This window comes from Arthrobacter sp. UYEF36 (assembly GCF_040547025.1).
Classification (GTDB): Bacteria; Actinomycetota; Actinomycetes; order Actinomycetales; family Micrococcaceae; genus Arthrobacter.
Window position 1 is genome coordinate 57,672 of record NZ_JBEPOX010000009.1, and the last position, 57,671, is coordinate 115,342.

General features: G+C 68.2%; 48 protein-coding genes and 1 pseudogene (2 of these 49 cut by a window edge). 33 read left to right on the forward strand and 16 right to left on the reverse strand.

The window, feature by feature from the left end; all coding sequences use genetic code 11:
- The 20 genes and pseudogenes from rsmH to dnaE all read left to right on the forward strand — a co-directional run.
- Positions 1-776 carry the 3' portion of a 16S rRNA (cytosine(1402)-N(4))-methyltransferase RsmH gene (gene rsmH / locus ABIB29_RS13940; RefSeq protein ID WP_354173401.1) on the forward strand. Its footprint begins 223 nt before the window's first position, so 776 of the gene's 999 nt are visible here — the last part of the coding sequence; the start codon falls outside the window, past its left edge; it ends in the stop codon at positions 774-776.
- A complete protein-coding gene (gene ftsL, locus ABIB29_RS13945; RefSeq protein ID WP_354173402.1) occupies positions 773-1,459 on the forward strand; it encodes a cell division protein FtsL in 687 nt (228 codons plus the stop codon). The genes rsmH and ftsL overlap by 4 nt, the downstream gene beginning before the upstream one ends.
- Before the next feature lie 42 nt (positions 1,460-1,501).
- Complete coding sequence (locus ABIB29_RS13950; RefSeq protein ID WP_354173403.1) at positions 1,502-3,304, forward strand: peptidoglycan D,D-transpeptidase FtsI family protein; 1,803 nt, start codon at positions 1,502-1,504, stop codon at positions 3,302-3,304.
- A 125-nt stretch (positions 3,305-3,429) separates the two neighbouring features.
- A complete protein-coding gene (locus ABIB29_RS13955) occupies positions 3,430-5,088 on the forward strand; it encodes a UDP-N-acetylmuramoyl-L-alanyl-D-glutamate--2,6-diaminopimelate ligase (RefSeq protein WP_354173404.1) in 1,659 nt (552 codons plus the stop codon).
- A 6-nt stretch (positions 5,089-5,094) separates the two neighbouring features.
- On the forward strand, positions 5,095-6,639 hold the full coding sequence (locus ABIB29_RS13960) for a UDP-N-acetylmuramoyl-tripeptide--D-alanyl-D-alanine ligase (RefSeq protein ID WP_354173405.1): 1,545 nt from the start codon (positions 5,095-5,097) through the stop codon (positions 6,637-6,639).
- Entirely contained in the window at positions 6,636-7,745 is a 1,110-nt protein-coding gene (gene mraY / locus ABIB29_RS13965; RefSeq protein ID WP_354173406.1) for a phospho-N-acetylmuramoyl-pentapeptide-transferase, read from the forward strand. The genes ABIB29_RS13960 and mraY overlap by 4 nt, the downstream gene beginning before the upstream one ends.
- Positions 7,727-9,328, forward strand: coding sequence for a UDP-N-acetylmuramoyl-L-alanine--D-glutamate ligase (gene murD / locus ABIB29_RS13970; protein WP_354173407.1), 1,602 nt, complete (start codon positions 7,727-7,729; stop codon positions 9,326-9,328). Before mraY ends, murD begins: the two co-directional genes overlap by 19 nt.
- A 2-nt stretch (positions 9,329-9,330) precedes the next feature.
- A pseudogene (gene ftsW / locus ABIB29_RS13975) lies at positions 9,331-10,674 on the forward strand (putative lipid II flippase FtsW); the annotation flags it as partial.
- Between the two features lie 234 nt (positions 10,675-10,908).
- Entirely contained in the window at positions 10,909-12,096 is a 1,188-nt protein-coding gene (gene murG, locus ABIB29_RS13980; RefSeq protein ID WP_354173409.1) for an undecaprenyldiphospho-muramoylpentapeptide beta-N-acetylglucosaminyltransferase, read from the forward strand.
- A gap of 4 nt (positions 12,097-12,100) precedes the next feature.
- Positions 12,101-13,516, forward strand: coding sequence for a UDP-N-acetylmuramate--L-alanine ligase (murC, locus tag ABIB29_RS13985; RefSeq protein ID WP_354173410.1), 1,416 nt, complete (start codon positions 12,101-12,103; stop codon positions 13,514-13,516).
- The gene (locus ABIB29_RS13990) at positions 13,509-14,381 is read left to right on the forward strand and encodes a cell division protein FtsQ/DivIB (protein WP_354173411.1); all 873 of its coding nucleotides are present in this window, start codon (positions 13,509-13,511) and stop codon (positions 14,379-14,381) included. Before murC ends, ABIB29_RS13990 begins: the two co-directional genes overlap by 8 nt.
- Before the next feature lie 213 nt (positions 14,382-14,594).
- The gene (gene ftsZ, locus ABIB29_RS13995) at positions 14,595-15,821 is read left to right on the forward strand and encodes a cell division protein FtsZ (RefSeq protein ID WP_354173412.1); all 1,227 of its coding nucleotides are present in this window, start codon (positions 14,595-14,597) and stop codon (positions 15,819-15,821) included.
- A gap of 92 nt (positions 15,822-15,913) precedes the next feature.
- Positions 15,914-16,687: a purine nucleoside phosphorylase YfiH/LACC1 family protein gene (locus ABIB29_RS14000; protein ID WP_354173413.1), complete on the forward strand. Its 774-nt coding sequence runs from the start codon at positions 15,914-15,916 to the stop codon at positions 16,685-16,687.
- A gap of 4 nt (positions 16,688-16,691) precedes the next feature.
- Positions 16,692-17,435, forward strand: a complete 744-nt coding sequence (locus tag ABIB29_RS14005; RefSeq protein ID WP_354173414.1) for a YggS family pyridoxal phosphate-dependent enzyme — start codon at positions 16,692-16,694, stop codon at positions 17,433-17,435.
- A gap of 87 nt (positions 17,436-17,522) precedes the next feature.
- The gene (locus ABIB29_RS14010; RefSeq protein WP_354173415.1) at positions 17,523-18,053 is read left to right on the forward strand and encodes a cell division protein SepF; all 531 of its coding nucleotides are present in this window, start codon (positions 17,523-17,525) and stop codon (positions 18,051-18,053) included.
- 138 nt (positions 18,054-18,191) lie between these two features.
- Positions 18,192-18,500, forward strand: coding sequence for a YggT family protein (locus ABIB29_RS14015; protein WP_354173416.1), 309 nt, complete (start codon positions 18,192-18,194; stop codon positions 18,498-18,500).
- A gap of 149 nt (positions 18,501-18,649) precedes the next feature.
- Positions 18,650-19,336 (forward strand): DivIVA domain-containing protein, encoded by a 687-nt coding sequence (locus ABIB29_RS14020; RefSeq protein WP_354173417.1) that lies wholly within the window; start codon positions 18,650-18,652, stop codon positions 19,334-19,336.
- Positions 19,337-19,477: 141 nt separating this feature from the next.
- Complete coding sequence (lspA, locus tag ABIB29_RS14025; RefSeq protein ID WP_354173418.1) at positions 19,478-20,062, forward strand: signal peptidase II; 585 nt, start codon at positions 19,478-19,480, stop codon at positions 20,060-20,062.
- The gene (locus ABIB29_RS14030; protein WP_354173419.1) at positions 20,052-21,122 is read left to right on the forward strand and encodes an RluA family pseudouridine synthase; all 1,071 of its coding nucleotides are present in this window, start codon (positions 20,052-20,054) and stop codon (positions 21,120-21,122) included. Before lspA ends, ABIB29_RS14030 begins: the two co-directional genes overlap by 11 nt.
- Positions 21,123-21,216: 94 nt before the next feature.
- The gene (gene dnaE / locus ABIB29_RS14035) at positions 21,217-24,774 is read left to right on the forward strand and encodes a DNA polymerase III subunit alpha (protein ID WP_354173420.1); all 3,558 of its coding nucleotides are present in this window, start codon (positions 21,217-21,219) and stop codon (positions 24,772-24,774) included.
- 154 nt (positions 24,775-24,928) lie between these two features.
- Here dnaE and ABIB29_RS14040 read toward each other — a convergent pair whose 3' ends face one another.
- The gene (locus tag ABIB29_RS14040) at positions 24,929-25,387 is read right to left on the reverse strand and encodes a flavin reductase family protein (RefSeq protein ID WP_354173529.1); all 459 of its coding nucleotides are present in this window, start codon (positions 25,385-25,387) and stop codon (positions 24,929-24,931) included.
- A gap of 208 nt (positions 25,388-25,595) precedes the next feature.
- Here ABIB29_RS14040 and ABIB29_RS14045 point away from each other — a divergent pair, with 208 nt between their 5' ends.
- The 3 genes from ABIB29_RS14045 to nrdR all read left to right on the forward strand — a co-directional run bounded on the left by ABIB29_RS14045 (position 25,596) and on the right by nrdR (position 28,309).
- On the forward strand, positions 25,596-26,195 hold the full coding sequence (locus tag ABIB29_RS14045; RefSeq protein WP_354173421.1) for a hypothetical protein: 600 nt from the start codon (positions 25,596-25,598) through the stop codon (positions 26,193-26,195).
- A gap of 84 nt (positions 26,196-26,279) precedes the next feature.
- A complete protein-coding gene (hisD, locus tag ABIB29_RS14050) occupies positions 26,280-27,671 on the forward strand; it encodes a histidinol dehydrogenase (RefSeq protein ID WP_354173422.1) in 1,392 nt (463 codons plus the stop codon).
- Between the two features lie 146 nt (positions 27,672-27,817).
- Positions 27,818-28,309 (forward strand): transcriptional regulator NrdR, encoded by a 492-nt coding sequence (gene nrdR, locus ABIB29_RS14055; protein WP_354173423.1) that lies wholly within the window; start codon positions 27,818-27,820, stop codon positions 28,307-28,309.
- Positions 28,310-28,453: 144 nt separating this feature from the next.
- Here nrdR and ppgK read toward each other — a convergent pair whose 3' ends face one another.
- Both ppgK and map read right to left on the reverse strand, forming a co-directional pair.
- A complete protein-coding gene (gene ppgK, locus ABIB29_RS14060; RefSeq protein WP_354173424.1) occupies positions 28,454-29,257 on the reverse strand; it encodes a polyphosphate--glucose phosphotransferase in 804 nt (267 codons plus the stop codon).
- 95 nt (positions 29,258-29,352) lie between these two features.
- The gene (gene map / locus ABIB29_RS14065) at positions 29,353-30,231 is read right to left on the reverse strand and encodes a type I methionyl aminopeptidase (protein WP_354173425.1); all 879 of its coding nucleotides are present in this window, start codon (positions 30,229-30,231) and stop codon (positions 29,353-29,355) included.
- A 70-nt stretch (positions 30,232-30,301) separates the two neighbouring features.
- Between map and ABIB29_RS14070 the strand changes: the two genes are divergently transcribed.
- Complete coding sequence (locus tag ABIB29_RS14070) at positions 30,302-30,469, forward strand: SPOR domain-containing protein (RefSeq protein ID WP_310059893.1); 168 nt, start codon at positions 30,302-30,304, stop codon at positions 30,467-30,469.
- A gap of 183 nt (positions 30,470-30,652) precedes the next feature.
- Positions 30,653-32,686: a phage holin family protein gene (locus ABIB29_RS14075; protein WP_354173426.1), complete on the forward strand. Its 2,034-nt coding sequence runs from the start codon at positions 30,653-30,655 to the stop codon at positions 32,684-32,686.
- A 54-nt stretch (positions 32,687-32,740) separates the two neighbouring features.
- On the opposite strand, the gene ABIB29_RS14080 is transcribed toward ABIB29_RS14075, so the two are convergent.
- The 3 genes from ABIB29_RS14080 to panB all read right to left on the reverse strand — a co-directional run bounded on the left by ABIB29_RS14080 (position 32,741) and on the right by panB (position 35,034).
- Entirely contained in the window at positions 32,741-33,499 is a 759-nt protein-coding gene (locus ABIB29_RS14080; RefSeq protein ID WP_354173427.1) for an MBL fold metallo-hydrolase, read from the reverse strand.
- A gap of 10 nt (positions 33,500-33,509) precedes the next feature.
- On the reverse strand, positions 33,510-33,905 hold the full coding sequence (locus ABIB29_RS14085; RefSeq protein ID WP_354173428.1) for an SHOCT domain-containing protein: 396 nt from the start codon (positions 33,903-33,905) through the stop codon (positions 33,510-33,512).
- 205 nt (positions 33,906-34,110) lie between these two features.
- Entirely contained in the window at positions 34,111-35,034 is a 924-nt protein-coding gene (gene panB / locus ABIB29_RS14090) for a 3-methyl-2-oxobutanoate hydroxymethyltransferase (protein WP_354173429.1), read from the reverse strand.
- A 264-nt stretch (positions 35,035-35,298) separates the two neighbouring features.
- Here panB and glnA (ABIB29_RS14095) point away from each other — a divergent pair, with 264 nt between their 5' ends.
- The 4 genes from glnA (ABIB29_RS14095) (at position 35,299) to ABIB29_RS14110 (ending at position 40,741) form a co-directional block, all read left to right on the forward strand.
- Complete coding sequence (gene glnA / locus ABIB29_RS14095) at positions 35,299-36,639, forward strand: type I glutamate--ammonia ligase (protein WP_282383217.1); 1,341 nt, start codon at positions 35,299-35,301, stop codon at positions 36,637-36,639.
- Between the two features lie 9 nt (positions 36,640-36,648).
- Positions 36,649-39,660, forward strand: a complete 3,012-nt coding sequence (locus ABIB29_RS14100; protein ID WP_354173430.1) for a bifunctional [glutamine synthetase] adenylyltransferase/[glutamine synthetase]-adenylyl-L-tyrosine phosphorylase — start codon at positions 36,649-36,651, stop codon at positions 39,658-39,660.
- Between the two features lie 94 nt (positions 39,661-39,754).
- Positions 39,755-40,171 (forward strand): VOC family protein, encoded by a 417-nt coding sequence (locus ABIB29_RS14105; RefSeq protein WP_354173431.1) that lies wholly within the window; start codon positions 39,755-39,757, stop codon positions 40,169-40,171.
- A 54-nt stretch (positions 40,172-40,225) separates the two neighbouring features.
- The gene (locus ABIB29_RS14110; RefSeq protein ID WP_354173432.1) at positions 40,226-40,741 is read left to right on the forward strand and encodes a GNAT family N-acetyltransferase; all 516 of its coding nucleotides are present in this window, start codon (positions 40,226-40,228) and stop codon (positions 40,739-40,741) included.
- A gap of 33 nt (positions 40,742-40,774) precedes the next feature.
- Here the strand turns inward: ABIB29_RS14110 and ABIB29_RS14115 are convergent, their stop codons facing one another.
- Positions 40,775-42,352, reverse strand: a complete 1,578-nt coding sequence (locus ABIB29_RS14115) for a hypothetical protein (RefSeq protein WP_354173433.1) — start codon at positions 42,350-42,352, stop codon at positions 40,775-40,777.
- Positions 42,353-42,543: 191 nt separating this feature from the next.
- Here ABIB29_RS14115 and ABIB29_RS14120 point away from each other — a divergent pair, with 191 nt between their 5' ends.
- Positions 42,544-42,723 carry a death domain-containing protein gene (locus ABIB29_RS14120; RefSeq protein WP_502915621.1) on the forward strand — a complete coding sequence of 60 codons (180 nt, stop codon included), beginning with the start codon at positions 42,544-42,546 and terminating at the stop codon, positions 42,721-42,723.
- A 92-nt stretch (positions 42,724-42,815) separates the two neighbouring features.
- On the opposite strand, the gene glnA (ABIB29_RS14125) is transcribed toward ABIB29_RS14120, so the two are convergent.
- Positions 42,816-44,240, reverse strand: coding sequence for a type I glutamate--ammonia ligase (gene glnA, locus ABIB29_RS14125; protein ID WP_354173435.1), 1,425 nt, complete (start codon positions 44,238-44,240; stop codon positions 42,816-42,818).
- A 296-nt stretch (positions 44,241-44,536) separates the two neighbouring features.
- On the opposite strand from glnA (ABIB29_RS14125), the gene ABIB29_RS14130 reads away from it, so the two are divergent.
- Positions 44,537-44,974: an RDD family protein gene (locus ABIB29_RS14130; protein ID WP_354173436.1), complete on the forward strand. Its 438-nt coding sequence runs from the start codon at positions 44,537-44,539 to the stop codon at positions 44,972-44,974.
- Between the two features lie 203 nt (positions 44,975-45,177).
- Here ABIB29_RS14130 and ABIB29_RS14135 read toward each other — a convergent pair whose 3' ends face one another.
- From ABIB29_RS14135 to lipB, 4 genes are all read right to left on the reverse strand, one after another.
- Complete coding sequence (locus tag ABIB29_RS14135) at positions 45,178-45,552, reverse strand: DUF3817 domain-containing protein (RefSeq protein ID WP_354173437.1); 375 nt, start codon at positions 45,550-45,552, stop codon at positions 45,178-45,180.
- A 116-nt stretch (positions 45,553-45,668) separates the two neighbouring features.
- Positions 45,669-46,430 (reverse strand): DUF4191 domain-containing protein, encoded by a 762-nt coding sequence (locus ABIB29_RS14140; RefSeq protein ID WP_354173438.1) that lies wholly within the window; start codon positions 46,428-46,430, stop codon positions 45,669-45,671.
- 89 nt (positions 46,431-46,519) lie between these two features.
- Positions 46,520-47,527: a lipoyl synthase gene (gene lipA, locus ABIB29_RS14145; RefSeq protein ID WP_354173439.1), complete on the reverse strand. Its 1,008-nt coding sequence runs from the start codon at positions 47,525-47,527 to the stop codon at positions 46,520-46,522.
- Positions 47,524-48,192, reverse strand: a complete 669-nt coding sequence (gene lipB / locus ABIB29_RS14150; RefSeq protein WP_354173440.1) for a lipoyl(octanoyl) transferase LipB — start codon at positions 48,190-48,192, stop codon at positions 47,524-47,526. The genes lipA and lipB overlap by 4 nt, the downstream gene beginning before the upstream one ends.
- Before the next feature lie 108 nt (positions 48,193-48,300).
- On the opposite strand from lipB, the gene ABIB29_RS14155 reads away from it, so the two are divergent.
- On the forward strand, positions 48,301-50,145 hold the full coding sequence (locus tag ABIB29_RS14155; RefSeq protein WP_354173441.1) for a serine/threonine-protein kinase: 1,845 nt from the start codon (positions 48,301-48,303) through the stop codon (positions 50,143-50,145).
- Here the strand turns inward: ABIB29_RS14155 and ABIB29_RS14160 are convergent.
- Positions 50,142-51,044: a TIGR01777 family oxidoreductase gene (locus ABIB29_RS14160; RefSeq protein ID WP_354173442.1), complete on the reverse strand. Its 903-nt coding sequence runs from the start codon at positions 51,042-51,044 to the stop codon at positions 50,142-50,144. The two genes, ABIB29_RS14155 and ABIB29_RS14160, sit on opposite strands and share 4 nt — an antisense overlap.
- 74 nt (positions 51,045-51,118) lie before the next feature.
- On the opposite strand from ABIB29_RS14160, the gene ABIB29_RS14165 reads away from it, so the two are divergent.
- On the forward strand, positions 51,119-54,772 hold the full coding sequence (locus ABIB29_RS14165; protein WP_354173443.1) for a S41 family peptidase: 3,654 nt from the start codon (positions 51,119-51,121) through the stop codon (positions 54,770-54,772).
- 99 nt (positions 54,773-54,871) lie between these two features.
- Here the strand turns inward: ABIB29_RS14165 and ABIB29_RS14170 are convergent, their stop codons facing one another.
- From ABIB29_RS14170 to sucB, 3 genes are all read right to left on the reverse strand, one after another.
- Positions 54,872-55,300, reverse strand: coding sequence for an OsmC family protein (locus tag ABIB29_RS14170; protein WP_354173444.1), 429 nt, complete (start codon positions 55,298-55,300; stop codon positions 54,872-54,874).
- Between the two features lie 187 nt (positions 55,301-55,487).
- Positions 55,488-55,838, reverse strand: a complete 351-nt coding sequence (locus ABIB29_RS14175) for a hypothetical protein (protein ID WP_354173445.1) — start codon at positions 55,836-55,838, stop codon at positions 55,488-55,490.
- Between the two features lie 161 nt (positions 55,839-55,999).
- Positions 56,000-57,671 carry the 3' portion of a 2-oxoglutarate dehydrogenase, E2 component, dihydrolipoamide succinyltransferase gene (sucB, locus tag ABIB29_RS14180; RefSeq protein WP_354173446.1) on the reverse strand. It continues 113 nt past the right edge of the window, so only the last 1,672 of its 1,785 coding nucleotides appear in the window; its start codon lies beyond the right edge, outside the window; its stop codon occupies positions 56,000-56,002.

Consider the following 57,671-nt stretch of genomic DNA (forward strand, 5'->3'; position numbering starts at 1 on the left):
TCGCCCTCGCGGGGGAGCGACTGGCGCCCTTCGCCGGCCGGATCGACCTGGTGCACGCGGTGTATGACGAAATCCCCGAAATCCTCGAGGACCTCGGCTTCGCGGAGGTCCACGGGGTCCTGATGGACCTCGGGGTCTCGTCGCTCCAGCTGGACGAACGGGAACGTGGCTTCGCCTACTCCTTCGACGCCCCGCTGGACATGCGCATGGACACGAGCCGCGGCCAGACCGCCGCCGACGTCGTCAACAACTACAGCGAAGAGGACCTGGTCCGGATCATCCGGAAATGGGGCGAGGAGAAGTTTGCCGGCCGCATCGCCAACCGGATCGTCACCGCCCGCGCGGCGAAGCCCTTCACCACCACAGGTGAGCTCGTTGAACAGATCCGTGATGTGGTCCCCGCCGGCGCCGCAAAGTCGGGTGGACATCCGGCGAAGCGGACCTTCCAGGCGCTCCGGATCGAGGTCAACGAAGAACTCGATGTCCTGGACCGCGCCATCCCCGCGGCCATCAACGCCATCGCAGTCGGCGGCCGCGTCGTCGTTATGTCGTACCACTCGCTGGAAGACAAGATCGTCAAGGGCTTCTTCCAGGCAGGATCCAAATCCTCCGCACCGCTCGGCTTCCCCGTGGAACTCGAAGAGCACAAAGCCGAGCTGAAAACCCTGACGAAGGGCACCGAAGTGCCCACCGCCGCTGAAATCGCCGAGAACCCACGCGCCGCTTCCGCCAGGCTCCGCGCCGTGGAACGTATCAAAGCCAGGAGGGCCGCATGAGCACTGCCGCTGTCAACAGATTCCCCGTTGCCACCGACGCGACAGCCCGCGCCCTGCCCGGGATCACTCCCGGAACCGGCCCCTCCCGGAAAGCGCGCACCCCGCTCTCCCTGGTCCGGTCGACCCCGCAGAAGCGGCGTGCCCCGTTCGTCGTCCTCTGCTTTGGCCTCCTTGCAATAGCCCTGATGGCGGTACTGGTCCTCAACATCTCCGTTTCCACCGCGCAGTACCAGCTGGTGCAGCTGCGGAGCGAGCAGTCCACGCTGACGAAACAGAACCAGGACCTCACCCAGCAGGTGCAGAACTTCGACGCCCCGCAGAACCTGGCCGCCAAGGCCACGGAGCTGGGCATGGTGGCTTCGACCGGGAAGGGCCAGATCGACCTTTCCACCCTGACCGTCACGGGCAAAGCCAAGCCTGCGGTCAAGGGCGACGCCCCCGGCGCCGTCATAGCCGCCCCGGCCGTGGCCGGACAACTCAGCGTCGTTCCGCCGGCCACCGTCAAGGAGCCGCTCGCGAACCGCAAACCCGCGGCAGCCGCCGCGGCCGCCGCGCCGGCCGCCGCGGAACCGGCCGCCAAGGCCGTACCGGCCCCTCCGGCCGCCGCCGCCCCGGCCGTTCCGGCAGTCGAACTCCACGGCGGCTCCGTTCCCGCCCCCGCGCAGAAGGTTCCGGGACAGTAACGCAGGACGGACCACCAGCCAGGCAAATAGCAAGGAAACATCGTGGCGCAGAACACCGGCAAGGCACGCAAGGCGAAAGCGCCGAGCGCGACAAGGCGGTTGCGGCTGGGCCTCGGCGTCATGCTGACGCTCCTGCTCGTCGTCGGCGGAAAACTCTTCCTGGTCCAGGGCCTCGACGTCGGCGGCATGGCCGAGGCCGCCCTCCAGAACAGGCTCACCCCCATTGAACTGCCCGCCGAACGCGGCAGCATCCTGGATACCAACGGCACCGTCCTGGCCAGCAGCGTAATCCGCTACAACCTCGTCGTCGATCAGACCGTCAACACCAAGACCGAGTCTTTCCGCCGGCTGGAGCCGGTGGACGGCAAGGAAGAGCTCGTCAAGGTCAGCCGGGACCAGGGCATCAGCGAACTCGCCACGGTGCTGGGAATGGACAAGGACACCGTCAAGGACGCACTCACGGGGAACCAGCGCTACTACATCGTGGCCAAGGACCTGAAGCCCGACGTCGAGGACCGCATCTCCAAGCTGCAGATCCCCGGCATCGTCACCGAAGGCACCAGCAAGCGGGTGTACCCCAACGGCTCGGTGGCCGGCGGGATCGTGGGTTTCCTGAAGGACGGCACCACCGGCCAGGCCGGCCTCGAGCAGACCCAGGACGGGATCCTCAGGGGAACCGCGGGCAAGCGGCTCTTCGAAATCGGCGCAGACGGGCTGCGTATCCCGGTCGGAGTTGACCAGTTGACCCCGGCGGTCAACGGCAAGGACATCAAGCTCACGCTGAACTCGGACCTCCAGTACTTCGCCCAGCAGGCAATCCAGAGCCAGCGGGACAAGCTCAGCGCCGAGTGGGGCGTCGTCATCGTCCAGGACATCAAGACCGGCGACATCATCGCCATGGCTGACACCAACTCCCCGGACCCCAACGACCCGGGAAAGGTCGATGCCCAGGACCGCGGCGTCCGGGCCGTCACCGCGGCGTACGAGCCCGGATCGGTGCAAAAGATGATGACGGCCGCCGCGCTGATCGAGGAAGGCAAATCATTCCCGCTGGACAAGTTCACCATCCCGTCGTCGTACACCGTGGACGGGCAGACGTTCAGCGATTCCTTCGCGCACGGCACCGAGGAGCGGACCCTGGCCGGCATCCTTGGCTGGTCGATGAATACCGGCACGGTCATGGCGGGCCAGCGGCTCAGCAAGGAGCAGCGCTACGACTGGCTGAAGAAGTTCGGCATCGGTGAGGCGCCGGACATTGGACTGCCCGCGGAAGCCACGGGCATCCTGACCCCCCACGAGCAGTGGGACGGCCGCCAGGAGTACACCGTGCTGTTCGGCCAGGGCGTCTCGCAGTCCACGCTGCAGACCGTCCGGGCGTTCCAAAGCATCGGCAACAACGGGGTGATGCTCCAGCCGCGGCTGATCGACAGCTACATCAACCCGGACGGCACCGAGGAAAAGGTGCCGGCCAAGGATCCGCGGCAAATAGTCACCCCGGACACCGCCCGGCAGGTGCGGGACATCCTCGAGAGCGCCGTCACCGAGGGCCAGATCAAGGAAGCCGGCCTGGACGGCTACCGGGTCGGGGCGAAGACCGGAACCTCCCAGTCCCCGTGCGACGACGGTACTGCCGGCTTCTGCGGCTTCACGGCGTCGATGGTGGGGATGGCGCCGATGGACGATCCGCGGTTTATTGTTGAAGTGGTCCTGCAACGGCCCAAAGGCGATATCTACGGCATCTCAAACGGTCCGGTTTTCCGGTCCGTGATGAGCCAGGCGCTGCGGACGTACAACGTCCCGCCGTCCACCGGCGAACCCGTCCGGCTGCCGCAGTACGTCAAGTAGCGCCCGCGCGGGAACCAGCACCACGCACGTCCACCACCAACCTGTACCTGGGAGCTGAGCCTGCGGGCCGGAGCGGTCCTCCGCGCGCAGCGCCAGATCCACCAGCACCACCAACGGAGATCCTCGTGTCAGACCAGAATGCCCCCGGCGCTTCCGCCGCGCCGTCCGGCCCGGGGTCCACCCCGGGCTTCCGGCCCGCTGCAGTGGCTGCAGTGCCGCTGGCAACCATCGGCGAGTCGATCGGCGTCGTAGTCTCCGGGGCATCCGGCTCCGTCGCGGTCACCGGGATCTCCTTGAACTCCCGCGCCGTACAGCCCGGCGATCTCTACGTCGCCCTGCCCGGTGCGGCCCGGCACGGGGCCGACTTTGTCTCCCAGGCACTGGAGGCCGGGGCGGCCGCCGTGCTGACGGACGACGCCGGCGCGCGCCTGCTGGCGTTCTCCCACGACATCGCGGTCCCGGTACTGCTGGCCGAAGAACCCCGCAGCCTCGTGGGGAGGCTGTCTGCCCTGATCTACCGGAGCCGGCCGCAGGATGAGCCCGCTCCGGCCCTCTACGGGGTCACGGGCACCAACGGCAAGACCACCACCACCTACTTCATCAACGCCCTGCTGCAGGCCCTCGGGCAGAAGACGGGACTGATCGGCACCATCGAGATCCTGGCCGGCGGGGAGCCGATCCCCAGCCTCCTCACGACCCCGGAATCCACCGACGTCCACGCCCTGCTGGCCCTGATGCGCGAACGCGGCCTCGACGCGGCCTCGATGGAAGTCTCCTCGCACGCCGTCGCGTTCCACCGCGTGGACGGGGTCGAATTCGACGTCGCCGGCTTCACCAACCTGACCCAGGACCACCTCGACCTGCACGGCAGCATGGAGGAGTACTTCCAGACCAAGGCCCGGCTCTTCACCCCCGGGCGGGCCCGCCGCGCGGTGGTGATGGTCGACGACGACTGGGGCGTGAAGCTCGCCGCAGCCGCCGGCATTCCGGTGACAACGCTGTCCTCCCGCGCCACCGGCGCGGCGGCCGTAATGGGCGCAGTTGCGGACTGGACGGTCCTGAATCCGGTTCCGCGCGGGCTCGGCACGGTGTTCACGCTCCGCCACGGCGGCGGCACGGAGCTGCGCGTCCACACCGGGCTGCCCGGAAGCTTCAATGTGGCCAACGCCGCGCTGGCAACTGTCATGGTGCTCGCGGGCGGCCACGATGCCGCCGCGGTCCAGGCCGCCCTCGACGACGGAGACCCCTTCACCGTCGCCGTCCCCGGCCGCATGCAGCTCGTTTCCACCGCCCCCGCAGCGGTGGTCGACTTCGCGCACAATCCCGACGCCCTGGCCCGCGCGCTGGAAGCCGTCCGCTCCCCGGAACCGGGGTCCCGGGTGATCATCGTCTTTGGTGCCACGGGCCAGCGGGACCAGGGCAAGCGGCCCGCCATGGGTGCCATCGCCGCGCGACTGGCCGACGTCGTCATTGTCAGCGACGACGATCCGCACGACGAGGACGCCGCAGAGATCCGCGCAGACGTCCTGGTGGGCGCGGTCGAGGCCAAGGAGCACGAGGGCCTGGACTGCAGCATCATGGAGGTCTTCCCCCGCGACGCCGCCATCCGGAAGGCCGTGGAACTCGCGGGCCCGGCCGACACCATCCTCGTCGCGGGGCGGGGCCACGAAGTTTGGCAGGAAGTCAAAGGCGTCAACCTCGCCCTTGACGACAGGGTGGAGCTCCGCTCTGCCTTGACAGCTCGGGGATTCACCGTTCTCGAAGACCAGCGGATAGAGTCCTAAACCGAGATGATTGCATTTACCGCGGCGGAAATCGCCGACATAACGAACGGCCGCCTGGCCGCCGAACCGGGAATCACCCCCGGCTCAGTGGTGACCGACTCCCGGGAAGCCACGCCGGGTTCCCTCTACGTGGCCAAGCCGGGCGAGACGGCCGACGGCCACGACTTCGTCGCCGCAGCCTTCGAACGCGGCGCCGTCCTGGCCCTGGTCGAGCATGATGTCGCGGACACCGCCGGCGGCAGCTACCCCGCCATCGTGGTCCAGGACTCGGTCCTCGCGATGGGCGCCCTCGCCGCGGAAGCCGTCCGACGGATCCGCGCCGGCCGCGCGGCCGACGGCGAGCCGCTGACCGTGATTGGCATCACCGGTTCCGCCGGCAAGACCACCACCAAGGACCTGCTGGCCGGGATCCTGGCCGCGGAGGGGAACACCATTGCCCCGCAGGGTTCCTACAACGGCGAAGTCGGGGTCCCGCTCACCGTCTTCAAGGCCGGAGTCGACACCCGCTACCTCGTGATCGAGATGGGCGCTACCGGCGTCGGACACATCAGCTACCTCGCGGAGATGGTCCGCCCCGACATCGGGGTGGTTCTTGGTGTCGGCACGGCCCATGCCGGTGAATTCGGCGGCGTGGACAACATTGCCCTCGCCAAGGGCGAACTCGTCGAGGCCCTGGCGGCCACCGGCACCGCGGTCCTCAACCTGGACGACGCCCGCGTCGCCGCCATGGACACGCGCACCCGGGCCACCGTGCTCGGTTACTCCGCCCAGCCGGACCGCGTGTCCGGCGGATCCGGTTCAGGGCGCGTCCGCGCCGAGGGCGTCGAGCTGACAGCCGGCGGCAGCCCCGAATTCGACCTGTTCCTGCCCGGCGAGAGCGGCGGGCACCACGTCGCGGCCCAGCTGATCGGCGCCCACCACCTCGCCAACCTGCTGGCGGCGGCGGCAGCGGCCCACGCCGCCGGCGTCCCCGCCGCACGGATCGCGGCCTCGCTGGGCGCCCAGGCCGCCGCCAGCCGGTGGCGGATGGAACGCACCGAACGGCCCGACGGCGTCACCATCATCAACGATGCGTACAACGCCAACCCGGAGTCCATGCGCGCCGCGCTGCGGACCCTCGCCGACCTCGGCAGGGGCCGCCGGACCTGGGCCGTGCTCGGGGCAATGCTGGAGCTGGGCCCCGATTCCATCCGCGAACACATGGCGGTGGGCACCCAGGTGGTCCGGCTCAACATCTCCCGGCTCGTCGTTGTGGGACGCGAGGCACGCTCGCTCTATGTCTCAGCCGTCAACGAGGGGTCCTGGGGCAATGAGTGCGTCTTCGCCGAGACCCCGGAGGAAGCCTACGACCTCCTGCAGGCCGAGCTTGAGCCCGGCGACCTGGTGCTGTTCAAGTCCTCCAACAGCATCGGGCTGCGCCACCTGGGCGATCGGATAGCATTACCCCCACAAGCCCCCGGGACCGCTGCTGGTGCCGCTGAGGGCAGGGCTGGCGAAACCGCAGCCAAACCCGCCGCCGGAACCGCCACTGAAGGGAGTGCGCTGCTGTGATTGCACTGCTGATGGGCGCTGGACTGGCCTTGCTGTTTGCCTTCCTGGGCACCCCGCTCTTTATCCGCTTCCTGGTCCGCAAGAGCTACGGGCAGTTCATCCGGGATGACGGACCCACCACGCACCACACCAAGCGCGGCACCCCCACCATGGGCGGCACCGTCGTGGTCCTGTCGGTGCTCGCCAGCTATGGCATCACGCACCTCGTCATGTGGATGATCAACCCGGCATCCCCGGGCCCGTCCGCCTCGGCACTGCTGCTGCTGTTCCTGATGGTCGGCATGGGGCTGGTCGGCTTCCTGGATGACTTCATCAAGATCTCCAAACAGCGGAGCCTGGGCCTGAACGCCAAGGCCAAACTGATCCTGCAGGCCGCCGTGGGCATCATCTTCGCGGTCCTCGCCCTGCAGTTCCCGGACGAGAACGGCGTGACGCCTGCGTCCTACCAGATCTCCCTGGTCCGCGATATCCCGTGGCTCAACCTGGCCTTCGCCGGCACCCTGATCGGCGCCATCCTCTTTGTGCTGTGGTCGAACCTGATCATCACCGCCGCCACCAACGGCGTGAACCTCACGGACGGCCTCGACGGCCTCGCCGCCGGTGCCTCCATCATGGTCTTCGGCGCGTACACCCTGATGGGGATCTGGCAGAGCAACCAGTCCTGCGGTTCGCCGCGGCAGGCCGGCGCGGGCTGCTACACCGTCCGCGACCCGCTGGACCTGGCCCTCCTCGCCGCCATCCTCAGCGCGGCGCTGGTCGGTTTCCTGTGGTGGAACACCTCACCGGCCAAGATCTTTATGGGAGACACCGGGTCGCTGGCCATCGGCGGCGCCGTCGCCGGCTTCGCCATCCTGTCCCGGACCGAACTGCTGCTCGCCTTCATCGGCGGCCTCTTCGTCCTGATCACCCTCTCGGTGATCATCCAGGTCGGCTACTTCAAGATCACCAAGGGCAAACGCTTCTTCAAGATGGCCCCGCTCCAGCACCACTTTGAACTCAAGGGCTGGGCCGAGGTCACCGTCGTCGTCCGGTTCTGGATCCTGTGCGGACTCTTTGTCGCCGCCGGGATGGGCATCTTCTACGCCGAATGGGTGGTACTCCTGTGACTGGTCCGATTCCCGCACCCCTCACCACTTCACCCCGGCTCTCTGACCTGGTCAGCTGGGACTCCGACTGGGCCGGACTGCGGGTCGTTGTCACCGGCATCGGGGTCTCCGGCTTCGCCGCCGCGGACACGCTCATCGAACTCGGCGCCCGCGTGGTCGTGGTCGACGCCGCCACCGGCCCCACGGCGCAGGCCCAGGCCGACACGCTCCGGATCGTCGGCGCCGCCGACGTCCTGCTGGGCGAGGACGCCGTGGAAACCGTTCCCAAAATCGATGGTGCCAGGCCGGATTTGATCGTCACCTCCCCGGGCTGGCGGCCGGACCAGGCGCTGCTCGCCGCCGCGGCCAGGACCCACATCCCGGTCTGGGGCGATGTCGAACTCGCGTGGCGGCTCCGCGAACGCAAGGGTCGCAAGACCGCCGACTGGCTGACCATTACCGGCACCAACGGCAAGACCACCACCGTCGGGCTGACCGAATCGATGCTGCAGGCGGCCGGGCTCAAGGCCATCGCCGTCGGCAACGTCGGGACACCGATCCTGGATGCGCTGCGCGATCCGGTGGACTACGACGTCTTCGCCGTCGAGCTCTCCAGCTTCCAGCTGCACTGGAGCGATTCCGTCTCGCCGGTTGCGAGCGTCTGCCTCAACGTCGCCGAGGACCATGTCGACTGGCACGGCTCCTATGCGTCCTACCTGGCGGACAAGGCCAAAGTCTACGAACACACCCAGAAGGCGTGCATCTACAACGCCGAGCAGATCGAAACCGAACGCATGGTGGAGGCTGCAGACGTCGTGGAAGGCTGCCGTGCGGTGGCCTTCACCACGCTCACGCCGGCTGTCAGCATGCTCGGCGTCGTCGAAGGACTCCTGGTGGACCGCGCCTTCATCGCAGAACGCAAGGACAGCGCCGCCGAACTGGCGGCCGTGTCAGACCTCGGCCCGGTGGCTCCACGCCACATGGTGGCCAACGCCCTGGCCGCCGCAGCCCTTGTCCGGGCCTACGGGGTCGAGCCTGCCGCCGTCCGCAAGGGACTGCTGAACTACCTGCCGGGGGACCACCGCATCCAGCTCGTCGCCCGCCACGACGGCGTCCTCTGGGTCAATGACTCCAAGGCCACCAACCCGCATGCCGCCGCCGCCTCGCTCTCCGCGTTCGAGAGCGTTGTGTGGATAGCCGGCGGGCTGTCCAAAGGCGTGAACTACGAGCCGCTGATCCAGCAGCACGCCCGGCGGCTCAAGGCCGTGGTCCTGATCGGGGCCGACTCCAGCGATCTCCGCTCCGCACTGCAGCGACACGCACCCGATGTCCCCGTGATCGGTGCGGGGAAGGGCGAAACTGAAGAGGTGCAGACTGCCGGGACGGCCGACGCCGTAGCAGCACCCTCGCCGATTGCCGGCGGGACTGTGATGGCCCAGGCCGTTGCGTCGGCGGCGCAGCTGGCCGCTTCCGGGGACACTGTGCTCCTGGCCCCGGCGGCAGCATCCATGGACCAGTTCTCTTCCTACGCTCACCGTGGCGACGCCTTCATCGAAGCTGTCCGCGAGCTCGTGGAAGGGCAGGCTCAGACCAGCGAGGAGTAACAATGGTCAGCACGCCCACACGTAACCCAGCGGCCGCACCGGCCGCAACCCAACCGCCCGCCGCGAAATCACCGGCAGCGAAAGCATCAGCGCCCGGGGCAGCAGCAGGCCCGCAGTCGGCGGCCCGGAAAGTCCGGGGCTGGCACCGGGGATTCTGGTCCGCCCTGGAAGGAACCGGGAAGTCCCGCAACGGCTCCACGTACTACCTGATCCTGGGATCGACCCTGGCGCTCACGGCCATCGGCATCTTGATGGTGCTCTCCGCTTCCAGCGTGGAAGCCATCGCGGCAGGGGAGTCGCCCTACACCGCCGCCCTCAAACAGGGGATGTTCGCCGGGATCGGCCTGTTCAGCATGTTCCTGCTCTCGCGGGTCAACGTGGTCTGGCTCAAGCGGGGTGCCTGGATCGCCATCCTGGTGGCGTTCGTGCTGCTGGTGCTGGTGCTGCTCGTCGGCCGCAGCGCCCTCGGCAACCAGAACTGGATCGACGTCGGACCCTTCACCTTCCAGCCCTCCGAGGCCGCCAAACTGGCGCTTGCGCTGTGGATGGCGACGGTACTGGACCGCAAAGCCAAGCTGCTGTCCCAGGCCAAGCACGCCCTGATCCCGGTCGTGCTCCCGGGCGCCGCCGGAGTGATCGGGCTCATCCTCATGGGCAACGACCTTGGCACCGCCATGATCGTCATGATGATCACGGCGGCCGCCCTGTTCTTCGCCGGAGTGCGGCTGTACCTGTTCGGCATCGCCGGGGTCGTCCTCGCCGCGGGCACCGCCGTGCTTGCCATCACGAGCCCCAACCGGGTGTGCCGGATCCTGTCCTGGACCGGGCAGACCTGCGCGGACGGCACCGACCTGAACTACCAGTCCACCAACGGCCTGTACGGCCTCGCCTCCGGCGGATGGTTCGGGGTGGGGCTGGGCCAAAGCCGGCAGAAGTACAGCTGGATCCCGGAAGCCCACAATGACTTCATCTTCGCCATCATCGGCGAGGAGCTCGGCCTGGTCGGGACGCTGGTGGTGCTGGTCCTCTTCGCCATCCTCGGCACCGCCATTTACCGCGTTGTGGTGGCCCAGAAGGACATGTTCCACCGTGTCCTGGCCGGCACCATCATGGTCTGGCTGCTCGGCCAGGCGACGGTCAACATGGCCGTGGTCACCGGCCTGGCGCCCGTGGTGGGAATCCCGCTCCCGTTCATTTCCTACGGCGGCTCGGCGCTGCTGATGTCACTGTGCGCGATCGGCGTAGTCTTGTCACTTGCCCGTGCCCAGATGGCACCCGGCCTGCAGCCCAAGCGGCTGTTCAGGTTCGGCCCGGCCGGCCTCGCGGCGTCCCTGCGGAAGCGGACCGCGGCGCGGACCGCGGCAGGAAACCCCGGAAACCCCGGCAAATCCGGGCAGCCCGCCAAATCCGGAAAGTCCGGGAAGTCCGGCAAAGATCCGGCCGCCAAGGCAGCCACGGCCCGCAAAGCCGCCGCCAAGCCCACCACCGGAACACCGGTAGCCGGGCCGGCCGTGACCGGACCGCGGACCGCAAGAACCCCCGCCCCCAGCAATCCCGCACGAAAGCGTAAATAGGCCCCCATGAACACCGATTCGTCTTTGTCCGTCGTCCTCGCCGGCGGCGGCACAGCCGGGCACATCAGCCCGCTCCTGGCCATCGCACACGCGCTCCGGGAGGCCCGCCCCGGGGTGCGGCTCCTGGCCGTCGGAACACCCGGCGGGATGGAAGCCCGGCTGGTCCCGGCCGCAGGGCTGGACCTTGCGACCGTCAGCCGGGTCCCCTTCCCGCGCCGGCCCTCGCTGGACCTGCTGCGGCTGCCGGGACGGCTGGCCGGCGCGGTGAAACAGGCCGGTGTCATCCTTGACGAGGCCCAAGCGGACGTCCTGGTCGGCGTCGGCGGATACGTCTGCACGCCGATGTACCTCGCCGCCCGGCGCCGGAAGATCCCGATCGTCATCCATGAGGCAAATGCCCGCCCGGGACTGGCGAACCGCGTCGGAGCCCGGCTGGGCGGACACGTCGCCGTGGCCTTCGCCGCCACCAGGCTGGGCGCCTCCCGGCACGTCGGCATGCCGATGCGCAAGGAAATCTCGGGCCTTGACCGGACCGCCGCGAGGACCGCGGCCCGGGAAGCCCTCGGCCTGGACCCGGAGCGTCCGGCCCTGATTGTCACCGGCGGCTCCTCGGGCGCCCAAAGCATCAACCGCACCATCGCGGCCTCGGTCGGCCTCCTCTCGGAGGCCGGCATCCAGACCCTGCACCTCACCGGCCGCGGCAAGGCCGTCCACGACGCCGACGGCAAGCCACTCGCGGCACCGGGCTACCAGCAGCGCGAATACGTCGACGGCATGGAAACCGTGTACGCCGCCGCAGACCTGCTGCTGGCCCGCTCCGGGGCTGCGACGGTCTGCGAGGTCGCCGCCGTCGGCCTGCCCGCCGTCTTCGTTCCGCTGCCGATCGGCAACGGCGAACAGGCGCTCAACGCCGCCGGACTCGTCGACGCGGGAGGTGCCCTGCTGGTGGAGGACAGCACGTTTTCCCCCGGCTGGGTCCGCGAGCACATCATCCCGCTGCTCCAGGACCCCGACCGGCTCGCCCGGATGGCGGCCAGCGCCGAAAAGCTCGGCATCCGGGACGCCGACCAGCGCATGGCCGGACTCGTCCTGGAAACGGCGGCCCCGGTGACCGCGACGTCGCTCAAAGCACAGTCGTTGAACACCAAGTCCTTGAAGGCAAAGCCCTCCAAGCAGCACGGCAGGAAGCGGTAACGCAATGACCCAGCCCGATCAGCACCACGCCCCCACGGCGGCCCGCACCGGGGAAGACCTCGGCCGGGTTCACTTCATCGGCATCGGCGGCGTGGGGATGTCCGCCGTGGCGCGCATCCTCGTTGCCCGCGGCCTGCCGGTCAGCGGCTCCGATGCCAAGGACCTGCCGGTCATGGCGGACCTGGCCGCGGCGGGCGCCCGGATCTGCGTCGGCTACGACGCTGCCAACCTGGGCGACGCGCAGAGTGTGGTCGCCGGCTCGGCCATCCGGCCGGACAATCCCGAGCTGGTGGCGGCCCGGGCCGCCGGACTGCCGGTGCTTCACCGCTCCGAGGCCCTGGCGGCCGCGATGGCCCAGGACACCGCCGTCACCGTGGCCGGCACCCACGGCAAGTCCACCACCACGTCGATGATTACCGTCCTCCTGCAGGGCGCGGGCCTGGACCCGTCCTTCGCCATCGGCGCGAACGTCCCGGCGCTGGGCGTCAACGCGGCCAGCGGCAGCTCGCCGGTCTTCGTCGCGGAAGCCGACGAATCCGACGGCTCCTTCCTGAACTACCGCCCGCAGATCGCCGTCGTGACCAACGTCGAACCGGACCACCTCGACTATTACGGCACCGCGGAAGCCGTCTACGCCTCCTTCGACCGCTTCACCGCCCTGCTCCCGGCCGACGGTGTGCTGGTTGCCTGCGCGGATGACGCCGGCGCCCGCGCCCTCGCCCGGCGGACCCTTGAGCGCGGCAACACCCGCGTCGTGCTCTACGGCACCGGCGATGACGCCCAGATTGTGCTGCACGACGGCGGCCCGGGGGACGTCTCGATCACCACTCCGGCCGGACGTTTCCCCCTCGAGCTGCACGTTCCCGGGCGGCACAACGCCCTCAACGCGGCGGCCGCCTTCGCCGTCGCCCTGGAACTCGGTGTGGACCCCGGCCTTGCCGCCGGAGCCCTGGCCCACTTCACGGGTGCTTCCCGGCGCTTCGAATTCAAGGGCGAGGGCCGAGGAGTCCGGGTCTACGACGACTACGCCCACCACCCCACCGAGGTCCGGGCAGCCCTGTCCGCAGCGCGGTCGGTGGCCGCCGGCCACAAGCTGCACGTCCTCTTCCAGCCGCACCTGTTTTCCCGGACCCGGGAATTCGCCGAAGAGTTCGCCGCAGCGCTCAACACCGCCGACACCGCACTGGTCCTGGACATCTACCCCGCCCGCGAAGATCCGATTCCGGGCGTCAGCAGCCAGCTGATCGCGGCGCACCTTGGCGCCGGCGGCCGGCTCGTCGGACCGGGCGACGAGGCTGTGCAGTCCCTTGCCTCCGCCGCCGCCGCGGGGGACATCGTGCTCACCGTCGGAGCCGGCGACGTGACCGCCTACGGGCCGATGATCGTCGCGGCCCTGAACGACGGTGCCTCCCGTGCCTAGCACCCGCCGGCCCAGCTACAAGGGGGGCGCACGCCGCCCGCCCGCCACGCGAGGGGAGCCGGGCTCTCCCGACGTTATCTCAGCCTCCAAGGACAGCCCGGGAACCGGCGCCGCAACCGCGGCGGCGGCTCCGCCGGCTCCGGATAATGTGTTGTCCTTCCCGGAACCCAAAGCCAAACGCCGCAGGCGGATCATGCAGGGCACCATCGCGGCCCTGGCGGTGCTGGTCGCGGGAATCCTCGCCGCCGCCGTCTACTCTCCGGTCCTCGCGCTGCAGACCGTCTCCGTGGAGGGCACCAAGCTGCTGACCCCGGACCAGGTCCAGGCAGCCCTGGCGCCGCTGCAGGGCAAGCCGCTGCCACAGATCAGCGACGACGACGTGACAGCCCTCCTGCAGCCGCTGGTCCAGGTCAAGAAAGTCACCACCCAGGCCCACCCGCCGTCGACGCTGCAGGTCAAGGTGACCGAACGCGTGCCGGTGGCTTTGGTCAGGCAGGGTGAGGCGCACCAGCTGGTCGACGCCGACGGTGTGAAGCTCAGCGACACGGCCGACCCGGAGTCGATTCCGCTGCCGGTCATCGACGGCGGAGGCGGCACCCTGCCCAAGGACCTGTTCCATGCGATCACCGAAGTCCTGGGCGCGTTGCCGGCCGACGTGCTCGCCCGGCTCTCGAATGCCTCGGCGAAGTCGGTGGACGCCGTTGAGCTCAAGCTCGTCGACGGACAGACGATCGTCTGGGGCAACGCGGGGGAGAAGGAGCTGAAGGCAAAGGTCCTTGAAGCCCTGCTCAAGGCGCCCGCGGACCCGAAAAATCCGGTGCGGATTTACGATGTCAGTGTGCCTCGGCACCCGGTCACCCGGTAGCCGCCGGTCACTTCGCCGGGAAGCTATTTCACGGTAATACCGCGACACGCGGCGCCGGTTATTGAATGTCCCCGGCATAGGAAATAGCGTCACAACATGAGTTACTTGACATAACTATAACCCTCAACTCGAAGGTTAAGGTTCAAAGCTTCAAGCTCGACTCCATCAGTTTTCGCAATAGAAGCAACAGAACACGAACAAGGGACACGTAACGTGGCAGCTCCGCAGAATTACTTGGCCGTCATCAAGGTCGTCGGCATCGGCGGCGGTGGCGTGAACGCAGTCAACCGCATGATCGAGGTCGGTCTTCGCGGCGTCGAATTTATCGCGGTCAACACCGATGCGCAGGCATTGTTGATGAGCGATGCAGACGTCAAACTCGACATCGGGCGTGAGTTGACGCGCGGCCTGGGAGCCGGTGCGAACCCGGAGGTCGGCCGGCAGGCCGCAGAGGACCACGCCGAGGAGATCGAAGAGGTCATCCGTGGCGCTGACATGGTCTTCGTCACCGCCGGCGAAGGCGGCGGCACCGGCACCGGCGGCGCGCCCGTCGTCGCCCGCATCGCACGCTCGCTGGGCGCGCTGACCATCGGCGTTGTCACCCGCCCCTTCACCTTCGAAGGCCGCCGCCGCGCTGGCTCCGCCGAAGCCGGCATCGACGCCCTCCGCGACGAAGTCGACACCCTGATCGTCATCCCGAACGACCGCCTGCTCTCCATCAGCGACCGCAACGTCTCCGTGCTTGACGCGTTCCGTTCCGCCGACCAGGTCCTGCTCTCCGGTGTCCAGGGCATCACTGACCTGATCACCACCCCGGGCCTGATCAACCTCGACTTCGCCGACGTCAAGTCCGTTATGCAGGGCGCAGGCTCCGCGCTGATGGGCATCGGCTCGGCACGCGGCGAAGACCGCGCCGTCAAGGCGGCGGAACTCGCCATCGCCTCCCCGCTACTTGAAGCATCGATCGACGGAGCCCACGGCGTCCTGCTGTCCATCCAGGGTGGCTCGGACCTCGGACTCTTCGAAATCAATGAGGCTGCCCGCCTGGTCCAGGAAGTCGCCCACCCCGAGGCCAACATCATCTTCGGTGCGGTCATCGACGATGCCCTCGGCGACGAGGCCCGCGTCACTGTCATCGCGGCCGGCTTCGACGACGTCAAGGCCACCTCGCCGTCCATGGACCAGTCCCTTCCGCAGTCGGCGCCACAGCGTCCTGCGGCTCCGGTCGCGGCCCCCGCCCCGGTCCAGGCTCCGTCCTCGGCCCAGGTCCAGCCGCTGCACGCCACGGTCGGCGCCTCAGGTTACGGCGGCTGGGGCCAGCAGCGGCCCTCCGCAGTCCCTGCGGACTCCGGCTTCGACGTCGACCTGCCCTCCGTCGTGGAGCCGGACCTGTCCGGCCGCCACTCGGACGACCTGGATGTCCCTGACTTCCTCAAGTAGATCCTGAAGCACCATGGCACTGCCGGATGGCAGTGCCATGGTGCTTTCTCGTAAGATCGAAGTTCTGCAAACAACTTTGGGCGGTGTTCTGAGTGTTCTCGTGGCGGGCTGAAGTCCGGCCCGGCGTGTGGGTGGCTTTCACCGACGCTGCCGCCGGCAACCTGGCTCTGCACGTCGGCGATGATGCGGCCGAGGTCGGGCGCCGGCGCCGGGCCATCGAAGCGGCGGTGGGCCTCGACGGCCGTCCCTTCCGGTATATGAACCAGGTCCACGGCAACGACGTCGCCGGCATCGGCGCCGCCTCTGCTGCGGGATCCGGCGCTGCTGCCCCGACTGCCGATGCCCCGACTGCCGATGCCATGGTGTCCTTCGGTGAGCCCCTGGCCGTGATGGTGGCCGACTGTGTGCCGGTCGTCCTGGTCGGGGACAGGACGGGCGGGGCAACCCCCGTCCTCGCGGTGGTGCACGCCGGACGCCCCGGCGTCGCGTCCGGCGTCGTCCCGGCGGCGGTGCTGCGCATGCGCGAACTGGGCGCGGCGGAGATCAGCGCCTGGATCGGCCCGTCCGTCTGCGGGCGCTGCTACGAGGTCCCCGAAGACATGCGCGACCAGGTGGCGGCCCGGGTGCCCGCCGCCCGGTGCACCACATCCCGCGGTACCCCGGGCCTGGACCTGCCGGCCGCCGTCCGTGCCCAGCTGCAGGACACCGGCGTCAGGGTCGAGTATTCCGGGGGCTGCACCCTGGAAGACGACCAGCTGTTCTCCTACCGCCGTGATCCGAACACCGGACGGTTCGCGGGACTCGTCTGGACCGACGCCGGGACGCCGGCGGGGACCCGCAGGGCGAACGAGCAAACGAGTGGATGAGCGCATGACTGAGCACGTGCCCGCACACGGGCAGCACGATCCCCGGCTGGAACAGCTCCGCGAAGGGCTCGCCACCGTCCGGCAGCGCATCGACAGCGCCGTCGCGGCGGCCGGCCGGCCGGACCGGCCGCAACTGATCGTGGTCACCAAGTTCCACCCCGCCGCCGACGTCCGGCGGCTCGCCGCGCTTGGCATCACGGACGTGGGCGAGAACCGGGACCAGGAAGCCGCGGAGAAAGCCGCCGCACTGGACGGGCTGCAGCTCCGCTGGCACTTCATCGGCCAACTCCAGAGCAACAAGGCCAAATCCGTCGTCAAATACGCCCACGCCGTGCACTCCGTCGACCGGCCGCAATTGGCCGGCGCCCTGGCCAAGGCCATGGCCGCCGAGCAGGAACGCACCGGGCGGTCGCCGCTGGACTGCTTTATCCAGGTCAGCCTCGACGACGACGCCGGCGGCCACCGCGGCGGTGCCCTTCCGGCAGACGTGCCGGCGCTGGCGGAGAAATTGGCCGGAGCGGAGGGACTTCACCTGGCGGGCGTCATGGCGGTCGCCCCCTTCGGCGCGGATCCGGTCCCGGCCTTCGAGAAGCTGGCGGAGCTTTCCGCCCGCCTGGCCGCTGTCCATCCCGGGGCCACGGGCATTTCTGCGGGCATGAGCCAGGACCTGGAACAGGCCGTCCGTTTCGGGGCGACACACCTGCGCGTTGGTTCCGATATTCTCGGTCCGCGTCCGGCGTTGCGGTAGGTTCGACGTATTGGAAGGTAATGGCGGGGATTCCAAGGCTGCTTAGTCACTGATCGGCCCGCTGACGGACACTATTAGGAGTCGACCATGGCCGGCGCTCTGCGCAAGACAATGATCTATCTTGGGCTCGCCGATGGCGACGAACACTATGAGTCCGAGCACCAAACATCGCACAAGGATGAGGACACTTCCATGGAGCACGACCGCGAGGAACGCCGTGCACCGGCGCCTGTCCGCGAGGTCCCCAGGGAAGAGCCCTACGCCGCTGAAGAGGAATATCGCGCACCTGTGACACCCATCAAGCGAGCGGCATCGAGCCGTGAAGAGCACACCGGACTCCGCCAGATCACCACGATCCACCCGCGGTCCTACAACGACGCGAAACTCATCGGTGAAAGCTTCAGGGACGGCATCCCCGTCATCATGAACGTCACGGACATGGGTGAAGCGGATGCGAAGCGACTCGTCGACTTCTCGGCCGGGCTGGTCTTTGGCCTGCGCGGCAGTATCGAGCGCGTCACCAATAAGGTCTTCCTGCTGTCGCCGTCGTACGTTGAAGTCATCGGCGATGACAAGAAGGTCAGTGAGACACAGGCGAGCTTCTTCAACCAGAGCTAGCCCAGGATTCTACCGACGGATGCCAGGCAAGGACACCTTGCCTGGCATCCGTGCTGAATTATCCGTGTTGAAATAGAGGCGTAACCATCACGAGGACACTGCGGTATCCGGAATGAACATGGAGATATGAGTTAACTCATGGGAATTGTTTTCGGACTTGTCTATATCGCCCTGCTGTTGTTCTTTGTTGCCCTCATCATCCGACTGATTTTTGACTGGGTGCAGATGTTTGCGCGGAGCTGGCGGCCCCGCGGCGCGGCCCTCGTCACCGCACATGCTGTGTATTCGGTCACAGACAAGCCCCTCAAACTGCTCCGGCGGCTCATCCCGCCGCTGCGGCTGGGGGGAATCTCCCTGGACCTCGGCTTCCTGCTGCTGTTCGTGGCAGTCACCATTGCCATGGCGGTTGCCAAGTTCCTGGTGTTCTCCCAGCCGATCGTGGCGTAGCCGGGCGGCGGGCCTCGTCCGGGGCCCACAACAGATAGAAACTCCGGTTTGACACTGCGGTGTTGAATTAGAGGAACCAGACCATATTTAGGTACCGTAGTTTGACGGCCGGAAGGCCTACTGACTAACTAGACCAACGAGGTGACCAGATGGCTTTGACGCCAGAAGACGTTGTCAACAAGCGCTTTCAGCCGACCAAGTTCCGCGAAGGCTACGACCAGGATGAAGTTGATGACTTCCTGGACGAAATCGTCGTCGAACTGCGACGCCTGAACCAGGAGAACGACGAGCTGCGCAAGAAGCTCGCCGAACTGGGCGCCGGCACGCCTGCCAGCTCCGCCGCCGCGGCTCCCGTCGTGGAAAAGGTTCCGGCACCCGTCAAGGCCGAGAAGGAAGACCACGCCAAGGCAGAAGCCGAGGCCAAGGCCGCCGAAGCCGCCAAGGCTGCTGAAGCCGCCAAGAAGAAGGAAGCCGAGCAGGCAGCCGCCCCGGCACGCACCGCGGTCACCCCGGCCTCCGAATCCGCTGCCGGCCTGCTGGCCATGGCGCAGCAGATGCACGACAAGCACGTCGCCGACGGCGAGCAGCAGCGCGACAAGATCATCGCCGAGGCGCAGATCGAGGCCAGCAGCCTTGTCAACGACGCCCAGGAGAAGTCCCGCAAGATCCTCGGCGCCCTCGAGCAGCAGCGCTCCGTCCTGGAACGCAAGGTCGAGCAGCTCCGCGGCTTCGAACGTGACTACCGCTCACGCCTGAAGGCTTACATCGAAGGCCAGTTGCGTGACCTGGACGCCCGCGGCTCCGTCGCGGCCCCTGAGGTCGAAGCCAGCAGCTAGGGCAAAAAGCCAAGTATTCTGAAAGCCGGTGGCTGAGGATTCCTCGACCGCCGGCTTTTGGCATTAACCCCCGGTTCCGCCGGCGGCCGTGACCAAGCACCCAGCTCCCAGTCCCCGCACTGGCCCGCGAACGAAAGCCTTATGACTGACGCACCATCACCCGACGCCACGCAGCCAGCAGAGCCGGCCCTCGAAGGCCCCACCACGCCGCGCCCGCGGCGGGCCCTGTTGCTCTCCGTCTTCTTTGGCCTGGCGGTGTTCGCCTACGTCTTCGACCAGCTGACCAAGCTGTGGGTCACCGCCAACATGACCGAGGGGGAGAGGATCCCCGTGCTGCCCCCGCTGCTGCACTGGTACTACATCCGCAACTCCGGCGCTGCCTTCTCCATCGGTGAGAACGTCACCTGGGTATTCACCATCATCATGACCGCGGTCTCCATCGCCATCCTGCTGCAGCTGCGCAAATTGGGGTCGATCTGGTGGGCCCTCGCGCTCGGGCTGCTGCTTGGCGGTGCGCTCGGCAACCTCACCGACCGGCTGTTCCGCGAGCCCTCCTTCGCCATGGGCCACGTCGTGGACTTCATCCAGCTTCCCAACTTCGCGATCTTCAACATCGCCGACTCGGCCGTCGTGTCCTCCGTGGTGATCATCTGCCTGCTGACGCTGCGCGGGATCTCCCTGGACGGCTCCCGCCTGACGAAGGACACAGTGAAACATGACTCCTGAGCACACGGTGCCCGAACATAACCCGCCCGAGGATCTGGCGCCGGAGGACCTGGCGCCGGCCGGCGCGCCGCCGGAGGACATCCTGCCGGAAGACGTCGACGACGTCGACACCGGAGGCGGGGCCACGGCTGCGGCTGCCTATCGGTTTGTGGTACCGGATGAACTCGCGGGAAGCCGGGTGGATGCCGGGCTGGCGAAACTCATGGACATTTCCCGCTCGCAGGCCGCCACGCTGATCGCCGAGGGCAACGTCATCAGCAAGGACAAAGCGGTAGGAAAGTCGCTCAAGCTTGCCCCCGGCGCCGTGCTCGACGTCACCGTCCCGGCACGCCGGGATCCCCTGGAAATTGTGGAGGAAGTAGTGGAAGGCCTGAACATCCTGCTGGACGATGACGAGTTCGTCGTCATCGACAAGCCGGTCGGCGTGGCCGCGCATCCCTCACCCGGCTGGGTGGGGCCCACCGTCGTCGGCGGTCTTGCGGGCCTCGGCTACCGGATCTCCACGTCCGGCTCCCCGGAACGCGCGGGCATCGTCCACCGGCTCGACGTCGGGACGTCCGGTGTGATGGTGGTCGCCAAAACGGAAGAGGCGTACACCGCGCTCAAGCGTGCCTTTAAGGAACGCACCGTGGACAAGGTCTACCACGCCGTGGTCCAGGGCCTTCCCGATCCGCTGGCCGGCACCATTGATGCGCCGATCGGCCGCCACCCGGGCCACGACTGGCGTTTCGCCGTCATCGAGGACGGCCGGGATTCCATCACGCACTACGAGGTCCTGGAGGCGTTCGGGAAGGCCTCGCTCGTGGAAGTCCATCTGGAGACCGGCCGCACGCACCAGATCCGCGTCCACTTCTCCGCACTGCGCCACCCCTGCGCCGGCGACCTGACCTACGGCGCGGACCCCCGGCTCGCCGCCACGCTGGGACTCACCCGGCAGTGGCTGCACGCCCGGCAGCTGGGCTTCGGCCACCCCCGGACGGGCGAGCGGGTCACGGTTACCAGCGAGTACCCGCAGGACCTGCGGTACGCCCTGGAGGTCCTGGAGTCCGGACAGGCCTGAGGTGCCTGCTGCGCCGCCCGATTTCGAGCCGTCCAATCGGGCGGCGTCCGGAGTGCCGCGCCGAAAGGTCTGTGCGCGGCACTAGAATGATTCGGTGACTTCCAGCAACAACTCGTTCGTCCATCTCCACAACCACACCGAGTACTCCATGTTGGACGGTGCCGCCCGGCTGGGGGAGCTGTTCGACGAAACCGAGCGGCTGGGCATGCCCGCCCTGGCCACCACGGACCACGGCTACCTCTTCGGTGCCTTCGACTTCTGGAAACGGGCCACCGACAAGGGCATCAAGCCGATCATCGGCGTCGAAGCCTACGTCACCCCCGGGACCGCGCGCACGGACAAGACCCGCGTCCGCTGGGGCGAGGAGAACCAGCGCAAGGACGACATCTCCGGCGGCGGCTCCTACACGCACATGACGCTGCTCAGCTACAACAACAAGGGCATGCGGAACCTCTTCCGTGCCTCGTCGATCGCCTCCCTGGACTCGGTCTTCGGCAAATGGCCCCGGCTGGACCGTGAGCTGCTGAACACGTACTCCGAAGGCCTGATTGCCACCACCGGCTGCCCGTCCGGTGAGGTCCAGACGAGGCTCCGGCTGGGACAGTACCGGGAAGCTGTCGAGGCGGCCGCCGAGTTCCGCGACATTTTCGGCGCCGAGAACTACTTCTGCGAACTCATGGACCACGGCCTGGACATCGAGCGGCGCGTCACGGGGGACCTGCTGCGTCTGGCCAAGGAACTGAACCTTCCCCTGGTGGCCACCAACGACCTGCACTACACGCACGAGCACGACGCCAAGGCGCACGAGGCCCTGCTGGCCATCCAGTCAGGGTCCACCCTGCTGGAGCCGACGTACGACAACGGCGGCTCGCGCTTCGCTTTCTCGGGCAGCGGGTACTACCTGAAGTCCCCGCAGGAAATGCGGGAGCTGTTCCGCGACCACCCGGAGGCGTGCGACAACACGCTCCTGATCGCCGAGCGCTGCGAAGTCTCCTTCAACACCGGCGCCAACTACATGCCCCGCTTCCCCTGCCCCGAGGGCGAGGACGAAACATCCTGGCTCGTCAAGGAAGTCGACAAGGGACTGCACTACCGCTACCCCCAGGGCATCCCGGACAAGGTGCGCACCCAGGCCGACTACGAACTCGGCGTCATCACGTCCATGGGTTTCCCGGGCTACTTCCTCGTCGTCGCCGACTTCATCAACTGGGCCAAGAACAACGGCATCCGGGTGGGTCCCGGCCGTGGCTCGGGCGCCGGGTCCATGGTGGCCTATGCCATGCGCATCACCGACCTCGATCCGCTGCACCACGGCCTGATCTTCGAGCGCTTCCTCAACCCGGACCGCGTCTCCATGCCTGACTTCGACGTCGACTTCGATGACCGGCGCCGCTCCGAGGTAATCGACTACGTCACGCGCAAATACGGCGACGAACGAGTCGCGATGATCGTCACCTACGGCACCATCAAGACCAAGCAGGCACTCAAGGACTCCTCCCGCGTGCTGGGCTACCCGTTCAGCATGGGAGAAACGCTCACCAAGGCCCTCCCGCCGGCCGTGATGGCCAAGGACATTCCGCTGGCGGACATCCAGAACAAGGACTCCAAACGCTACAGCGAGGCCGGCGACTTCCGGCAGCTGATCGCCACGGACCCGGAGGCCGCCAAGGTCTTCGAGACGGCGCTTGGCATCGAGGGCCTGAAACGCCAGTGGGGTGTCCACGCGGCCGGCGTCATCATGTCCTCGGACCCGATCATCGACGTCATCCCGATTATGCGCCGCTTCCAGGACGGCCAGGTCATCACGCAGTTCGACTACCCCACGTCCGAGGGCCTGGGCCTGATCAAGATGGACTTCCTGGGCCTGCGGAACCTCACGATCATTTCCGACGCGCTGGAAAACATCAAGATGAACCGCGGCGAGGACCTGGATCTGGAGTCGCTGGCCCTGGACGACGCGCCCTCCTACGAGCTGCTGGCCCGGGGCGACACCCTGGGCGTGTTCCAGCTCGACGGCGGACCAATGCGCTCCCTGCTCAAGCTTATGAAGCCTGACAACTTCGAAGACATCTCCGCCGTGCTGGCCCTTTACCGGCCCGGGCCCATGGGCGCCAACGCGCATACCGACTATGCCCTGCGCAAGAACGGGATCCAGGAGGTCATCCCGATCCACCCGGAGCTGGAGGAACCGCTTTCCGAGATCCTCGGTGGCACCTACGGCCTGATCGTGTACCAGGAGCAGGTGATGGCCGTTGCGCAGAAGCTCGCCGGCTACACCCTGGGCCAGGCCGACATCCTGCGCCGCGCCATGGGCAAGAAGAAGAAATCCGAGCTGGACAAGCAGTTCGCCGGGTTCTCCCAGGGCATGCAGGACAACGGCTACTCGATGGCCGCGGTCAAGACCCTCTGGGACATCCTGCTGCCGTTCTCCGACTACGCCTTCAACAAGGCGCACTCGGCCGCCTACGGCGTCATCTCCTACTGGACCGCCTACCTCAAGGCCCACTACGCGCCCGAGTACATGGCCGCCCTGCTCACCAGCGTCGGGGACGACAAGGACAAGTCCGCGATCTACCTCAACGAATGCCGGCGCATGGGCATCACGGTGCTGCCGCCGGACGTCAACGAGTCCGCCCTGAACTTCACCCCCGTCGGCACCGACATCCGCTTCGGCATGGGCGCGATCCGCAACGTCGGCGTCAACGTCGTCGAAGCCATGGTGGCCGCCCGGGACAAGGAAGGCGCCTACACGTCCTTCAAGGACTACCTCGTGAAGGTCCCGGCCGTGGTGTGCAACAAGCGCACGATTGAATCCCTGATCAAGGCCGGCGCCTTCGACTCCCTCGGCCACCACCGGCGCGCCCTGGCGATGATCCATGAAGAAGCGATCGACTCCGTCATCACGCTCAAGCGCAACGAGGCGATCGGCCAGTTCGACCTCTTCGCCGGCTTCGACGAGGCCGAATCCGAGGCCTCGCTGAGCATCGAAATCCCGGACCTTCCCGAATGGGAGAAGAAGGACAAGCTCTCCTTCGAACGGGACATGCTCGGCCTGTACGTCTCCGACCACCCGCTGCAGGGGCTCGAAGGGGTCCTGAGCCAGCACGCCGACCAGTCCATCACCACGCTCATCGCCGAGGACGGCCCGCACGACGGCGCCATCGTCACCATCGCCGGCATGATCACCTCACTGAGCCGCCGGATCGCGAAAGCCAGCGGCAACGCCTACGCCCGGGCCGAGATCGAGGACCTGGGCGGTTCCGTCGAGGTCATGTTCTTCGGCCAGGTTTACGGCCCGATCGCCTCCGTGCTGGCCGAAGACCTGATTGTGGTGGTCAAGGGACGGCTGCAGCGCCGCGATGACGGCGCGGTCGCGCTCAACTGCATGGAACTGTCCGTCCCGGACCTCAGCGAGGGCCTCAACGGCCCGCTGGTGATCACCATGCAGACCCACAAGGCCACCGAAGCCGTCGTGACCGAGCTCGGGGACGTACTGCGCACGCACCGCGGCAAATCCGAGGTCCGGCTGCACCTGCAGGGGGACTCCCGCGTGGAGATCATGGGCCTGCCCGTGCACCTGCGGGTGAACCCCAGCCCGTCACTGTTCGGGGACCTGAAGGTGCTGCTCGGCCCGACCTGCCTGGACGGCTAGACGTGCCGGACCGGGCGGATTCGCGGCAGGCCGCGGTGCGCACGGCGGTGATCTCGGGGGGCCCGCGGACTCGGCGCAGCCCTGTGCAGGACTTTGCTGCGGACTGCGGGACGGCCTGGACCTGGGTTCCCGCAGGGACCTGCCTGGTAGCCGGTCAGATCTCGTAGTCGAGCGGCGCGGGCTGGCCGTAGGCGCCGGAGTGGTAGAGCAGGGGAGCGCCGTCAACGCCGACCTCACCTTCCACGACCTCGACCACCACCACGGCGTTGTTCTCGAAAGAGAGCCGCATCTGGACCTTGCCGATCAGCCAGCCGGCCACGTCGTTCAGGATCGGCACCTCATGGGGCCCGAGCGCCCAGTGATCGCCCTCGAAGCGGTTGCTGGTGCGGGCAAAGCGGTCAGCCAGCGCCTGGTTCTCCAGTCCCAGCATATGAACGCCGATGTAGGTGGTGTTTGCCACGGCGGGCCAGGAGCTGGAGGTGCGGGCCATGTTGAAGGTGAACCGTGGCGGCTTCGCGGACAGGGAGGCTACGGAGGTTGCCGTGAAGCCGAAGGGGACGCCGTTGAGATTGGCGGTGATGATGGCCACCCCGGCCGCATGCCGGCGGAACATTTCCTTGAAGGTTCCTTCGAAGGCTTGGTCCTCTGTGGCCACTGCGATCCAACTCCCTGCTGTGCGTGTGTGATGTTCCTACCCTGCCAGCGTATTGCGCCTGCGAACGGCCGCGGTACTTGTTTACCCGGCGGCGTCATGTGCAAAGCCATCCGGGGCGCACGGTGTTATGTGCCCTGCCGGCGGAAAGCTTGTTAAGGTTTGTTGCATGACACAGCCCGCAGTGCACGGCCAGCTCCCGCAGGATGCCCCGCAGGACGGGCCCCGGGTTCCGCTCCCGGGTTCCGATCCGGACGCTGCCGCCGGCTGGCCGGTCCACGGGGCAGGCGTCCGTGCCGCGACATGGCGCAAGGCCGCCGTCATCGCCGCCGCCGGCGTTCCGGTGGGGGTGCTCTGGTGGTTCCTGGCGCCCTCCGGGCTGAACCTGCTCTCGGGTGATCCGGAATTGCGCAGCGGCGGCAACACGGAAGGGTGGCTGCCGCGGGACCTGGTCCTGGCCGGCCTGTTCCTGCTCGCCGGCTGCATCTCGGGCGCGGTCGCCTCCGGCAGTAAGCACGACGCGCCATCCGGCCGGGCCGTTCTCCTCGCCGTAGGTGCGGGAATAGTGGGCGCCCTCGCGGCCTGGGGGACCGGCGTCCTGTGTGGCCTCTGGTGGGGAACGCCGGAGGACACCTCGGCCAGCGCCAGTGTCGCCTTCTCCCTGCGGTCCTTCGCCGTCCTGGCAATCTGGCCGGCAGCGGCCGCACTGGCCATCTTCCTGAACACCGTCTTCACCACGCCGACGCCGGAATCCGGGGCCGGGGCCTGACCGCGGGGCAGCAGCGCACTCCCCGACGTAACCGTCCGACGTAACAGGCGCGGGACTCGCCGGGGCTGGCCGTAAAATGAACGGGTGACCCCTTCAGCTGACAGCTCCGTGCCCGCCGTTACTGCGCCCCCGGCTCCCACCGGCCTCAACTTCCACACCGTCGACCTGCGCGGCCGGCGGCTGACCCTCGCCGGCCTCCGCGCCGCGGTGCCCCGGGCGCAGGCCGGCACCATGGCTGATGCCGAGCACAAGGTCCTGGACATCATCGACGCCGTCCGCACCCGGGGCTTCGAGGCGATCAGCGAGCTCGCCCGGACCTTCGACGGCGTGGAGCAGTCGCACCCGCGGGTCCCCGCTGAAGCGCTGACGGCAGCCCTGGCCGGTCTCGATCCCGCCGTGCGGGCGGCACTGGAAGAGTCCATCAGGCGCGCACGGCTCTTTGCCGACGCCCAGCGCCCGGCTGACACCGACGTCGAACTCGGCGAAGGCGCGGTGGTCAGCCAGAACTGGGTCCCCGTGGCCCGGGTGGGCCTCTACGTCCCCGGCGGCCTGGCGGTCTACCCGTCCTCCGTGATCATGAACGTTGTCCCGGCCCTCGCCGCCGGCGTCGAATCCATCGCCCTGGCATCTCCGCCGCAGAAAGACTTCGGCGGGCTCCCGCACCCCACGATCCTTGCCGCAGCCTGCCTGCTCGGAATCGACGAGGTCTACGCGATCGGCGGCGCCCAGGCCATCGCGGCCTTCGCGTACGGCATCCCCGCCGCGGGGGACAAGGCCGGGCTGGACCCGGTGGACGTCGTCACCGGCCCGGGCAACGTCTTCGTCGCCACGGCGAAGCGCCTCGTCAAGGGCGTCGTCGGCATCGATTCCGAGGCAGGCACCACGGAGATCGCGATTCTGGCCGACGCCACGGCACAGCCGGTCCTGGTCGCGGCCGACCTGATCAGCCAGGCCGAGCACGATCCCAAAGCAGCGTCCGTGCTGATCACGGACTCCGAGGACCTCGCCGCCGCCGTCCGGGTGGAACTGGAGCGCCAGGCGGCAGCGACCAAGCACAGTGCGCGGGTCCGTGAGGCCCTCTCAGGCCCGCAGTCCGGCGTCGTCCTGGTGGACGACCTGGATCAGGGCATCGCGGCGTGCAATGCCTACGCCGCCGAACACCTGGAAATCATGACGGCGGACGCGGCAGGCGTCGCGGGCCGGATCCGCAGCGCCGGGGCGATCTTCGTGGGGGACTACAGCCCCGTAAGCCTGGGCGACTACTGCGCCGGTTCCAACCACGTGCTGCCGACCAGCGGCACCGCAGCGTTCTCCTCGGGGCTGAACGTGACCACATTCCTGCGCGCCATCCAGGTGGTCAACTACACCCGCGCCGCCCTGGCCGAGGTCAGCGGGCACATCGTGAGCCTGTCCGGGGCGGAGGATCTGCCGGCGCACGGCGAGGCGGTCACCGCCCGGTTCCCGCAGGGCGCCTGACCACAACATGTAGTAATTACAGGCTTGTTATTCAGCTACATCTAGTCGTAAACTGATGGCGGAGCCAACCGCTCCGGCGAATTTCGGGTGGTCGTCTTTGGGCGGGCCCCGGTTGGCCATCCGCGTGCGTCAGGGGAGGAAACGTCATGTATTGCCCGTTTTGCCGTAACCCTGATTCGCGGGTGGTGGACAGCCGGATCGCCGACGACGGTTCAGCCATCCGGCGCCGCCGGCAGTGCCCCGAGTGCGGCCGCCGCTTCACCACTGTCGAGACGACCAGCCTTACCGTGATCAAGCGGTCGGGGGTCGGCGAGCCGTTCAGCCGCAGCAAGGTCATCAACGGCGTCCGCAAGGCCTGCCAGGGCCGTCCCGTCACCGAGGACGACCTCGCGATGCTGGCCCAGGAGGTCGAAGAGGCCATCCGGGCCTCCGGCGCCGCCGAAATCGACGCGCACGAAGTCGGCCTCGCCATCCTCAACCCGCTCCAGCGGCTCGACGAGGTCGCCTACCTGCGCTTCGCGAGCGTCTACCAGGCCTTCGAATCCCTCGAGGACTTCGAAGCCGCCATCTCCCTGCTCCGCCATGAGGCCGAAACCAAGGGCCGCGGGGGCACGAGCCAGCAGAAAAGCCCGCTCTAGGGCTGGTCCAGGAGCGCCGGCTCACAGACTCCGGTGGTGGCAGCGGAGGGGAAGCCGTGGCCACCACCGGCACCACAGAAAAAAGAGCTATCACTCCGGGTCGTTCCCAGCGTTCAGAACGACCCGGAGTGATAGCTCTTTTGGCTACTTGGCCAGTTTGTGTTTCAGCGCGATCTCGAGGGCGGCGCCGACGATTCCGGCGTCGTTCTTCAGCTCGGCCGGAACGATGGGTGTGCGCAGCTGCAGCCGCGGCAGGTATTCGTCGGCGCGCTTCGAAATGCCGCCGCCGATGATGAACAGCTCGGGGGAGAAGAGGAATTCCACGTGGGACAGGTACCGCTGCAGCAGCACGCTGTACTCTTCCCAGCTCAGGCCGTCCCGCTCGCGGGCCACGGCCGAGGCCTTGCTTTCGGCGTCGAATCCGTCGATCTCCAGGTGTCCGAGCTCGGCGTTGGGGACGAGCTTGCCGTCGAAGATGAAGGCGGAACCGATGCCGGTGCCGAGGGTGATGACCAGCACGGTCCCCTGCACGAGTTCACCGGCGCCAAAGCGCGCCTCCGCCAGGCCGGCCGCGTCTGCGTCGTTGATGACCTCCACGGGGCGGCCCAGGCGGGCGGTCAGCAGGGCATCGATGTCCAGTTCCAGCCAGGACTTGTCGACGTTGGCGGCGGAGTGGACCACACCGTGCTGGATGATGCCGGGGAAGGTGACGCCCACGGGAGAGTCGGGGGCCGGAGCATCGGGCCGGGCAGACAGTGCGGCGACAACCTGGGCCACCACCTCGGCCACGGACTCGGGCGTGGACGGCTGCGGGGTGGGGATGCGCAGGCGGTCACCGACCAGCTTGCCCTTCTTCAGGTCCACGATCCCGCCCTTGATCCCGGTGCCACCGATGTCGATGCCGATCAGCGGGGCGTTCTTCTTCGACTTCTCGTCCTTCTTGGCCAATGTGGTTCCGTTCGTGGCAGGGGGCAGGGGCGGGGTTAGGAGGGTGCGGCCCAGGGCCGGCGGGCGAAGATCGGAATCTTCTGGTGGAGCGGGAATCAGGGAAGCGTCAGGACTTCGGCGCCGGATTCCGTGACAAGCAGGGTGTGCTCGAACTGTGCGGTGCGTTTGCGGTCGCGGGTCACGACGGTCCAGTCATCGGCCCACATGTCCCAGTCGACGGTGCCGAGCGTCAGCATGGGTTCGATCGTGAAGACCATCCCGGCTTCCATGACGGTGTTGTAGGCGGGGGCAGCGTCGTAGTGCGGAATGATCAGGCCGGTGTGGAAGGCCTCGCCCACGCCGTGGCCGGTGAAGTCGCGGACCACACCGTAGCCGAAGCGCTTGGCGAAGGACTCAATGGTCCGGCCGATCACGTTGATCTCACGGCCCGGGGCCACGGCACGGATGGCGCGGTTCAGGGACTCCTGCGTACGCTCCACGAGCAGCCGGGATTCCTCGTCGACGTCTCCGGCGAGGAACGTGTAGTTGGTGTCGCCGTGCACGCCGCCGATGAAGGCCGTGATGTCGATATTGAGGATGTCCCCGTCCCGGACCACGGTGCTGTCGGGGATGCCGTGGCAGATGACTTCGTTCAACGACGAGCACAGGGATTTGGGAAAGCCGCGGTAGCCGAGGGTGGAGGGATACGCGTGGTGGTCGAGCAGGAACTCGTGGCCCACCCGGTCCAGCTGGTCCGTGGTGACGCCGGGCTGGATGTGCTTCCCGACCTCCACGATCGCCTGCGCGGCGATCCGTGAGGCGATGCGGATCTTCTCGATGGTCTCCGCCGACTTGACCTCGGAGCCGGTGAACTTGGCCGGCGCGGGTTTGCCCACGTATTCGGGGCGCGGGATCGACGCCGGAACGGGAAGCTGCGGACTGACGGCTCCCGGGGCCAGGGTGCCGATGGGTGCAGTCGAGGCTAGAGAAGGCATACATTGATCATATAAGGCGCGGCCGGAGGCAGATAAACGACGGCCAACAAATATCAGCTGAGGAGCATCGATGCCGGAGTACTGGTACAACGTCAACACGCACGAGGTTGAAGAGGACGCCATGTCCGATTGGAGCCAGCTGATTGGCCCGTACAAGACGCGGGAAGAAGCTGAACACGCCCTCGAGAAGGTCAAAGCCCGCAACGAATCCTGGGAAAAGGGCGACGACGACGACTAGCTGGTTGATCGAACGCTGAGGAGCGGGAACCCTTCCGGGCAGGGCTCCGGGGCCCAGCGGCCCATCGGCGAGGCAGGGAAGCGGCGTGAGCCCAGCCCCGCGGGCTAACGCCGCTCCCGGGACTGATTTTTCTCACCCGGTGCGGATGAGTGAGCGCCGGTTGCGGCAGGCCATACTGGGAAAATGCCGACGAGCGATACCCGCACCCGCGGCGTCCGGGTCACCGACCTGGCCAGGCTGGCCGCCGCCTGGGCTGCCTCGACGGTGGCCCTCATCGTCACCGGCGCGCTGCTGCCGGGGTTCTCTGCCTCCAGTTGGTGGGACTACGCCGCCGTGGCAGCAGTGGCCGGCATCGTCGGGCTGGTCCTCCGCCCCGCGCTGGTGGAGATCTCGGCCAGGGTGGGCTGGCTGGCGGTGCTCCTTGCGGCTGTGGTCGCTCAAGCCCTGATTATGTATGTCGCCATTCGTCTGGTGCCCGGCATCGAGTCGACGGCGGGGACCGCCCTGGTTGCAACCTGGATCAGCGCCGTCGTGGCCACCCTCATCTCGTGGGCCACCACGGCCGGTACTGATGACGGACTGATCACCTCCCTGGCCGGCAGGGCACGCCGGCAGGACACGGTGACCGACCCGGAGGTGGACGGCGTCCTGTTCGTGCAGCTCGACGGTGTCCCGTTCCCGGTGCTGCAGTGGGCGGTCCAGTCCGGGGCGGTACCGCATATCCGGCGCTGGCTGTCCTCGGGGGACTACACGTGCCGGGAATGGACTCCCCAACTGCCCTGCACTACCCCAGCCAGCCAGCTGGGCATTCTGCACGGCACAGTTGACGGGATCCCCGCCTTCCGGTGGTACGACCGGGAACTCCAACGGGTCCTGGTGGCCAACCGCCCGGCAGACGCCCGGGTGATTGAGGAAAGGCACAGCACCGGCCAGGGCCTGCTCTACGACGACGGGGTCTCCATTTCGAACCTGTTCACCGGTGACGCGCCCCGATCGCTTCTGACGATGAGCCGGGTCGAGGTCCGGCGCGGCTCCACCCAGACACGTCGGGCGTTCGCCTGGTTTTTCACCTCACCGAACGGGTTCATGCGCAGTTTCACGCGGACCGTCGGGGAAGTCCTCAAGGAGCGGTGGCAGGCCCGGCGACAGGTCAGGAGAGACTTCGACCCGCGGGTGCACCGGGACTGGACCTTCGCCCTGCTGCGGGCAGTGACCAACAGCCTTCTGCATGACTTGAACACGGCCCTTGTCGCCGAGGAGCTGCGTCGTGGCACGAAGTGCATCTATGTCGACTACGTGGACTACGACGAGATCGCCCACCACGCAGGCGTTTTCCGGCCCGAATCCCTCGCCGCCCTTGATGGCCTGGACCGCACGCTGGGGTCCCTGGCCCGGCTCGCCGGTTCGGCGCCCCGCCGTTACCGGCTGGTGGTGCTTTCGGACCACGGCCAGTCCCAGGGCACTCCGTTCGCTGACCGGTACGGCCGGACGCTCGGTGATCTGTGCGCCGAACTCATGCAGGAACACGTGGAGACGGTGGACGCGTCCGTCGAAGGGCTGGGGCGCGCCGACTCCATTGCCGGCGACATCGCTGCCGGGGGGATGACCGGGAAACTCGCCGCCCGCGCCAACGAGGGGCTGACCAAGGCACAGCGGACAACAGACCCCGGCGCCGCCGCCGGGGAGCCGGTCGTCGTGCTGGGCTCGGGCAACCTGGGTCTGGTCTACGTGCGGGGCGACCGGCGTTGGACGCTCGGGGGGCTCGCGAGGGAGTGGCCGGCCCTGGTCTCCGGCCTGGCAGGCCATCCCGGCGTCGCGTTCGTCGCCGGGATCGATGACGACGGCCGGACGTGGGCGATCGGGAGCGGCGGACGCCTCGACCTCACCAGCGGTGCGGGTGAGGGCACCGACCCGTTGGCGGGATTCGGATCCCACGCGGCGCGGGTGCTCCGACGTGCGCTGATGGACCCCGCGGCGCCGGATCTTTACGTCAACAGCATGGTTGATCCGGTGACCAACGACGTCGCGGCGTTCGAGGGCCTGGTCGGATCCCACGGGGGCCTCGGCGGCTGGCAGGACCGTGCGGTACTCCTCGGTCCGGCCGATCTTATGGCCGGGCTGCCCGAGCGGATAGAGGGTGCCGATGAGCTCCACCGGGTGCTGGTGTCGATGCTTGAGGCCTGTGGCCAGCGCGCCACGACGGCGTCCCCGCATTGAGTGGCCGGACCTCCGCGGTGGGCGTGGCCCGCAGGCCGGTTCACGGCGCCCGGCTCACCCGGGCGAGGCCCATGCCTGGCCGGGGGAGAGGACGACAGCCGTGCAGCCCGGAGCCTGCTCCGCCACAGCGTCAGCAAAACGGCGGCCGGGGTGTTCAAGCCAGCTCCGGGCAAAGCGTGTGACGAAGGGCGGGTGCAGCGTTCCCCAGTGCACCGGCAGGGCGAACCGCGCGCCGCTCAGAGCGACGGCCCGGGCCGCGGTCTCGGGGGACAGGTGTCCCGCCGAGAGCCTCGGTCCCCACCCCCAGACCGGCACCAGGGCAACATCGATGCGGCCGCCGGCCATGCCGGAGAGCCCGGCCATCTCCGGAAACAACCCCGTGTCTCCGGCGATCCAGACGGTACCCGAGGGGCCGCGCACCAGTTGGCCGTGGGCGTCGTTGGGCCGATGCGGCATCGGGCGGTGACGATGCTCGGCCGGCACCTGGCGAATCTTGACGCCGCGGCCCACCGGGGTCCAGCTGTCCCCCAGGGGCACTGTGTCCATCGGCGTCCGGCGGCGCAACCAGGCGACGTTCGCCGGGGCGCTCATCAGGACCGCCCCGGACAGCATACGGAGGGAGCGCAGCTCGGCGTGGTCATGGTGCAGGTGCGAGAGAAGCACGACGTCGGGACGGCTCCACGACGCGGGGTCCGGCCGGGGTGCCAGGCGCCGCAGCAGCCCCGCATGGGGACGCAGCAGCGGATCGGTCAGGACCCGAACCCCATCGAGATCCAGGACCACCGAGGAGTGACCCAGCCAGGTGAGTTTCATGCAGCCCGGCTCAGACCATGGCCTTTGCCTTGAGGGACTCAAACTCGGTCTGGTTGATGGCTCCGGAGTCGAGCAGGACCTTGGCATCGGCGATTTGGCTGGCGGGACTGGCAGACGTTCCCGCGGCCTGCTGGATGTACTTCTGCTGGGCCGCCTCCCGGTCGGCGATCATGGCCATCTGGCGGTCGGCCATGCTGCGGCCACGGGCAATCAGGTAGATGATGGCGCCGATCCAGGGCAGGAAGACCAGCAGTATCGCCCAGCCGGCCTTGCCCCAGCCGCTGAGGGTGCCGTCCCCGAACATGTCAAACAGGCAGCGGAACCACACCATGAGTGCGGAGATCCAGATGAAGAACCAGAAGCTCCACAGCAGGATGTCCCAGAAGTTAGTCGTAATTGAGTCCATGGCTACTCCTCCACTAGTGTCCGCCGGCGTCTGGCCCGTCGCTTCGCCACGAATCCGTCCGGGACGGCGGAACATTTGCTGGGACCTGGTGCAGGCCCTTAAAGGCCAGCGTGCCCGGACTGGCGGACCACCGCATCGTTCGCGAAGGATGAGGTGGTACCGCGACTCCGCGGTGGCGCCCTGGAGGCCAGCCCGCGGCGGCCGCCTAGAAGGAGTGCTCGGGGCCGGGGAACTGGCCGGAGCGCACGTCCTCGCCGTAGGCTTTTGCGGCGTCATTGAGGGAGGTGCGCAGGTCCGCGTACTGCTTGACGAACTTGGCCATCTTGCCGCCGCGCAGGCCCGCCATGTCCTGCCACACCAGCACCTGCCCGGTGGTGGCGTTGCCGGCGCCGATGCCGACGGTGGGGACGTCGACGGCGGCGTCCACGGCAGCTGCCGTCGCCGCCGGAACCATTTCCATCAGGACACAGAATGCACCGGCGTCGGCGAGAGCGACGGCGTCGTCGACCAGCCGCTGGGCGTCATCGCCGCGGCCCTGGACCCGGTAGCCGCCGAGGGCGTGCTCGCTCTGCGGAGTGAATCCGATATGTGCCATCACGGGGATGCCGGCCTGGACCATGGCCCGGACGGTCTCGGCGTAGAACTTCCCGCCCTCGATCTTGACCGCGTGGGCCAGTCCTTCCTTGAGGAACCGAACGCCGGTGGCCACCGCCTGCTGGGCGGAGACCTCGTAGCTGCCAAAGGGAAGGTCCGCCACGACGAGGGCGCGCTTGGCCGAGCGGGTGACGGCGCGGCACAGGGGGAGCAGTTCGTCCACGGTGACGGGCAGGCTGGTTTCGTTGCCGAAGACATTGTTGGAGGCTGAGTCGCCCACCAGGAGGACCTCGATGCCGGCCTGGTCGAAGATTTCCGCCGTGTACTGGTCGTAGGCAGTCAGCATGGCGAAGCGCTCGCCGTTGAGCTTGGCCTGGCGCAGGTGGTGGGTGCGGATTTTCGCCACCGGTTTCCGGGCGCCAGGCTCCTGGCCCGCCGGGGAACCCGCGGCCGCGGACACGCCCGCCGGGCCGTTGCCATAGGGGGCGGCTAGTTCTGCGGGCATGCTGGAATCGGGGCTGGTGCTTGTGGCCATGGCACGAGCGTAGTGCGATACCTCGCGTCCTAGCTACCGGGCTCCAGCCCGTGGGCGCGTGAATCACATCACACGCTTGCCGGCCGGACGCCCGGTGGAGGCCCTGGCGCGGCGAATTATGGCCTCCCGGTGTTAACGCTGTGTTACGCGGGGCAGCTGCGCCAGCAATCGGTGTCAATGATTAGTAAAGTGAACCGTGAGCAGCTGCGGGCCCCATGCATGACGGGCCTGGGGCACGGACGAAAGAACCGGAAAGAGGCCAGTATGGACCGCCAGCAAGAGTTTGTCCTGCGGACGATCGAAGAGCGCGACGTGCGGTTTGTGCGGCTGTGGTTCACCGACGTCGTCGGATCGCTGAAGTCCGTGGCGCTGGCCCCGGCGGAAGTGGAAGGTGCGTTCGAGGAGGGCCTGGGCTTCGACGGCTCCTCCATCGAGGGCCTGGCCCGCGTTTTCGAATCCGACATGCTGGCCCAGCCGGACCCCGCCACCTTCCAGATCCTGCCGTGGCGCGGCGAGACCGAGGCGACGTCCCGGATGTTCTGCGACATCCTGACTCCCGACGGCGAACCCTCCGCCGCTGATCCGCGCAACGTCCTCAAGCGCAACCTTGCCAAGGCCGCGGACATGGGCTTCACCTGCTACACCCACCCCGAGATCGAGTTCTACCTGCTCAAGTCCCAGCAGCCGGGTCCGGACGGTGCCCCCGTCCCCGTGGATGAGGGCGGCTACTTCGACCACGTTCCGGGCGGTGTGGCACAGGACTTCCGCCGTACAGCCGTGACCATGCTGGAATCGGTCGGCATCTCCGTTGAGTTCAGCCACCACGAGGCCGGCCCCGGCCAGAACGAGATCGACCTGCGCTACGCGGATGCCCTGCAGACCGCGGACAACATCATGACGTTCCGCACGGTGATCAAGGAGGTCGCGCTCCAGCAGGGCACGTACGCCACCTTCATGCCGAAACCGTTCACGGCCCACCCGGGTTCCGGCATGCACACCCACTTTTCGCTCTTCGAGGGCGACACGAATGCCTTCTACGAGGCGGGAGCAGAGTTCCAGCTGTCCGAGACGGCCCGGCAGTTCATCGCCGGCATCCTCAAGCACGCCCCGGAGTTCACCGCGGTCACCAACCAGTTCGTGAACTCCTACAAGCGGCTCTGGGGCGGGGGAGAAGCCCCCAGCTACCTCAGCTGGGGCCACAACAACCGCTCCGCCCTGGTCCGCGTCCCGCTCTACAAGCCCGGCAAGGGCCAGTCCGCACGGATCGAATACCGCGGCATCGACTCGGCAGCCAACCCCTACCTCGCCTACGCCGTGCTGCTGGGCGCCGGCCTCAAAGGCATCGAGGAGGGCTACCAGCTTCCCGCCGCCGCCGAGGACGACATCTGGTCGCTGAGTTCGGCCGAACGCCGTGCGATGGGCCACGACCCGCTCCCGGCCAGCCTGCACGACGCCATCCGCTCGATGGAGGACTCCGAACTCATGCCGCAGATCCTGGGCGAGCAGGTGTTCGAGCACTTCCTGCGGAACAAGCGTGCCGAGTGGCAGGACTACCGTCTCCAGGTCACGCCCTACGAGCTGCAGCGCAACCTCGGCATCCTTTAGGCGGCCCGGGTGAGCCTGGCACGACGCCTTATTGCCGCCGGTTTCAGCGATCTGGAAAACGGCGAACGGTGGCTGGCCGCCCCGGAGCTGGAGGGTTTGGACCAGGACATCCTCTTCTCCGGGCTGCAGCTGGCCGCGAACCCGGACACGGCGCTGCAGTCGCTGGTCCGGCTGATTGAAAAGCACCCCGACCTGCGGGAGCTGGCGGTCGCGGAAGCGGAACGCAGCGAACCCATGTACCGGGTGTTGGGCGCCTCCGAGGCGCTGGGCGAGTTCCTGATCCGCCATCCCGAGCATCTGGAGGCCTTCGAGGTGACCGCCAGCCCGGAACCACGGGCCGCGGACGCCGCAGGGCTGCGTGCCAGGTTGCTGCGCTCCGTGCATGCCGATCCGAAGTCCGCCCGCCCGGTCGCGGCGTTGACCGGGCAGGAAGGCTACGTGGCGCTTCGCACGGAGTACCGGCGCGGCCTTGTTGAGCTGGCCGTCAAGGACCTCTGCGCCGCGGATCCGTTGGACTTTATGCCCGCCGCCGGCGCCGAGCTGGCGGATCTCGCCGGCGCGGCGATCGAGGCGGCCCTGGCCGTCTCGCGGGCCGAGGCCGCCGAACACTTCAGCGCCACCGAGGTGGCCGACGTCGGGCTGGCCGTCATCGGCATGGGCAAATGCGGTGCCCGCGAACTCAACTACATTTCCGACGTCGACGTCATCTACGTGATCGAGTCCGGCGAGCTCGACGATTCGCGCGCCAACACGATCGGCACAGCCCTGGCCTCCGGCATTTCCCGGGCCATCATGTCCGTCGGCCGCGAACCCGGGCTCTGGGAGGTCGACGCCAACCTGCGTCCGGAGGGCAAGTCCGGGCCGCTGGTCAGGACCCTTGCCTCGCACCAGAGCTACTACGCCCGCTGGGCCGAGAGCTGGGAGTTCCAGGCCCTGCTCAAGGCCCGGACCATCGCCGGGGACACCGAGCTCGGCGCCCGCTACGAGGCCGCCGTCGCACCGCTGATCTGGTCCTCCGCCGGCCGGGAAGGCTTCGTGGAGTCCGTCCGCTCGATGCGCCGCCGCGTCACCGAACACATCCCCGCCGAGGAAGAGCAGCGGCAGATCAAGCTGGGCCGGGGAGGACTGCGCGACGTCGAATTCACCGTCCAGCTGCTGCAGCTGGTGCACGGCAAATCCGACGAGACGCTGCGCTGCCGCGACACCACCTCGGCCATCGCCGCCTTGTCCGCAGGCGGCTACATCGGCCGCTCCGACGCCGCCGAGTTCGACCGCAACTACCGCTACCTCCGTCTCCTCGAACACCGGATCCAGCTCTTCCAGCTGCGCCGCACCCACCTCATGCCGGTCAAGGAGGCCTCGTTGCGGGCCCTCGCGAAGGCCGTGCTGGGGCCTTTCTCCAGCGAACGGCCCAAACCTGATGCCCTGGCCGAGGCCTGGCGCAAGACCAAACGATCCGTCCGTGAGCTGCACGAACGCATCTTCTACCGCCCGCTGCTCAACACTGCGGCGGCGCTCAGCAGCGAGGAAGCCAAGCTCAGCCCGGAAGCCGCGCAAGGGCGCCTCGCTGCCCTGGGCTACCTCGATCCGAGCGGCGCCATGCGCCACATCGAAGCCCTCACCGGCGGAGTCAGCCGCCGCGCCGCGCTGCAGCGCCAGCTCCTGCCGATCCTGCTCGGCTGGCTCGCGGAGGGCGTGGACCCCGACGCCGGGCTGCTGGCTTTCCGGCGGGTCAGTGAAGCACTCGGAACCACCCACTGGTATCTCGGTATGCTCCGGGACTCGACGGCGGCGGCAGAGCGGCTCTGCCACGTGCTCTCCAACTCCCGCCTGATCGCCGACCTGCTGGAGGTCTCGCCCGAATCCGTGGCCTGGCTCGGCTCAGACAAGGAACTGGTGCCGGTGACGTTCGAGGCGCAGTGGCTCGAGATCGTCTCGAAGATGTCCCGGCACGCGGAGCCGGAAAGCGCGATGCGCCTTATCCGCCTGATCCGGCGCCGCGAGATCCTGCGGATTGCGATCGCGGACAGCGCGGGGCTGCTGGACCAGGACCAGGTCGGCGCAGCGCTGGCAGACACTGACCGGGCCGCGGTCCTGGGCGCCTTGCGCGTCGCGGAAACCATGGTCACCGCCGACGAGCCGCTCAAGACGCAGGTACTGGTGGTCGCCATGGGACGTCAGGGTGGCCGGGAGATCGGCTACGGCTCGGACGCGGACGTTATGTACGTGCACCGCGGTCTTCCCGGAGTCCCGGACGACGAGGCCCAGCAGCAGGCCCTGCAGATCGTCAGCAGGCTCTCCAACCTGCTGACCCAGCCGCTCAAACCTGCCATCCTCGCCGAGCGCGTGCTGATGGTGGACGCCGACCTGCGCCCGGAGGGCAAGAGCGGGCCCATGGTGCGGTCGCTGGAGTCCTACGCGGAGTATTACCGCCGGTGGTCGCTCGTGTGGGAGGCGCAGGCGCTGCTGCGCGCCCGCCCGATGGCCGGCGACGACGCGCTGGCCGCCGGATTCGTGGCGCTGATCAACCCTATCCGTTACCCCGAGTCGCTCTCCGATCAGGACGCGCGCGAGGTCCGGCGCGTCAAGGCCCGCGTGGAAGCGGAGCGCCTGCCCCGCGGCGCGGACCCGGCCCGGCACCTGAAGCTGGGCCGCGGTGGCCTGAGCGACGTCGAATGGCTGGCCCAGCTGCTCCAGCTCCAGCACGCCGGGCAGCACCCCGAGCTTCGGACCACCTCCACCGTTGAGGCGCTCGAAGCCGCGGCCGCCGTCGGGCTCCTCGATGCGGAGGACGTGGTGATCCTGCTCCGGGCCTGGCGCCTGGCAAGCCGGATCCGGTCGGCCAATGTGATCTGGACCGGCCGGGCCTCGGATGTGCTGCCGTCCTCCCGCCGGGACCTGGAAGCGGTGGCCCGCTGGTGCGGCTACGGGCAGGGCAACGCCGCGGCGCTCGAGGAGGACTACCTGCGGCTCAGCCGCCGGGCCCGGGGCGTGTTCGAACGGGTCTTCTACGGCCAGTAGTGTTGTCCGCCGGGACCCTGGCAGGGTTCCGGCGAGCTCCGGTGGTGGCCGGCAAGGGCTGACACGCGCCGGGCCCCGGTGCTACTTTGGGCCCATGGCCAAGCAAATGTTCGTGAATCTGACCGTGAAGGACCTCGACAAATCGGTTGGGTTCTTCACCGCGCTGGGGTTTTCCTTCAACCCCGATTTCACCGATGAGAACGCCACGTGCATGATCATCAACGACGACGCGTTTGTGATGCTGCTGGTGGAGAACTACTTCAAGACCTTTACGTCCAAACCCCTCGCTGACGCCCGCAGCACCACCGAGGCGATCATGTCCTTCTCCCTGGACAGCCGCGAGGCCGTGGACGAGGTGGTCAGGACGGCCCTCACCGCCGGCGGGACCCCGTCCGAGGAAGCCCAGGACTACGGATTTATGTACACCCACAGCTTCCAGGACCCGGACGGTCATCTGTGGGAAGTGTTCTGGATGGACCCGGCCGGTCCGCCCAAGGACGCGGCACTCTGAGCTGAGCACAGCACCCGGAGGCGGGGCACCCGCTGGCGTGGGTAGGCTTCTTTTATGGCTGAACACGTGTGGCTGCTGCCGCTGAAGGACCTCGACGACGACGCACGCGCCATCAAGCTCGGGGAGATTGCTGGACTCGACGTCCTGGACGGCCAGCGCAAGTTCGTCGGGGAGCCGCTGCGGATGGTGCTGATCGGGCTGGAAGAGGATTCCCGGCACCCCTTCGCCATTGATGCCAACGGATCGGCTGTCGGGGTCCTGACGCTGCAGACCGGAGCCGCGACCCTGGCCGGCTGGGCGGACGACGATTCGGTCTGGCTGCTGCGCGGCTTCCTGATCGACCGCCGGCAGCAGGGCAAAGGCCTGGGCACGCTGGCAGCCGAGGCTGCCGTGCAGGCCGCCGCCAAGCTGACGGCAACGCTCGGCGGCGGGCAGGCAGGCGTGGTCCTCTCGGTCAACGAACACAACCCTGCCGGGCAGGCCGCTTACCGCAGGGCCGGGTTCGCGGACCGCGGCCAGTACCTCGGCGGCGACGCCGGCCCGCAACGGACCATGTACCGGCCGTTCTGACCCGCCGACGGGTGCCGCGGGTCCACGCAGGTCCTACGGGGTTTTCCGGCCCACAATTCTTCGTGCCGAGACGCGCAGCGGACGGATGACCCAGACCAGCCCGGCGGCGATCAGGACACCGGCGACCGTGAAGAAAACCGGCAACGGGTTGAACGGTGTGGCGGCGGCCTGTGCTGTGGCGGCTGGTCCGGATGACGACGGCGACGGCGACGGGCCCGCCGCGGCAGCTGTTGCCGGGTCAGCTGTTGCCGGGACCGCGGGTGCCGGTTCCGCCGGGGCAGCACCTGTTTCGGCAGGGCCGACAGCGCCGGTGGCGGCAGCCTGGCGGGCCTCCGGGACCTGCGGGTGGACGTTGCCGCCGGCAGCCTGCACCGGACCGGAGTTCCGGGCGGGGGCTTGCTGGGCCAATGGCTGAACTGCGGGGAACTGACGGACGGGTGCTTCTTCGGCAGGTGCCGGTTCAGGAGCCGGAACGGCCGGGTCCGGGCCGGGGGCAGGAGCGGCCGGTGCCTGCTCGATGGGTGCCGGGACGGGGGCAGGTTCCGGGACGGGCTGGCCGCCTGGGTCCACGTCGCCGTTCCCGCCCGTACCGGCGTCGAGGATGTCGGTGTACAGCGACGTCCGGGTGTTCGGCAGGTAGCCGGGCGCAGTGGCGGTGACTTCGGCCTGGATCCGGTGCCCGCTGTCGGCGGCCACGACGGTATAGGTGCTTGCGCTGGCCCCGGGAATCGCCTGGCCGTCCCGCTCCCACTGGTAGAGCAGGGTCACCGGTTCGCCGCCGGCATACCACCCCTGGCTGCGTTCCACGTGGAGAGTATTGCCGACCCTGTCCCCGCCGGCCAGCCACATTTCGTCGGTGGGTTCGATGTAGCCGGGGCTGACGGCCGTGGCTGAATTCGACAGGGACACGCTGGGCACGCCGTCCGCGCTTCCGGTCACCTTGAGGGTCACCACCCTGTCCACGTCTGCAGCTTTGATTGTGTAGGTGTCGGCGGTGGCCCCCTCGATATCCGCCCCGTCAGCCTGCCACTGCAGCTGCACCGGCGTCCAGCCCGGCGACCAGGTCCCCAGGCTGCTGACCTCGAGCGTGAATCCGACCCTGGTCCGGCCCCACACGGTCGGAACATCGCCGGTGATGCCGGGCCGCGCCGTGTACCCGGCCGTGTTGACCGCACTGATCTTCCGGGACGGCAGGGTGGTCTCCACCCCGTCGTTCACCCCCTGGGCGGAAGCGGTCACGCGCAGCGCCAGCGACCGGCCGTCGTCGGACGCCGTGATCTTGTAGGTCTTGTCCACGGCTCCGGGGATGGCGACACCGTCCCGCAGCCACTGGTATTTCAGGGTTTCGGTTTCGGTCCCTTGGCCGAAGAGCCACAGGCCGGGAGAGGACGTGAGCGTCTGCCCGGCGTTGAGGATGCCGGCGAAGGTCGGATGGACCGCTGCCCGAACCTTGGCGAGGCCGGTGGCGCTTTCGCCGTAGTCGCGGCACGTCGTCCCGCGGCTGGTATCCCAGCAGGCCTCAGTGGCCAGGACAGGGTCTGCGAAGCCGGCTGCGGACAGGACGATGGCGGCACCGACGGCAGAAGCCGCGCGCGACAGAGATCTCTTCAATTTTTCCCCCAAAGAATGCCCTTACCGCGACGGGGAGGGGCCAGGGACAAGTGCTACAAGAGAATTCAGTGGGCTCCGGTCCGGCGATTCGGCGGACAGCCGCAAAGGTGTCAACTTATGGTGACTCGCGGCCTGGGTTGACAACTAAAGTTGACGCAAGGAGGTGCCCGGTGAGAACACATCTTGCTTCTATGGACGGCAAGGGCCCGGCGGAGGCGCTGTGCGAGGTGGCCGAGCTGCGCAAGGAAGTGGCCCGCATCGAGACAGAAATGGTACTGCGTGCGCGCCGGGCAGGGCTGTCGTGGGAAGCCATCGCAACGTGTCTCGGCGTCAGCAAGCAGGCCGTGCACCGAAAGTACGGAAAGCGCTGAACCGGACGGCGGATGGCGAAGGCTTAAAGGCAGGCGGCCCCCACCGAAAGGTGGGGGCCGCCGTCGTGCAATCCCTTGGGGACAGCCTGTAGTTAGACGCCGTAGTACAGCTCGAACTCGTACGGGTTCGGGCGCAGCGAGAGCGGACGGATCTCGTTCTCGTACTTGTATTCGATCCAGGTGTCGATCAGGTCCTGGGTGAAGACGCCGCCGGCCTGGAGGAACTCGTTGTCCTCGGCCAGGGCATCCAGGGCCTCTTCGAGCGTACCGGGGGCCTTGGGGATGTCCTTGGCTTCCTCGGCGGGGAGCTCGTAGAGGTCCTTGTCGATCGGAGCGGGCGGTTCGATGCGGTTGCGGATGCCGTCAATGCCGGCCATCAGCTGGGCAGCGAAGGCCAGGTACGGGTTGGAGGAGGGGTCCGGAGCGCGGAACTCGATGCGCTTGGCCTTCGGGTTGGAGCCCGTGATCGGGATGCGGATACCGGCGGAGCGGTTGCCCTGCGAGTAAACCATATTGACCGGAGCTTCGAAGCCCTTGACCAGGCGGCGGTAGGAGTTCACCGTCGGGTTGGTGAAGGCCAGCACGGCGGAGGAGTGCTTGAGCAGGCCGCCGATGTACCAGCGGGCCATGTCGGACAGGCCGGCGTAACCCTTTTCGTCGTAGAACAGCGGCTCTCCACCGTTCCACAGCGACTGGTGGCAGTGCATGCCCGAGCCGTTGTCACCGAAGACCGGCTTCGGCATGAAGGTGACCGACTTGCCCCAGGCATCGGCGGTGTTCTTGATGACGTACTTGAACTTCTGCAGGTCATCAGCCGCGTGGGTCAGCGTGGTGAACTTGTAGTTGATCTCAGCCTGGCCGGCGGAGCCGACTTCGTGGTGGCTGCGCTCGACCTCAAGGCCGGCTTCGTCCAGGGCGATGCACATGGCGTCGCGGAGGTCCGCCTGCTTGTCGGTGGGGGAGACCGGGAAGTAGCCGCCCTTGACCGGGGTCTTGTAGCCGAGGTTTCCGCCCACTTCTTCGCGGCCGGTGTTCCAGTGTGCTTCCTCGGAATCGATCTTGTAGAAGCTGCCCTGCGGGGAGGACTCGTACTGGACGTTGTCGAAGACGAAGAACTCGGCCTCGGGTGCGAAGAAGGCGGTGTCGGCGATGCCGGTGGAAGCCAGGTAGGCCTCGGCCTTCTCGGCGACACCGCGGGGGTCGCGGTGGTAGGGGTCACCGGTGCGCGGGTTCACGATCGAGAAGTTCAGCGCAAGGGTCTTCTCCATGCGGAATGTGTCGAGGAACGCCGTCGTAACGTCCGGGATGAGCTGCATGTCCGACTCGGCGATGCCCTGGAAACCGCGGATCGAAGATCCGTCGAAGAGCTGGCCGTTGACGAAGAAGTCCGCATCAACGCTCTTGGCGGGCACGTTGAAGTGCTGCTGAACGCCAGGGAGATCGGTGAAGCGAATATCGACGAACTTAACGTCTTCGTCTTTGATGAACTTGAGGACTTCGTCCGCAGTCTTGAACATCTATGCTCCTTATGCATGTGAAAGATCTGGCCGTCAGGCCGTGTGGTCCAGCGCAGTCCGACAGCGGGGAAAACACAAAAGTCTCCCCGCTCCTATGCCGCTAGCAACTGTTACCACTCTAAGGACACGGGATTTCCCCACGGTGTCCGCTTTGTTTCCGGCAGGTTACAGAATGCCCTGACAGGTAAACGGTAGTCGCTGTCCACAACGTGGCCTATCCGTGACCACAGTGTGGCCCTTGAAGGTCCACACTCTGAACAGCGCGGGGAGGCATCCAAAGCCGATAGTCTTGGAGGGTGGTTGATCGTAAAGACATAGGTTCCTGGCTCAGCGGGCCGGACACATCCGGCATTTCGAAGTACCCGGGGGAGCGGCTGGGCCTGCCGGAGTCCGGGCCGGGCTCCATCGCCCGTGCCGGCCGGCGCATCGTCGCCATCTGCGTTGACTGGGCCATCGCGCTGCTGATCAGCAACTACACCTTCGCCGGCGACCCCTGGGCGACCCTGGCCGTCTTCGCCGTCGAGCAGGCGCTGCTGGTGGGCACCCTCGGCTACAGCATCGGCCACCGCATCATGGGGATCCACGTCGTCCGGCTCGGCGGCGGCCCCGCCGGCCCCCTGCCGGCTCTGGTCCGCAGCCTCCTGCTGTGCCTCGTGATCCCCGCCGTCATCTTCGACCCGGACCACCGCGGGCTCCACGACAAGGCCATGAACACCGTCCTCGTCCGCATGTAGCGTCGGCCGGACGGCGCTAGTGCCCGCCCGGCGCCAGATGCACCGGAGCCTCGTCCGTTCGCCACGAATGGCCGCAATGCCTCGTCCATTAACCACGAATGGCCGCTAAACCTCCCGGTATAGCGGCCATTTGCGTCAGCTGGGTGCGGGCGGCGTCCCGTCTTTTGCCATCCAGGCGAAAGCACCCACGAGTGTAATCGCGGCTAGACCCTGGCGCTTTCGCCGGCCTTCTCCTGCGCCGGCTGGGCAGCACCCTGTCCGGCCTTTGCCGTCAGGTAACCGTGGCGGCCCGCCCAACGCTCAAACCAGACCGTGGCGAACGGGAAAACCGCGGAGAGCCCGGCGAACAGGGCCACCCGGAACGGCCAGCGCAGCATGCCCCACAAAGTCAGCGCCGCGATCCCGTAGCCGATAAAGAACGCCCCGTGGATCGGGCCCGCGATCTCCACCCCGAGTTCCGTGGTCCGGGTGACCCACTTGAGGAACATCCCTACCAACAGCGCGGCCCAACTGAAGCCCTCGGCGATGGCCAAAACCCGGAAGATGCGGATCACGGCAGAAGTGGACGGAAGTTTCATGGCGGAATCTCCGGGTTCTGTCCCGAGGGGACGATATGAGCTTGGGCAAAGGAAACGCCCCGGCTGCCGGCCTGGAAGGCGGTTGCCGGGGCGATCCTGCGTATCTGGCGTGTGGCCTAGCGTCCGCGGGCCGCCTTGCGGTCCGGGCGGGCCTTGTAAGGATCAATGCCCTTGGGGATGGGCAGGCGGCTTCCGAGCGAAGAGATGCGCTTGGACACCGTGCTGACCTCAAGCTTGGTCAGTTCATTCTTCATCTTGGTCATCTTCTTGGAGACCTGGCTGATCGGAACCTGGCCCTCGCCACGGCCGCTTTCAATCACGTGGATGGTGACGTTGGGCAGGATGCGGGCGAGCCGCTTGCGTTCAGCGTCGAGCAGCGGCTTGACCCGGTGGCTGGGGCCCTCGCTGACCAGGATGACGCCGGGACGGCCGATGGCGCGGAAAACGGCGTCCTGGGTGCGGGGGTTCACCGCGACGGGCTGCTCCTCGACGATCCAGCCGCGTTTGAGCGTGCCCAGCGCAGCGCCCGACGCTCCGGGCTGGTTTTCAATCCGGGCGAAGGCGGCGCGCTCGGCGCGGCGGGACAGGATCAGGGTTGCTGCGAGGAGACCCAGCGGGAGGCCGATGATCAGGCCCGTGATCCAGTTATCCAGCAGGAATCCAATGAGGAAGCTGACAGCCACGACGCCGAGGAACGCCAGCAGCATGAGCCACGGGACCATCGGATCGTGCTGGCGGGTCATCTGGAAGACTTCCCGGATCTGCTTCAGACGGCTCGGCTTCTTGACCTTGGCCACCTTGGGCTTTCGGGAAAAGAGGCCGCGCTTCGGAGCATCAGAAGCCGGAGTGGGGTTGCTGGAATCAGGGGAATTCGCCATAGTGCCTTAATTCTACGTGATGGACAGCAAAGGGCCGGACGCCGGATTCCTCCGGTGCCGGCCCTTCGCCGCGATCATTACAGCTGGATTCAGGACCGCGCCGCGAGCAGTGAGCTGGCTTCCTGGCGGGTGCTGCCCGAGCTTTCGATGTGGGCGAGCTGGGCCGGGATTTCCCAGCCCTTCTTGCGCATCGCGGTGGCCCAGAGCCGGCCCGCGCGGTAGGAGGAACGCACCAGCGGCCCGCTCATGACGCCCAGGAATCCGATCTCGTCGGCTTCCTGCTGCAGCTCCACGAACTCCTGCGGCTTGACCCAGCGGTCAACCGGCAGGTGCCGCTCGGACGGGCGCAGGTACTGGGTGATGGTGATCAGGTCGCAGCCGGCGTCGTGCAGGTCCCGGAGCGCTTCGGAGATTTCCTCGCGGGTCTCGCCCATGCCCAGGATCAGGTTGGACTTCGTGACCATACCGAGGTTGCGGCCCTGGGTGATGACATCCAGGGACCGCTCATAGCGGAAGGCCGGGCGGATGCGCTTGAAAATGCGCGGGACGGTCTCGACGTTGTGCGCAAACACCTCGGGTTTGGAGTCGCAGATCGCCTCGATGTGCTCCGGCTTGCCGGAGAAATCGGGAATCAGGAGCTCGACGCCGGTGCCCGGGTTCAGTTCGTGGATCTTGCGGACCGTTTCGGCGTAGAGCCAGACGCCCTCGTCGGCGAGGTCGTCGCGGGCCACACCGGTGACGGTGGCGTAGCGGAGCTGCATCGCCTGGACCGAGCGGGCCACTTTCGTGGGTTCGAAGACGTCCACCGGGGAGGGCTTGCCGGTGTCGATCTGGCAGAAATCGCAGCGCCGGGTGCATTCGGAGCCGCCGATCAGGAAGGTGGCTTCCTTGTCTTCCCAGCATTCGAAGATGTTGGGGCAGCCGGCCTCTTCACACACGGTGTGGAGGCCTTCTTTTTTGACGAGGTTCTTGAGCTGCACGTACTCGGGACCCATCTGGACCTTGGCCTTGATCCATTCCGGTTTGCGTTCCACCGGGGTGGCCGCATTGCGCTGCTCGATACGCAGCATTTTCCGGCCTTCTGGTGCCAGGGTCACAGTAGAGCTCCTTCATGGGTTGCAACTAGCGCTTCTTCATTGTTGCGCAGTTCTTCGATGATCCGCGACACGAGATCGGCGGGGGTGACGTTGCGGCCGATCTCCTGCGCGATGGTGGTGACGCCGGCGTCGGTGATCCCGCAGGCGATGATCTGGGCGTACGGTGCAAGGTCGTTATTGCAGTTGATGGCGAAGCCGTGCATGGTGACGCCCTCGTTGACGCGGATGCCGATCGCGGCAATCTTGCGCGCGGGACCCTTCTCGTCCTGGTCGATCCAGACGCCGGCACGCCCCTTGATCCGGACCGCCTCGATGCCGTAGTCGGCCAGGACGGCGATGATGACGGCTTCAAGCCGCTCCACGTAGTCGCGGATCCCGGCCGGGTTCCTAAGCTTGATGATGGGGTAGCCGACCAGCTGCCCCGGGCCATGCCAGGTGAGCTTGCCGCCGCGGTCCACCGGGACCACGGGTGTGCCGTCGAAGGGCCGTTCGTGGTCTTCGGTGCGTTTGCCTGCCGTGTAGACGGCGGCGTGCTCCAGCAGCAGGACCGTGCTCGGGGCGGCGCCGGCGAGGACCTTCCCATGGAGTTCGCGCTGGATGTCCCAGCCGCGCGTGTAATCGACGAATTCCGGGTCGAGACCCAGCTGGGAGAACTCAAGAGTCATGGCATCCAGCTTAGACCCCGGCTGTCGCAGCAGCCGATTCTGTGGCCAAGCTCTCACCTCTGTGGATAACTCCAGCGGGATTCCCCGGGATCCGCTATTCCTTAGGTTATGGAAGATGACGCACCGTCAGGCACCGCGGCGCCCGAGGTTCCCGGATACGACGTCGGCCGTTGCCTCGGGCGCGGCGGCGGCGGCACCGTCTGGCTGGTGATCGAACAGTCGACCGGCCGCGAGTACGCGCTGAAGTGCTTCTCCGCGAGCGACGCCACCGACCCCGGTGATGCAGAAGAGGCGATCCGGCGTGAGATGCGGATTCTGTCCGCACTTGACCATGACCATCTGGTGCGGGCCCACTCGGTGCTGCGCCTGCCCGGCGGCCGGTGGCGAGGTTCCACCGGCACAGGCAGCCGCACCGGCGGCAGTGAAGGCGAAGGTGGCAGTGAAGGCGAAGGTGACAGTGACGTTGACCTGACGGTGGCCGGCAGCCTCGGGCTGACCATGGATTACGCCGCGGGCGGCTCGCTGGGGCAGCTCGTGGCCGGCCGGGGGAGCCTGGGGCCGGGGGAGACCGTGACGGTCCTGACTCCGGTCGGCCAGGCCCTGGCCTACCTGCACGGTCACGGCTTCATCCACGGAGACGTCTCTCCCGGCAATGTGCTGTTCACCGCGCACGGCAAACCGCTGCTGGCCGACCTGGGTGTCGCCCGGATGGTGGCTGACGCCCGGGCGGTGCCCGAGGCCGGTACCGAGGGTTTCCGCGACCCGGCACCAGTGGACGCCGTCCGCGCCGGGCTGCAACCGGAACGCGACGTGTATTCCCTCGCTGCCCTGGGCTGGTACTGCCTGACCGGCCGCGCGCCTGAGCCGGGCGCGCAGCGGCCGCCGCTTCCGCTGCTGGTTCCCGGGGTGCCGCCTGCCCTGGCAGCCGCGCTGGAGTCCGGACTTCATGATGACCGCAGGCTTCGTCCCACGGCCGCCGAGCTGGCCTCCGCCGTTCACCGCAGCGCCGTGGCCGCGCCGGTGGACCTCTCGGTCTCGGTCCACCCCACGGTCATCCCGCAGCTGCTGACCCGCCGCACCACACCGGGCACGGCCCGGGAGCGTCGGGTCGAACAACTCCGGTCCCTGCCGGGCCGCTTCGGCACGCCGCGGGCGGCCGCGCCGCTTCCAGCCGCCGCGCCGTCGGGTGCCGGCCGCCTTGCCGCGCGCCACTCTGCCCGCCGGGGCGCCACCGGCCGGCGCCCTTTCCAGCCGGGCTCCTTCCGGCCCTCCGCCCGCCCGGCACTTCCAGGCCGCCGCGGCCTCCGGGCGGTGGCCACGGGCCTGGCCCTCATGGCTGTCCTTGTCGCCGGGTGGGGGTTCGCCCGGGCCGGGCTGCCCTCGCCGTTACCGGGCTTCGCCGTCAACGACGCCGGGTCCGTCAAGGAGCCGGCTCAGGCACCCGCGCCGCCGGCCCCTGATGCCGCGGCCGCTGCTGCGGCGGGCCTTCCGCCCGGGGTGCAGGCCCAGCTCGCATCGCCGGACCCCGCGGAAGCGGTCCGCGGACTGGCCCGGCTCCGCTCCCTGGCGTTCAGCTCGGGGGACTTCGGGCTGCTGGAGCAGGTCAACGTGCCGGCGTCGGCGGCGGCCGTGGCGGACGGACGGATCAGCGCCAGGCTGACGGAATCAGGCCGGGTGCTGGCGGGATTCACGACACTCCTGACCCACGTGGCACATGTTGCGGCGGAGACGGGGGACAGCGGCCGGTCCCTGGCCGTCGTGGACGTCACCGCGAGCACGACCGCCTACCAGGAACGCGACGCCAGCGGGGCGGTGGTGGCGGACGCCGCGGCCGCACCGGAACAGCAGCTGCGGCTCGTGCTGGCGCCGGTCGAGGGACGCTGGCGGATCCAGGACATCCTTCCCGGCGCCGCCGGGACCGCCGCGGTAGACCCCGCCGCCGGGCAAACTTAGGACTTCGGGCCGGGTTCCGCCACCCAGGCGGCGGCCTCGGCGAGCGAGGGATGCTGCCACTCGAAGCCCGCCTCGCTCAGCACGGCCGGTTCCATCCGCTGGCTGGAGAGCAGCAGCTCCTCGGCAAGCTTGCCCATCACCAGGCGCAGCACCGGGGCGGGGACGCGAAGTACCGCCGGCCGGTGCAGGGCCCCGGCCAGCGCCGCGATCAGCGAGTTCACGTCCGCGCTCTCCGGGGCGCAGAGGTTCACTGGCCCGGACAGCCGGCTGCCGAGCAGAAAACCAAACGCGCCGGCCACATCGGGGAGCGTGATCCACGGCCAGTACTGCCGGCCGTTGCCCAGGGGTCCGCCCACGCCCAGGCGCAGCAGCGGCATAAGACGTCCCAGCGCGCCACCCGAACGGCTCAGGACGACGCCGGTGCGGGGAGTGACCACCCGGACACCGGCCGGAGCCTCGTGCGCGGCCGCTTCCCAGTCGGCGCAGATCCTGGCCAGCACGCCGTTGCCGGCGGGGGCGTTCTCGCGGAGCAGCGCCAGTCCGGCGTTGCCGTAGTAGTTGGATCCCGACTGGCTGAGGAAGACCGCCGGCGGAGTGTCCTGGCGCCCCATGGCCGCCGCCAGCGTGCGCGTCGGCCCGAGGCGCGAGTTGCGCAGTTCGTTGATGCGGGACCGGGTCCAGGGCCGGTCTCCGATGCCGGCGCCGGAGAGGTTAATGACGGCGTCCGCCCCCTTCAGCGCGGTGTCGTCGATGCTGCCCTCCGCGGGGTTCCACTGGAACTCGGACGGTGCGGCGGGCACCCGCCTGACCAGCGTGCCGACGTCGTGTCCGGCGCTGCGGAGGGAGCGGGAAATGGCGGTTCCGAGCAGCCCTGAGGCTCCGGCAACAATGATTCGCATGATCCATCTCACCATGCCCGGCGCGGGAGGGAAACCTCCCCGGCGGGAAGGCCCGTCTTGACTATGATCTAACGATGACCTCTTCGAGTTACTTCCGTTTCCCGCATCTGCACGGCGATCTGGTCACTTTCGTGGCCGAGGACGACGTCTGGATTGCGCCCCTCGGCGGGGGCCGCGCCTGGCGCGTTTCCTCGCTGCAGCTGCCCGCCCGCAACCCCCGCTTCACGCCGGACGGCAAGCGCCTGGTGTGGACGGTTGTTCAGGGTACGGCCCCGGAAGTTGTCACCGCGGACGTCGACGGCGGTGGCTACCGGCAGTTGAGCTACTTCGGCCACGCCACCACGAAAGTCAAGGGTTTCACCCCCGACGGCGCCGTCCTGGTCACGAGCGCCTTCCGGCAGGCTGACGGCCGCCACACCCACGCCTACAGCCTGCCGGTCACCGGCGGCTGGGCCACCGAACTCCCGCTGGGCCCGGTGGAATCCGTTGCCTTCGGGCCGGTGGTCGGCGACGAACGCCCCGTGGTCCTCGCCAGTGTGCTGTCCCGTGAACCCGCGTGGTGGAAGCGCTACCGGGGCGGCGCCGCCGGCAAGCTCTGGATCGATGCCGACGGAAACGGCGAATTCGAACGCCTCGCCGCTGAACTGGACGGCAACCTGACCGACCCGATGTGGGTTGACGGCCGGATCGCCTTCCTCTCCGACCACGAGGGCTACGGCAACCTGTATTCTGTGCTGCCCAACGGCTCCGGACTGCGCCGCCACACGGACCACGAGGACTTCTACGTCCGGCACGCCGCCACCGACGGCCAGCGGGTCATCTTCGAATCCGCCGGTGAGCTGTGGCTGCTGCCCGACCTCGGCTCGGACGCCGTCAAACTTGAGATTTCACTGGGATCCGCTTCCCAGGCCCGCCGCGGCGCACCGCTGAAGCCGTCACGGCACCTCGGCGATGTGGTTCCTGACCGCACCGGCGGCTCCAGCGCCGTGGAGGCCCACGGCACACTGCATTGGCTGCGGCACAAGGACGGCCCCTCGCGCGTGCTGGAAGCCACCCCCGGCGTCCGGGCCCGCCTGCCCCGCCCGTTCGGCGCGGGCCGGATCGCCTACGTTGCCGACCATGACGGCGTCGAGGCCCTGTACTTGAAGGCGATCGCCCCGCCCCTGGAGCCGGCATCCCTAAACGCCGGAAACACGGTCGACGGAATCACGGTCGCCGGAAACCCCGGAGCCGGGCACCAGCCGGGTGCGCAGCCTGCCGCTCCGGCGCCGCAGAATGCCGCGCATCCGGGCGGGGATTCCGATGCCGGCATGCCCCTGCCCAGCCCGGTCCCGGCCGCAGCCTTCACCCGGCCGGCCACGGTGACCGCGGTCCCGGCGGCAAAGCCGGACGGGTCGGACCGGAACCTGACCGCCACCCCGGCCAGCCCGGACGACGCTGCCAGCCCGGACGACGCTGCCGACACTGCCGGCCCGGCGGAAGACAACGCCCCGGCGGCGCAGGGACCGACCGGCCGGCTGACCATGATCAGTTTCCCCAAGCCGACCAGGGCCAGTGCCATCGAGGCGAGCCCGGACGGCAACTGGCTCGCCGTCGGCACCGCCTTCGGCGACATCTACCTGGCCGACACCCGTACCGGCGCCTTGTCCCTCGTAAGCAGCATCGGCGAGGGCAGCATCGAAGGCTTCAGCTGGTCCCCGGACTCGGCCTGGCTGGGCTGGTCCGAGCCGGTCACGTCCTTCGGCTCCCGCAGCAGGCTGCGCATCACCGGCGTGGAGGACGCCGGCGCCGCAGCGGCCGGGACGCACACGATCATCGACGTCACCGACGGCCGTTTCCGCGACGAATCGCCCGCGTTCACCCCTGACGGGAAGTACCTGGCCTTCCTCTCCAACCGCAGCTTCGACCCGGTTTACGACGGTCACTCCTTCGACCTGTCCTTCCCGAGCCCGATCAAGCCCTACCTGGTGGCCCTTGCCGCGGACACTCCCTCGCCCTTCGGCCCAAGCGTCGACCTGCAGGACAGCGCCGACGCCGATGCCGACGCCGGGACCGGCACTGGCGACGGCGGGGCCGAAGCTGCAGCGCAGCACCAGGTTCCCACGGTCCGGGTCGACGCTGAAGGCCTGGCCCACCGCGTCATCAGCGTGCCGGTGCCGCAAGGCAACTACTCGTCCCTCACCGCCACCGCCGGCGCCCTGCTCTGGCTCGACAGCGAACTCTTCGGCGTCACCGGCGAAGGCCGCGCCAGCCTCGAGGACAAGAACGCGGCGCCCTGCCTGGTCCGCTTCGACCTGGCCCGGCGCAAGACCACCACCATCGTGGACGCCCTGGACAGCTACCGGCTCTCCGGCGACGGCGAGAAGGTCGTGGCCCTGCAGGACAAGCAGATCCGGGTCTCGCCCGCCAGCGCCAAGGCGGACGAGGAATCCGGGCAGCTGGTCAAGGTTGACCTCAGCCGCATCCGGGTGCAGCTCGACCCGCTCAGCGTCTGGGGCCAGGCCTTCGACGAGGCCTGGCGGCTCCAGCGGGACTTCTTCTGGACGGAAGACATGGCCGGGCAGGACTGGGACTCGGTGCACTCCCGCTACCGCCCGATTGTGGACCGGCTCGGCTCGCACGACGACCTCGTGGACCTGCTGTGGGAGCTCCACGGTGAACTGGGCACCTCCCACGCGTATGTCCGTCCCGCCGCCGTCACCGAGAACGGCAGCAACGGCCAGGGCCGCCTCGGCGCCGATCTCGCCTTCACGGGCGAGGGCTGGGAGATCACCCGCATCCTCGCGGGGGAGTCATCCGACCCGCTTGCCACCTCGCCGCTGACGCGCCCGGGGGCTGACGCTAAAGCCGGCGACGTGCTGCTGGCGATCGACGGCGTCGAGCTCAGCGAAGTGCGCACGCCCGCCATGCAGCTGGTCGGCGCCGCGGGACGCGCCGTCGAGCTCACCCTGCGCAACGGCGCCGGGCACGGAAGCCAGGCCGGAAAGCAGCGCCGCGTTGCGGTGGTCCCGGTCCGGGACGAGGAGCGGCTCCGCTACCAGGAATGGGTCGCCGCGAACCGCCGGACTGTCCGGCAGGCCTCGCAGGGAACCTTCGGCTACCTGCACATCCCCGACATGATGGCCAACGGCTGGGCCCAGCTGCACCGCGACCTCGATACCGAAACAGCCCTCGACGGCCTGATCGTCGACGTCCGCCGGAACCGGGGAGGGCACACCTCCCAGCTCGTCGCGGAGCTTATCGGCCGCAAGGTCACCGGCTGGAGCATGCCGCGCGGGGAGCGGCCGCGGACGTACCCGCACCACGCGCCGCGCGGACCGGTCATCATCCTGACCGACGAATTCGCCGGATCCGACGGCGACATCATCACCCAGGTCTCCAAGCTGCGGGGGATCGGCCCGGTCATCGGCACCCGGACCTGGGGCGGCGTCGTGGGCATCGACAACCGCTTCGCCCTGGCTGACGGGACCGGAGTGACCCAGCCGCGCTACGCCACCTGGTTCTCCGGCGGCGTGGGGTGGGGGGTCGAGAACTTCGGCGTCGCCCCGGACATTGAAGTGACCTTCCCGCCGCATGCCTATGCTGCCGGCACCGATCCGCAGCTGGAATACGGCATCGGCGCCCTCAAGGAAATGATCCAGGAGCTGCCCACCGACCGGCCGCCGCTGCGCGAGGGCTACCGGCAGGTCCGGCCCGCCCCGTTGCCGGCCCGCCGGCCCGGCAGCTAGGCCGCAGCGACCGTCCGCCGGGCGCGGCCCGCCAACGGCGAAGGCCCCCGTTCCCTGACCAGCAGGGAGCGGGGGCCTTCGCCGTTGGCGCGTCAGGGGCTAGGAGGCCAGCGTGGCATCCAGCGTGATCTTGATGCCGGTAAGGGCGGCCGAGACCGGGCAGCCCACCTTGGCCTCTTCAGCGATGCGCTGGAATTCATCCTCCGTGATCCCCGGGATCCGCGCGTTGACGGTCAGGTGGCTGTCCGTGATGCCGGTACCGGGCACGAACGTGACATCGGCCTTGGTGTTGACTTCCTCGGGCGTGTGGCCGGCCTGGGCGACGGCCAGGCTGAACGCCATGGAGAAACAGGCCGAGTGCGCAGCGGCGATGAGCTCTTCGGGGCTGGTCTTGCCCTCGGAGGCCTCGGCGCGCGCCTTCCAGGTGACATCGAAGTTACCCAGACCGGAGCTGTCCAGCGTCGTGTTGCCGGCGCCGGTCATCAGGTCGCCATTCCATACAGTGTGTGCGGTGCGTGTAGCTGCCATGTCCACTCCTCAAGTTGGTTGATATTCCACAGACCCGGCGATGAGCCGGATCATGCCGTGTCCATCCTAGGGATATGTCGCCACCGGCGCACCGGTGTCCGCTCTTGGAGGATTGTGACCCCTGCCCGGACGACGACGGCGACGCACCCCTCGGGGATGCGTCGCCGTCGTTGTGAAAGGGAGAGCCCTACTTCCAGAGGGTGGCGATGGCCACGTTGAGCAGTGCCAGCCCGCCGACAGCGTGCGCGAGGCCCCTGCTGACGTCCTCACCCTTCTTGTACTTGCGGCGGCCCATGAAGGCCAGGACGCCCACGGCCACGGCCACGACCAGCTTGACGCCGAGCTTGGCGTAGTCAGCATCGATGTCCAGGGCCGGGATGAGCCCCATCAGGGCGACGCCGGTGAGGAGCTGCAGCATCGCGCCGTCGAACTGGCGGGGGTGCACGGTGGGCTTTTTCATCTGGCCGATCCAGATGCCCACGATCATGGCGGCTCCGACGATGTGCAGGAAGACCACGATGTTATAGACGATATTCATGGCCCCAGTCTAGCCAGAAGATTCTACGCGCCGTAGTAAGACCCGCCCGGTCCGGAAACTCGCCCACCAGCCACGGAAACGGCGACGGCGGCACGGGCTCCGGTGGTTTCCCACCGGTGTCCGTACCGCCGTCGCCGTCGGTGTTCGTTAGCCCTTGGAGGCTAGAGCCCCAGGTCGGCTTCGAAGGCGCCTTCCTCAAGGCGGGCCTTCAGCGTCTGCAGGAAGCGTCCTGCGTCGGCGCCGTCGACCAGCCGGTGGTCGTACGTCAGGGAGAGGTACATCATCGAGCGGATGGCCAGCGAGTCGTCGCCGTTCTCATCGGAGACCACGACGGCCCGCTTGACGATCGCGCCGGTGCCGAGGATGGCAACCTGCGGCTGGTTGATGATCGGGGTGTCGAACAGGGCGCCCACGGAACCGATGTTGGTGATGCTGAAGGTTCCGCCGGAGAGCTCGTCCGGGCCGATTTTGCCGTTGCGGGTGCGGTCGGCGACGTCGGCGATCTTGCCGGCCAGGCCGGCGAGGTTCAGGTTGCCGGCGTCGGCAATGACCGGAACCAGCAGGCCCTTGTCCGTGTCCACCGCAATCGCCAGGTGCTCGGCGTTGTGGTAGGTGATCTCCTGCTTGTCCTCGTCGTACGAGGCGTTGACCTTCGGGTGCTGCTTCAGAGCCTCGGCCACAGCCTTGGCGATGAAGGGCAGGAAGGTCAGCTTGGAGCCGTTCTGGGCCTGGAAGGAGTTCTTGGCCTTGGCGCGCAGCTTGGCAACCTTGGTCATGTCGACCTCGTGCACCTGGGTCAGCTGGGTGGAAATGTCCAGCGATTCGCGCATGCGGCGGGCAATGACCTGGCGGATCCGCGGGGCCTTCTGCACGGTGCCGCGCAGCGAGGACTGGTCAGCGGAGGGACGCGCAGCCGGGGCAGCGGACGGCGCCGGGGCAGCCGCGGCGGGCGCCGGAGCGGCCTTGGCTTCTGCTGCCGCCAACACATCCTGCTTGCGGATGCGGCCGCCCACACCGGTGCCGGCCAGCGAGGAGATGTCCACGCCCTGCTGGTTGGCCAGCTTGCGGACGAGCGGGGTGACGTAGCCGGACTCTGCGGCCGGGGCAGCTTCCTGTGCCGGCGCGGGCGCTTCCTGCTTCGGAGCTTCCTGCTTGGGGGCTTCCTGCTTGGGGGCTTCCTGCTTGGGGGCTTCAGCCGGAGCAGCTTCCTGCTTCGGAGCTTCTGCCGCTTCCTTCGGGGCTTCCTTGGCGGGAGCCGCGGCGGGGGCCGCCGCGCCGGAACCGATCACGGCGAGGACCGAACCGACCTCGGCCGTCTCGTCCTCGGCGACACGGATTTCCTGCAGGGTGCCGGCGACCGGTGACGGGATCTCGGTGTCGACCTTGTCGGTGGAAACCTCGAGCAGCGGCTCGTCGACCTCGACGGTGTCGCCAATGCTCTTGAGCCAGCGGGTGACGGTGCCTTCGGTGACGCTCTCGCCCAGTGCCGGAAGCGTGACTTCGTGGCCTTCTCCGGCAGGAGCTGCGGCTTCGGCAGCCGGTGCCTCAGCCTCGGCAGCGGGTGCTTCGGCGGCGGGTGCTTCGGCCTCAGGGGCCGGGGCTTCGGCCGCGGACGGGGACTCGGCGGCGGGAGCTTCGGCTTCAGCTGCCGGCGCTTCCTCGGCCGGTGCTTCAGCGGCGGGAGCTTCGTCCGAACCGGCGGAACCGGAGCCGTCGCCGATGCGCACCAGCGGTGCGCCAACTTCAGCGGTCTCGTCTTCGGCGACGAGGATTTCCTCGATCACGCCGGCGATCGGAGAGGGGATCTCGGTGTCTACTTTGTCGGTGGAAACC

Bases quoted from the DNA above. Each gene is read 5' to 3' on its own strand.
- ABIB29_RS14175 (WP_354173445.1), bottom strand. From the start codon at position 55,838: ATGAATATCGTCTATAACATCGTGGTCTTCCTGCACATCGTCGGAGCC.
- ABIB29_RS14140 (WP_354173438.1), bottom strand. From the start codon at position 46,430: ATGGCGAATTCCCCTGATTCCAGCAACCCCACTCCGGCTTCTGATGCT.
- ABIB29_RS14110 (WP_354173432.1), top strand. From the start codon at position 40,226: ATGGCTGAACACGTGTGGCTGCTGCCGCTGAAGGACCTCGACGACGAC.
- ABIB29_RS14010 (WP_354173415.1), top strand. From the start codon at position 17,523: ATGGCCGGCGCTCTGCGCAAGACAATGATCTATCTTGGGCTCGCCGAT.
- panB (WP_354173429.1), bottom strand. From the start codon at position 35,034: ATGGCCACAAGCACCAGCCCCGATTCCAGCATGCCCGCAGAACTAGCC.
- ABIB29_RS14120 (WP_502915621.1), top strand. From the start codon at position 42,544: ATGGACGGCAAGGGCCCGGCGGAGGCGCTGTGCGAGGTGGCCGAGCTG.
- ABIB29_RS14155 (WP_354173441.1), top strand. From the start codon at position 48,301: ATGGAAGATGACGCACCGTCAGGCACCGCGGCGCCCGAGGTTCCCGGA.
- lipB (WP_354173440.1), bottom strand. From the start codon at position 48,192: ATGACTCTTGAGTTCTCCCAGCTGGGTCTCGACCCGGAATTCGTCGAT.
- ABIB29_RS14085 (WP_354173428.1), bottom strand. From the start codon at position 33,905: ATGGACTCAATTACGACTAACTTCTGGGACATCCTGCTGTGGAGCTTC.
- ABIB29_RS14075 (WP_354173426.1), top strand. From the start codon at position 30,653: ATGCCGACGAGCGATACCCGCACCCGCGGCGTCCGGGTCACCGACCTG.
- ABIB29_RS14015 (WP_354173416.1), top strand. From the start codon at position 18,192: ATGGGAATTGTTTTCGGACTTGTCTATATCGCCCTGCTGTTGTTCTTT.
- glnA (WP_354173435.1), bottom strand. From the start codon at position 44,240: ATGTTCAAGACTGCGGACGAAGTCCTCAAGTTCATCAAAGACGAAGAC.
- ABIB29_RS14170 (WP_354173444.1), bottom strand. From the start codon at position 55,300: ATGGCAGCTACACGCACCGCACACACTGTATGGAATGGCGACCTGATG.
- ABIB29_RS14105 (WP_354173431.1), top strand. From the start codon at position 39,755: ATGGCCAAGCAAATGTTCGTGAATCTGACCGTGAAGGACCTCGACAAA.
- glnA (WP_282383217.1), top strand. From the start codon at position 35,299: ATGGACCGCCAGCAAGAGTTTGTCCTGCGGACGATCGAAGAGCGCGAC.
- ABIB29_RS14160 (WP_354173442.1), bottom strand. From the start codon at position 51,044: ATGCGAATCATTGTTGCCGGAGCCTCAGGGCTGCTCGGAACCGCCATT.
- murG (WP_354173409.1), top strand. From the start codon at position 10,909: ATGAACACCGATTCGTCTTTGTCCGTCGTCCTCGCCGGCGGCGGCACA.
- ABIB29_RS13960 (WP_354173405.1), top strand. From the start codon at position 5,095: ATGATTGCATTTACCGCGGCGGAAATCGCCGACATAACGAACGGCCGC.
- ABIB29_RS14030 (WP_354173419.1), top strand. From the start codon at position 20,052: ATGACTCCTGAGCACACGGTGCCCGAACATAACCCGCCCGAGGATCTG.
- ABIB29_RS14070 (WP_310059893.1), top strand. From the start codon at position 30,302: ATGCCGGAGTACTGGTACAACGTCAACACGCACGAGGTTGAAGAGGAC.
- ABIB29_RS14040 (WP_354173529.1), bottom strand. From the start codon at position 25,387: ATGTTCCGCCGGCATGCGGCCGGGGTGGCCATCATCACCGCCAATCTC.
- ABIB29_RS14135 (WP_354173437.1), bottom strand. From the start codon at position 45,552: ATGAAACTTCCGTCCACTTCTGCCGTGATCCGCATCTTCCGGGTTTTG.
- map (WP_354173425.1), bottom strand. From the start codon at position 30,231: ATGCCTTCTCTAGCCTCGACTGCACCCATCGGCACCCTGGCCCCGGGA.
- murC (WP_354173410.1), top strand. From the start codon at position 12,101: ATGACCCAGCCCGATCAGCACCACGCCCCCACGGCGGCCCGCACCGGG.
- lspA (WP_354173418.1), top strand. From the start codon at position 19,478: ATGACTGACGCACCATCACCCGACGCCACGCAGCCAGCAGAGCCGGCC.
- nrdR (WP_354173423.1), top strand. From the start codon at position 27,818: ATGTATTGCCCGTTTTGCCGTAACCCTGATTCGCGGGTGGTGGACAGC.
- ABIB29_RS14165 (WP_354173443.1), top strand. From the start codon at position 51,119: ATGACCTCTTCGAGTTACTTCCGTTTCCCGCATCTGCACGGCGATCTG.
- murD (WP_354173407.1), top strand. From the start codon at position 7,727: ATGGGTGGTACTCCTGTGACTGGTCCGATTCCCGCACCCCTCACCACT.
- ABIB29_RS14005 (WP_354173414.1), top strand. From the start codon at position 16,692: ATGACTGAGCACGTGCCCGCACACGGGCAGCACGATCCCCGGCTGGAA.
- ftsL (WP_354173402.1), top strand. From the start codon at position 773: ATGAGCACTGCCGCTGTCAACAGATTCCCCGTTGCCACCGACGCGACA.
- ABIB29_RS14020 (WP_354173417.1), top strand. From the start codon at position 18,650: ATGGCTTTGACGCCAGAAGACGTTGTCAACAAGCGCTTTCAGCCGACC.
- ABIB29_RS14045 (WP_354173421.1), top strand. From the start codon at position 25,596: ATGACACAGCCCGCAGTGCACGGCCAGCTCCCGCAGGATGCCCCGCAG.
- ABIB29_RS14080 (WP_354173427.1), bottom strand. From the start codon at position 33,499: ATGAAACTCACCTGGCTGGGTCACTCCTCGGTGGTCCTGGATCTCGAT.